Origin of the sequence: Pseudomonas svalbardensis, assembly GCF_030053115.1 — a bacterium.
Lineage (GTDB): Bacteria > Pseudomonadota > Gammaproteobacteria > Pseudomonadales > Pseudomonadaceae > Aquipseudomonas > Aquipseudomonas svalbardensis.
In genome coordinates this window covers 1956184-2013854 of record NZ_CP125619.1, presented here as the reverse complement: position 1 = coordinate 2013854, position 57671 = coordinate 1956184, and the positions used below count along the sequence as shown (strand labels likewise).

Here is a 57671-nt window from a genome sequence, read left to right as displayed (position 1 = left end):
AGGATTCCGGATTTTTTATGTCTGTTGCTCAGGATTTAAGCGCGGTTTTGGATTTTGCTAAGCAACCGCTCTCTCGCCTTGAGGTGTTCACCGATCATATTCCTCATGATTGGATCACCGCAGCGGCCGCTCTGGCGGATAAAGCCACGATCCGACGTCGGCGCTTGCCTTCGGACATAGTCCTTTGGCTGGTAGTCGGGATGGCACTTTTCAGAGGTGAGCCAATAGTCGAGGTCGCTCGCCGACTGAATATTTGTGCCGACGGTCTTGCTAATGAGGTGCTGTTAGCCAAAAGCGGGTTGTCGCAGGCGCGCCAGCGTCTGGGGAATCAGCCTGTCGCTTGGTTATTTCAACAGTGCGCCAATGTCTGGGGATACGAGCGCTACCCGCAAGATGACTGGCACGGTCTTCAAGTCTTTGCCGTCGACGGTGCCTTGTTTCGAACCCCGGAAACGTCGTCATTGCGGGACCATTTTGGCTCCGGCAATACCTCCTCCGATCGTCAAACCCCTTATCCGGTGCTGCGCCTTGTTGCGTTGATGAACGCCCGTTCTCATATCATCGCCAACGCGGCCATCAGCCCTTACCGCAAAGGGGAGATCCCGCTGGCCAAGGACTTCATCGAGAGCATACCCAACCACTCAGTGACCCTGCTGGACAAAGGGTTTTTCAGTGCGGACCTATTGTTGAGTATCCAAAGTACTGAAAAAAACCGGCATTGGATGATCCCGGAGCGTAAGGGTACTGTTCGCACGGAAATTGAACACTACGGCGATGGTGATTACCTAGTCCAGATGAAGGTCTCGCAGCAAGCGCGTAAAAAGAACCCACTGTTGCCTGAGTACTGGCAAGTACGGGCGGTCACCTACGAGGTCGCCGGGAAAGAAAAAACCGTCTTCACCTCCCTGCCAGCCTCGCACTTTAGCGCTGAGCAGGTCGCCACCCTTTATCACGAGCGATGGGAAATCGAACTGGGTTTCAGGGATATCAAAAGCTCAATGCAAGACAATGCCTTGACCCTTCGCAGCAAGACTGTAGACCTGGTGTATCAAGAATTATGGGGGCTGTTACTGGCTTATAACGTAGTGCGTCGAGAAGCCAGTCAGGCGGCTGTAGCTCATAAGCGGGCTCCCAGCGAGGTGAGTTTCAAGTTTGCCTGTCAGCACATCGCCAGCCATCTGGTGGTCATGGCCGGAGCGGTCTCGCCCTCACACACGCCAAGACGCCTGGACGAGCTTCGCGGCAGCATTGGTGTGCTCTTCATAGCAAAACGCCCCAGGCCTGCGAGGCCTAGGGCGGTGAAGATGTCAAAAACCCGGTATCCGGTTAACCGCAAGGCTGCTCCGCTTAAGTGAACAGCATTGCGATCAATGACCGGCCCCTGGCGCTGACGTATAAGCTTAGTTCACCTCAAGCTTCTCGCGATTCTTATCCAGAATCGCTTTACCGATTCCCTTCACTTCGAGCAATTCGTCCACGGACGCAAACGGCCCATTACTCTCACGATAGGTAACAATCGCCTTGGCCTTGGCCTCGCCCACACCGGCCAACTCGCGCTGAAGGGTTGGCGCATCGGCCTGATTCAGATCGACCTTGCCGGACTGCTCCTTGGGAGAAACTTCCAGCACCAAGGGTGCATTGCCAGCCTCGGGCTTGGCCGTCGGCGAAGCAATGGCAGCAATAGAGGCGCTGGTGAGCAGGGCGAAAACCAGAGAGTAGAAATAGCCAGTACGCATAAATGAAGCTCCATGACATCAATTGAGAAAGCAGCTTTTCCGAAGCTGCCTTCCAAACTTAGACGATGTCTGGAGTCTGTCAAAAATGTGTCCGTTACAGGATGTGAAACAATCAGGGTTCGAGGCGACGTTGCTGGTAGATCCAGTCAACGATTTCCCCGTCCGGGCTGTAACCGCTGACGGTATCGCGCAGCAGTTGGCGAACACGCGCGTAGTCGTCCTGTTCAACCGCTTTGAGCAACTCTGTCAGCTTTGACTTAAGCACATCCCAAGGCAGGTGATCCTCGTTGGCGCTCATGATCATCGGGTGCCGAGTAGCGGCCACATTGTCGCCGATCAACAACTCTTCGTAGAGTTTTTCGCCCGGACGCAGCCCCGTGAACTCAATTGAGATATCACCATGCAGATTTTTTTCCGAACGGACACTCAACCCGGATAAATGAATCATCTTCTCGGCAAGTTCGACGATCCGCACTGGCTCGCCCATGTCCAGGACGAAAACATCTCCCCCCTGCCCCATTGAGCCTGCCTGAATCACCAGTTGCGCGGCTTCGGGAATGGTCATGAAATAACGAGTGATCTTCGGATGGGTGACCGTCAGCGGCCCACCCGACTTGATCTGCTTGTGAAACAGCGGAATCACCGAGCCGGAAGACCCCAGGACATTACCGAAACGCACCATAGTGAAGCGCGTCTTGTTAACGCGGGAAACGTTGGTCGTGTCGCCAAACAGCACCGGAGCCAGTTCCTGGCTGAGTGCCTGCAGCGTCAACTCGGCAAGGCGTTTGGTACTGCCCATTACATTTGTAGGACGTACCGCCTTATCGGTCGAGATCAGCACAAAGTTGGCGACGCCAGCCTGAAGTGCTGCCTGGGCGGTATTTAGCGTACCGATTACGTTATTGAGCACGCCTTCGGCAATGTTATGTTCAACCATGGGTACATGTTTGTAAGCCGCAGCGTGATAAACCGTACCCACATGCCAGGTTTTCATCACATCCAGCAACTTGTCCTGATTACGCACCGAGCCCAAAATCGGCAACAGACGAATCGATAAGGACTCGTGCGCGATGCGCTGTTCAAGCTCGGACAAGATGCTGTAAAGGTTGAACTCACTGTGTTCAAAAAGTAAAAGCGTGGTTGGACGCAATGCCAGAATCTGACGGCACAGTTCAGAACCGATGGACCCTCCGGCCCCGGTGACCAGAACGGACTGCCCCTTGATACAATGCTCAAGCAAGTCAGCCTGGGCCGGAACGGCATCACGACCCAAGAGGTCAGCAATGTCTACCTCCTGAATATCATCGACCTTCACTCGACCGCTGGCCAAATCCATAAATCCCGGGACACTTCGCACATGGAGAGGGAACCCCTCGAGGAAACTAAGAATTTCGCGACGGCGCCCACGGTTGGAAGAAGGGATAGCAAGGAGAATTTCCTGGGCCCCGGTGTTATCGATCATCTGCTGGATATGTTTGGGCTTGTAGACCTGCAAACCGGAAATGACCCTGTCGGCGATCCCGCTATCATCATCGATAAACGCAACAGGGCGCATGACCCGGCCCATTCGCAATGCGGCAACGAGTTGGTTACCTGCCGCCCCTGCACCATAAATGGCGACTCTCGGCAAACCGTCATCCCGGTTGGTAAACGGTACGTGCTGAGCAGCGCTGAACCAGTCCCCCAAAAAATACTGACGCATCGCCAGGCGCAGGCCGCCGATCATGATCAGACTCAACCACCAGTAGTTGAAAATGATCGAGCGTGGGACGACATTTTGATGATTGCTGTACCAATAAACCACAATGCCGAGTATCAAGGACGACAAGGTGACGGCCTTGATAATGGCGATCAGCGCGTCATTTCCAAAATAGCGCATGACGGCTCGGTACATGCCAAAGCGAATGAAAAGAGGAATGGCCACGACAGGAGCACTGACAAAAAGCCAGAGGTGCTGAGTGAGTGGGTTGACCATCTCGTCCAGCCCAAGGCGTACAATGAAAGCCATCCACAATGCCAGCCAGACCAACAGGATATCAGTCATCACTTGCACAATACGCTTGTGTCGTCTTGGCAGACTTAGCAACTTTGCCCGAATCTTATCCATAACCCCTCTAACCACCTCTCGAGCTCCTAGCGTTGATACAGCAACCGCTGATTTCGGTATGCCACATCCACACTGCGCATTACTAAACAATCAAAACAACGCTTAAGATTTCTTTGCAACTTCCAATTCGCCCGCGTGAAACTTGAAAGCCAGCAACACCAATGGTGCGTACGCCAAAATTAGACCTACTGCGCCGTCGAGGTATCGCATCACTACCAATATAGCGACCGGTACTAACCACAACAAATTTATGGCAGATATCGCCACAGTCACTGGTCGATGGCTTCCCACCTTGCGTGACGCATACTGGTATCCATGGCTGCGATGAGCTTCATAAATTTTATCCCCGCGCAACAGACGTCGGATCAGGGTAAAGGTGGCGTCAACGATAAACACGCCCAGCAAAATGAGCCACGCCCACAGAAAAACGGGGTCGCTCCAGGCGGCATGCAGCGACAACACTCCAAGCACCAAGCCTAAAAAACCGCTTCCGGCATCGCCCATGAAAATTCGTGCGGGGGGGAAATTCCAGATCAGGAAACCGAGCACTGCCATTGCCAACATCGCCGGCGCAATACCCAGACTCGCATAGCCTCCAATCCAATAAACAAGGCATGCACCCACACAGGCACAAATCGCTTCGACGCTCGCCAAGCCATCAATGCCATCCATGAAATTATAGAGGTTCAGCATCCAGACCAGATAAAACGCACCGATCACATAACCAAACCATCCAAGATGGACGTCTTGACCAAAGACAGTGAACGCGGCCATACCGCCAATCCAGCACAACGCCCACGCAGCGCCACCGAAGTGCGCCAACAAGCGCCAGCGCGCAGCGATATGCCCATGATCATCCAGAAAACCGATGACAGCAATCCAGCCCCCGGCGCCGAGCAGTGCCAACGCAAGAAGCCAGGTGATTGCTCCTGTCCATGCCAGGATCGGCAGAGCAACCAGAAAACTGAGGACGATGGCCACACCACCGCCCCGCGGCGTCGGTACCGAATGCGAACTACGTGCGTTTGGAACATCTATCAGGCTGCGTGCTAATGCATACTTGCGCAACGCACCAGTGGCCAGAAAAGAAACGCCTACTACTATCGCCAACAACCATATTGTGTTCAAAGGTCAACTTCCTGAAACAGCCAAAACCAATTCTGCAATCGAACCCGTGCTGTCATATGTAATGTGTCAGCTTACCGCTGCCTTTCCTTGTTCAAAAAATAGGTCGCAGTCGATCGAAGCGCGTTGTCGACGCTGACTGGAGGAGTCCAGTCCAGCAACTCGCGAGTCTTGGTTATATCGACTTGGAGCGAACCGCACAGCCGCTGCGAGAGTGCCCGTTTGCCGAGAAGTTGTGCACTTCGCTCAAGCAGCACGCTCGGCACCGGTAGCAACCGCGCCGGCTTGCCCAGTGCTTGCCCCATTCGCCTCAACAACTGCGTTGTGGACAGATCCTCCCCGTCACTGACGAGGAAAGTCTGATTCGCTGCAGCGGGATGGCGAATACAAGTTACGATCAAATCAACAAGATTATCCAGTGCCACCAGGCTGCGTCGATTATGGATAGCCCCAAATGGCAAGGGAATGCCTTTGTCTAGCCAACGCATCATATTCAGGAAGTTGGCTTTCACCCCCGGGCCATAAACCAGCGTCGGCCGGATGATGACGACTTCCATCCCGGTCTGAACGGCAATGTCTCGTAACCCTTGCTCGGCCTCCATCTTCGAAACGCCATACGGATCTGCTGGCGCTGGAGGTGCGTCAGCAACGTAAGGTTCGTTGACCGGCGTCCCTTCACCATTCACCTTGATCGAACTGATGAATATAAAGCGACGCACTCCCAAGCTTGCTGCCTGTCGTGCGAGTTTCAGCGTGCCTTCGACATTTACCTTACGGAAAGCCTCAAGCGGATCGGATTCGGTGTCGTTCATGACATGAACGCGAGCGGCGCCGTGAATGACAACCGCCACTTGATCCAATGCTTCTGACCAATCGGTGTCAGCATGAAGCCCGGCGGTCCGAACGGTTGTAACGTTCTGCGGACAGTCGGGCAATGCGTGCCCACGAATGGCTGCCACCGGTTCCAAGTCATTAGAGGCCGCTAACCGACCCAGTACTGCACGACCGACAAAACCAGTAGCACCTGTCAATAAAACACGCATTTTCAAACCTCGGAGCCCTTAGGATTTCGACCAGACAGTACGATTGATGTAGTCGGTATAACTCAATACGACCCGAACTACCTGCTTCGAAACCGGACCTGCCTGATAATCCCTGACGACAGGGATGACGCGCTGAGTACGATCATGTTGACTGGTGACCACACGTACGGCATCCAGAACACCATCTACTTTCAGGCCACTCATAATGAGTGTTCCCTCGTCCATCCCTTCCGGACGCTCATGCGCATTACGGATAGTAATGGCAGGCAAGTTCAGAAGAGAGGCTTCCTCGGTGATGGTGCCGCTATCGGACAGAACGCAGAACGCCGACATCTGCAACTTGATGTAATCAAGCAAACCGAAGGGTTTCGAGAAGTGAATCAGTGGATGATCCAGGGATTCACCAATTGCTTCCAGACGCTTGCGAGTACGAGGATGTGTGGAAACGATAATCGGAAATTGATACTTGTCGGCCAGTGCTCGCAGCGTTTTGAGCAAATCGCGCAGGTTTTCCGGCGTGTCGACGTTTTCCTCACGATGAGCGCTGACAATAAAGAATTTATCCTGCTCCAGCCCTTCTCGAACCAAGACGTCGGACGCGAGGATTTTCGGCATGTAATAATCGAGCACTTCCTCCATATGCGAACCGGTTTTGATAATGGTTTCGGGACGGATTCCTTCAGCAATGAGGTAGCGTCGAGCGTGCTCGGTCAACACCATGTTGATATCGCTCAGGTGATCGAGCACCTTGCGATTTAGTTCCTCAGGAACACGCTGATCAAAGCAGCGATTACCGGCTTCCATATGGAACACCGGAATCTTGCGGCGCTTGGCAGCAATCACCGCAAGACAGGTGTTTGTATCACCGTAGAGCAACAGTGCATCAGGCTTTTCGCATTCAAAAACCTCATCAGCCTTGGAAATCACCTCCGCGATGGTCTTTGCTGCGGTGTCGCCAGCAGCGCCCAGGAAATAATCGGGCTTTCGAATTCCAAGTTCGTCGAAAAATACCTGATTCAACTCGAAGTCATAGTTTTGACCCGAGTGAACCAGCACATGCTCAACCTGCTTATCGAGCTCTGCAATGACGCGGCTCATCTTGATAAGTTCTGGCCGCGTACCGACCAGTGTCATGACCTTAAGCATCGAGTTTCTCCTGAATGTAATCCAGGTTCAAAAGCACTTTTTTCACGCCCTCAACATCCAGACGTTCAGTATTGTGCGAGGTGTAATCATCCAGATCGGAAATTTCCTGCTCACCCTCAACAAAAAACTTCTTGTAGTTCAGGTCGCGGTTGTCCGAAGGGATTCGGTAGTAACGCCCCATGTCCTCGGCTTTGGCCATTTCTTCGCGGGAAATCAGCGACTCGTAAAGCTTCTCTCCGTGACGGGTGCCAATGACTTTGACAGCGTTGTCACAAGAGAACAGTTCTTTAAGTGCCTGTGCCAGATCCGCCACTGTCGAAGCCGGTGCTTTTTGCACGAAGATATCGCCTTGTTCGGCGTGCTCGAACGCATGCAGTACAAGGTCAACAGAGTCCTCGAGCGACATCAGGAAGCGGGTCATGTTCGGGTCAGTGACGGTCAGCGGTTCGCCATTCTGCAGTTGATTGATAAACAGCGGGATCACTGAACCGCGCGAGGCCATGACGTTACCGTAGCGGGTCGCGCAGATTACAGGGCCCGACTCGGGAATCATCCGGGACTTGGCAACCATCAGCTTTTCCGCCATGGCCTTGGAAATACCCATGGCATTGATCGGATAAACAGCCTTGTCCGTACTGAGCACGACAACGCGTTTTACACCCGAAGCAATGGCAGCGTTCAGCACGTTTTCGGTGCCCATAACGTTCGTACGCACGGCTTCCATAGGGTAAAACTCGCAGGAAGGAACCTGCTTCAACGCAGCCGCGTGGAAAATGTAATCCACACCCACCATTGCCTGAGTAAGGCTGTCGCGGTCGCGCACATCACCAATGTAGAACTTCACCTTGTCGTTGGACAAGGCAATACGCATATCTTCCTGTTTTTTCTCATCACGGCTGAATACGCGAATTTCTTTCACATCCGTATCGAGAAAGCGTTTCAACACCGTATGGCCAAACGAACCGGTTCCGCCGGTAATCATCAAAACTTTGTTATCAAACATAACTACCTTCCCAAACTTGATTGAATTTAATGATCAACGCAGCGCGCGCATCGACTTGACCAATTCCAACCACGAAGGTGGAACGTAGCCGGTCGCAGATTGAAATTTTGATGAATTCAGCGATCGATCTATAGAAACTTGATTATCTCGAATGATGTCGATTTTCTTTTCGTAAACTTCCGCTACCAACTTCAGCAACGACAACTTGTCAATTGGCTGAACGGAGACATGATAAAGCCCTTTAAGCTCCGGGTTTGGTATCACGTAGTCGCGAATGACACGCGCAAGTTCTACGGTAGGCAGCCCTGAAAAAATCGCCTTTTCGTAACCTTTAACTGGCCCGTTCTGGGAAAGAAACCAGTCAACAAGCGAATACTGACTTCCCAACTCGTGACCAATAATGGACGTCCGAAGGGTGACGGCATTCGGCGAAGTGTGAAGCTCGCCAATATACTTGGACTTCCCATAGAGATCCTCCGCATCGGAGATATCCTCTTCGGTGTACAAGCCTTTGCGACCGGAAAATACGCAATCCGTGCTGATGTGAATCAAACGTGCGCCGGACAGCTCGCAAAGTTTTGCAATGCGATGCGGCAACATGGCATTGATAGGGAGCGCAGAAAGGGGATCCTTGGCATCCGACAGCTGCTTGATTAACCCGACGCAATTGATGACGACATCGGGCTGTACACGCGCCAACACCGAAACAAGCGAATCCTGGTCAAGCACGTCGACGTTACTGATCAACGAACCGTGGGTGTCTTCAGAAAAGTGTCTTGCGCCTCCCGGATGACGCAAAGTACCCCACACCTCGTAATGCGGGTTTCCATGGAATTGCCTGAACACCGCGCTACCCAGCATTCCAGTGACCCCTAACACGAGAACTTTCATTTTGACTTACCTTTCAATTCATTGATCCTGGAACCGAGAATTTCTACCAGACGCTGGCTTTGCCGCTCCATTTCGAAATGCTCAAGGTAATACTCCCGCCCTGATATTCCCAATGATTCGCGCTCATCCGAGCTCATGTGGAAGAGTTGCTCGATGCAAGTCGCCATACCTTCCGCATCTTCCGCTGGAGTCGTCAGGCCGGCCCTCGCCTCTTGAATGACACTTGCTCCTTCGCCATCCAGCGCAGCAATGATCGGCCTACCTGCTGCGAGGTAAGCCTGGACCTTACTGGGGATGGTATAGGAGAACGCCTCATCCTGCTTCAACGTCACCAACAAACCTGCGGCACGACTAAAAAAATGTGGCATTTCGGTTACAGGGAAACGACCGGCAAGGACAAGATTGTCCAAGCCTCTCGATTGTTTCTGAGTCTCGAGCCAACTCAACATACTGCCGCTACCAACCAGCACAATTCTCAGCGCGGGCAAATGCCGCAGTTTGTCTGCGACCTCCACGAGGGTTTCGACTGACTGTGCTGTTCCCAAATTCCCGGCAAAGACCAGACAAAAATGGTTATCGAGTTCGGCCAGCAATGGCGCAGGGATCTGAGGCTCCTGGAGACTGCCAAGCACGTCCTGATAGGAATTGGGGTAATAGACAATCTTGTCAGAATTAGCATAACGGGCCACGGGTTGACGGAACGCCCGCGACTGTACAAGCAGCGTATCAACAAAGGCATAAATGCCTTTTACCATCCAGCCCACTACTCGTAGCGCCAACTTGTTTTTGATAAACCCTGTCGCGCTTAAACTTTCAGGCCAGAGGTCTTGAACCCATACGGCCAAATGACTGTTGAGCTTCCACTTTAAATATATGGCAGGAATGACCGACGTAATGGGGGATGGCGCAAACATAAAGATCGCGTCGTACGCTTCGCCTTTCACCGCAGCAGGATAGAACTTCAATCCGTTAACAATGAAAGATAAATAGTTAAGCAGTAAATTTTTTGCTCCCGACGCCCCACGAGGACGAAGCGGCGCACGACAAACGCGAGCCTTGGACTCGTAGTCTTCCTCAACGTAACCTGAAGCTCTATAACCGGCAAAAACTACGCCATCCGGATAGTTTGGCTTGCCGGTTAAAACTTTTACAACATGACCTTGAGCAGATAGATTCCTAACCAAATCATTAATGATAAAAGATTCCGGCCAAAAATATTGTGAAACCACCAGAATTCTCATGCATTAAACTCCTTCTTTGGCGCACTTAGCCAAAGACAGCAACTCGCTCCAAGTCCTTTTAGAAGTGTTCGCCCAGTCAAACTTATCACTCTGCCGAACTGCCTCAGCCGACAACCGACTTAAAAGTTCCGGATTTGATAACACCTCAGACAACAATTTGTATATATCAACCGGATCAAACGGAGAAAAATACAGGGCCGCTTCCGCACCGAATTCCGGCATAGGCATAACATTGGAGCAAACCATCGGCCTACCCGAAGCAAGCGCCTCAAGAAGGATATTTGGGCAATTCTCACAAGACGACGCGAAAAGATTGAGATAAGCATGGTGGTACAGCGGTGGGAGACTCTGGTAGGGAATGGCACCCATCAGCAATACCTGTTGCTCAAGACCCAGGCTCGTCACCAGAGCCTTGACTCGCTCTGCCTCAGGCAGATTTTTCTCCCCCACAAGAATCAGCGAAAAACGCTCACGGAGTTCTGGGGAGAGTTTTGCGTAGGCATTCACCACTTCGTAGTGGTGTTTATAAACATCAAACCTCGACACATATAAAATATATTCATTGACCGGAAGAAAATCAGGACGAGCAACAGTGCTTCTGTGAGTTCTAAACACCGAACCGATCCCGTGAGGAATCGTAATCGCGTTTTTAACTTTAGTGAGCGATTCAATAACACTTCGCGCGTAATTAGATATGAAAATCGTCAAGTCGGCCTCGGACATGCTCTTCAACATAATACGATTCAACAGCCAATTTCTTAACCGCTGCAGACCTAACGGAATACTTCTACGCACTCGCAAATCGAATGGAATCATATTACGAAACATTGTTACTACTTTGCAGCCTTCTGGCGGACGGGTGCCCACGACCCCGCCAGGACAAAATAGAACGTCGGCCTTTTCAGCCTTCAAGATACCGGGGAGCATCCACTTCTCCCACAGCGCCCTTACAATCGGATTTTCGGTAGGCCAAGCCGGCTCTACTCGTCGAATCTTTGGATGATTCGGTAACTTTAGTGACGCAGGAGCGAACACGACGATTTCAAGATCGTCGTCCTCGGGCACAAACTGAAAAAGATTGATCAGATAAGTCTGACCACCACCAAGCCGGGCAGAAAGAGCGTTGAAAACTATCTTCATAGGGCACCTTATGCTCAATATAAATTAACGACTATTTCTATCAAGCCAGGACTGGAACATTAAAATATTCCACAAATGAAGACTTCGATCGTAAGTTCCATTCTGATGTTGAAGCCACGCCGATCTAATTTTCTGACAATCGAAATACCCCTCTCTCTTGATCCGCTCTTCAGCCAACAGGTCTTCCGCCCACCCCTTCAACGGTCCACGCAGCCATTCTGCAAGCGGAATAGAGAAACCCGCCTTTGGTCTGTCAAAGAACGAGGTAGGCACATACTGCTTGAGCAACTCCCGCAGTGGCCACTTACCCACGCCGCTCTTTATCAATTGGCTTGAAGACAAGGAAAACGCCAGTTCCGCTACGCGGTGGTCGAGCAGTGGAGCCCGGGTTTCCAGGCTTGCACTCATCGCACCGCGGTCTACTTTGACCAGCAAATCATCAGGCAAATACTGAGAGACATCCCACCGACGCATTTCCTCAATGTAATCGACCGCCGACTCCCAAGAGACAACCCCACGATCATGATCGTCAATGCCCAGCACCACGTCGTCAGTAGGCTGCCATTGGGACATCAGACCTGTGTACATCTGCGCCAGATTCTCAGACGCCAGCAACTCAGACATTCTGTAGATTCGCCGACCATTTACTTTAGCTCGTACGGTACCCGGCAAAATGGAACAGACGTTGTCCCACCCTTTAGACGAAAGAGACCGAAGGGAATACGCCATGATATGGCGCGCAGGCAATGGAAGCTTTTTTATACGCTCCCACAAACCGGCAGTAATTTGATAGCGGGGATATCCTGCAAAAAGCTCGTCGCCACCGTCTCCGGACAGCGCTACCGTTACATATTGCTTCGTCATCCTGGACACCAGGATTGTCGGGATCTGCGATGAGTCGGCAAAAGGCTCATCGTAGACATCTGGCAAACTTGGAATAATCGAAACTGCGTCATCAGCACTTAAGTAAAACTCAGTGTGAGTCGTTCCCAAGTGCTTGGCGATGGCCTTCGCGTAAGGTGCTTCATCAAATTCAGGCTCATTGAAGCCGATTGTGTACGTATTGATACTTGTAGGACTCTGCGCCTGCATCAACGAAACGATCAGGCTTGAGTCGACGCCGCCCGACAGAAATGCCCCCAGCGGAACATCGGCGATCATCTGCGATTTGACAGCGGTAGACAGTCTTTCGCCGACTACACCTACAACCTCTTTGTCGGTCGCCTGCGACAACTCGTCCTTCAACGCACTACTGGATTTTAGCGACCAGTAAGAAACTGGCGCTTGCGCGCAATTAAGCGAGTCGACGGTCAAATAGTGAGCCGGCTTTAGCTTCTTGATACCTTCGTAGATAGAGTCCGGAGCCGGAACATACCCATACTGCACAAACTTCGCCAATGCACGACGATCGATTCGCAGCTCGCCACTAAAAGCAGCCTTGATAGCCTTCAACTCGGAAGAAAAAACAAAGCGATTGCCGAGAATGCCGTAATAGAGAGGTTTTTCCCCCATCCGGTCTCGGGCCAACGTAATTGTTTTCGTCACTTTGTCCCAGACAGCGAACGCAAACATGCCTACCAAGTTTTCTAGGGTAGTTTGTACGCCCCATGCTTCGATTGCGGTCAAAAGCACTTCAGTGTCGGAGTGTCCACGCCAAACGCGGGAGCAACCTGCATCAATCAGTTTTTGACGAAGCTCGTTGAAGTTATAAATTTCGCCGTTAAAAACGATAACGAACCGCTCGTTATCGGACACCATTGGCTGACTGCCGTGCACCGAAAGCTCTAAAATAGAAAGCCGCCGGTGACCTAGCGAAACTCCGCTATCGGAATCTGACCAAACTGCTCCGTCATCGGGCCCGCGGTGTATCAACGCATCTGCCATCTTGCCCACGGCAACGGCGCTGTGCTGATCCAGCTTCCACCCGACAACTCCCGCAATTCCGCACATACCTACTCTCTCAATCCAGTGAAAATATTTAACTTCACTTCAAAACCCTGACGAGCTTCATTGCGAAGAATAATCCTAATGACATCACATAAAAAACCAGTGAATTCAGCAGGTATATTTCACCGTACCAAATCCAATGCATAACCGAAGCGGCACAAAGCATATAGAGAAAAAGCCGCAAAAAGTCGTCATCGCGACAACGCGAGTCGATCAAACGCAAGAAGCAAACGCTGATGAAGCCATTGAGAAAAACGCCAAACAAACCGAAATTCTCAAAAGCAACCCCCGCCACATGAATACCGCCAAGTCCGGTAATGTAGTACCAGAGCGCTGGGTTATCTACCATGATGGGTTTTTCTATACCGAAAGCCGAATAGATAGGCGATGGTGCGAGCGAAAAAAACATGTCGAGATAGGTCTGACCATATCTCAGGTGCTCTCCATCCCAAAAACTCGTCAACTGCTGAACCAGCGGCAAAATGATCGCATTCCAGGAGTTGAACAAAAAATACTGGGTGATGTTATCCGATGTCAGGTCCACGTCCATGCGGCTCATTGAAACCACTACACCGCTTACCAGCAGAAGCACCATGAATGCAGCAACAAGCAGCAGTATTTTCAGCTTGATCAACGCGTTATAACGGAATAGCAAACCCAGTATGTAAGCAACAACGAGCACGACAAAATCACGGTCACCTGTCATTGCATTGGCAACGCAGTAAGACAGCACCAACATCGCAGACGCCGTCAGCATTAACCTGGACGGGTAGGCGAACGCCAAAGCGGTGATCGCAATAATGGAGAAAACAACTACCGACTCGATACCCGCAAACATCTCAAGCATCGCATTCGCGTTAATGAGTCTAAAGGCGATAAAAAAGAGTGAAAGCGCAAAAAAAATCACGCCTGCCAGTTTAAAATCCATCGCAGAAAAAAAAGTGGGCCCGCCCAAATCAAGCTTTCTGGCAGGTATCAACAGCGAGAGTAGATAGGCAAACAGCCCACCCACAACACCCAAAAGCCAGACGAGAGAAAGCCTGAACACCAGCAGGTCATCCAGGTAATACTCATACCCCCCGATCGGCCAAAGCGTAACGGTGTCTCCCCACAGACAGCTTACGAGCCCGAGAAAGGGTACCGAGTAACAGACGGCATACAGCGCGACCAGATATTTTTTGAATATCAGGCATAAGACGCACTGCGTGATCAAAATCAGTAAGCACGTCGAAACCAGTACTATCGCCATCAGCTTAAACCAACAAAATCAAAACAACTAAACTGCAAACCAGAATTAACTCTGGCCCCCGTATCGATTTCTGCCACGCACATTACATGACCATGGCTCACAACAAAAACACTATTCATGACACCCATTTACGCTTGCCGAAAGCTGCAAGAACAACAATTTGAGCAATCAGAGCCAACACAAAAGACCTAAAAAGATCAAGCGCCAACATATCACCTTTCAGACTCACGTAAATTGTCGCCGACAAATACGCTATTGCGTATACACAACTACCCAGAAACACTACTCTCGTCTTGTTCTTGCTGTGCAGTATTTGCGTCACAATAGTCGTCGTAAGGCCAATACCTCCTGCCAGTACCGCATAGGTCAACAGATCACTCTTACTGCAAAAACTTGTCCCCAGGAAGCACAACCAATAGTTCTGCGACAAAATCATGAGTAAGGGTAGACAGATAGATATTAATATCCCGAGCATCAAGTACAACCTGCTGGCGCTGTTCCCGTGCCCCGCCAGCCGGACAATGGCATAGGAAGTCAACGAGCTTGGAAGCACGGTCACCAAAATATAGAACAGGAAAAAAAGATTGAAATAACCGACTTCCGAGACATTCAAGCTTGAGTTAGCAAATACCATCAGACAAACAATATGAACAGGCGCCCCTAAAATCATACTGCCGGCAATGGCAGGAGCCCCCGACTCCGAAAGCAGCCCGATCATTTTGCGAAAGGAAAAAAGCGCGCGGCCTTCCTCATTGCTGAATTTGCTTGCCTTTATCATCCAAAAGCCAAAAGCGGGTGCGATCATCGTACATATGGCCAGTGTGAACACTACCCCTTCTATACGCCCTTCTAGCTTGGCAATAGCAACAACCAACAGTAATCCTATAAGCCCATGAGCGGCTAATGCTGCCGCCCATCTTCCGGAGGTATTAAGGGAGAACATCATTCCGGTAACGGTTAAATTGCAAACACATGCAAAACCCAGAAAAAAAGCTCCAACCATCAAGTAACCTGTGCTTACGTCATAAGCAGAATCTGGCACCGGAAAAGCTGAAAAGACAATGATACAGAGAGCACCAACGACGATACCGCCCCATGCCATGAGGCTCAGGGACGTCTTGTAGTTTACTCGCCCGGCATTCATGACGGCGTAACGACTCAGGGCCACGCTCAAGCATTCCCCGACCACTGTAGCGACCCCTGTTACGATCGCATAATGGTAAGAAAAAACGCCATATAGCTCGACCCCTAGTATTCGAGCCAAACTGAATAGCAAAACAAACATACACAGTTTGTTCGCCAAGACAGTGATTGCGCAAATCTCCTTAATCACAAAAATTAACTTCTTGCAAAGAAGGATACATACCACCCCGCCGCTTTCAACATTCCCTCACCAACATTGAAAAGTGGTTCATAACCCAGCAAGTTTTTTGCCTTGTCTATATTCGCTTGCGAATGCCTTACGTCACCCGCCCGAAACTCGCGATAGATCATTTCCGAGCCAGAGTTCACAGAAACACGAGCCAGAGCATCCTTGATACAGGCAAAGACCTGATTCAATGTTGTTCTATCACCCACCGCGACATTATAAACGTTATTTTTTGCTTCATCGCTGGCACAGGCTGCGAGGATGTTGGCCTGAACGGCATTTTCTACAAAACAGAAGTCTCGACTCGTTTCGCCATCACCGTTAACGAAAACTTCTTCGTTATTGATCATGGCCGCGGTCCACTTCGGAATTACGGCTGCATAGGCGCCGTTAGGATCCTGACGCTTACCGAAGACGTTAAAGTAGCGAAGCCCGATAGTTTTGAAGCCGTAAGTGCTGGAAAAAACCTCAGCATACAATTCGTTGACATATTTCGTGACCGCATACGGCGAAAGAGGCTTTCCGATGACGCCCTCCACTTTCGGGAGCGCTGGATGATCACCATAGGTAGAACTAGAAGCTGCGTAGGTAAAGCTTTTTACCTCCGCATCTTTCGCAGCAACCAACATATTCAGAAAACCATCAATATTCGTGCTGTTTGTTGTAATAGGATCGTTGATAGAGCGAGGGACAGAGCCCAGTGCCGCCTGGTGCAATACGTAGTCTACCGGAGTGCCTGCCGTAGCAATGTCAGCCTGGAAAGTCATCGCTTTTTTGCAATCTTCTACATTTCTGATATCGCCGCTGACCAATACGAACCGCGCCCATTGCTCAGGGCTCACCACTGATCGAACTTCATCGAGATTACGCTGATGCCCCGTAGCGAAATTATCCAGCCCCACAACCCGTTGATCCAGTTGCAGCAGGGTTTCCAATAGATTGGAACCAATAAATCCGGCCACTCCCGTGATCAACCAGACTTTGGGGGATTGTTGAATTTCTGCTTTGATTTCTTCGAAACGAATCATGTAATTCTCGACTTGGATTGTAGTATCAGCGAAAACGAATCGGGGTCTTTACAGCCCCCCGGGGTTCAAAGACGCAGATCCGACTGAGAGGCATCCAGCAGATACTTAAGGTCATAGAGAACGTGTTCAGCTTTACCCAAGCTCCGAATTTTTTCGGCACCCATTGCGGCGAACTCATTGTGGGCGACGGCCAGAATAATGCCATCGTAGGCATTATTCTGCGGCTCGCTGACGGGCGTGATCGAGTACTCATGCATCGCCTCGGCTGCGTCCACCCATGGATCATACACATCAACCTTAATATTGAACTCAGCGAGCTCATTCACAATGTCGATGATTTTGGTGTTGCGCAGATCCGGGCAGTTTTCTTTAAATGTAAGCCCCATTATCAAGACGCGAGCCCCATCAACATGAATTTTGCGCTTGAGCATTGCTTTGACTAGTTGAGATACGACATAAGCGCCCATGCTGTCATTCAAACGGCGCCCGGCCAGGATGATTTCAGGATGGTAACCTATTGACTGCGCTTTATGAGTAAGGTAGTAAGGATCTACCCCAATGCAATGCCCACCTACCAAGCCCGGACGAAACGGCAAGAAGTTCCACTTTGTCCCCGCGGCTTCTAGCACCGCCTCGGTATCAATACCCATCTTGTTGAAAATCAATGCCAGCTCATTGATCAGCGCAATGTTCAAGTCACGCTGAGTATTTTCAATAACTTTTGCTGCCTCGGCGACTTTGATGCTTTTCGCCTTATGAGTTCCGGCGACAATAATGGTGTTATATAGGTCATCTACCAGATCAGCCACTTCAGAAGTGGACCCTGCCGTGACTTTTTTAATGGTAGTTACACGATGTTCTTTATCGCCCGGGTTTATCCGCTCCGGGCTATAGCCAGCAAAAAAATCAACATTAAACTTAAGGCCGGATACCTTTTCCAATACCGGGACACAGTCCTCCTCGGTTGCACCAGGATAGACCGTTGACTCATATATAACGATATCGCCTTTTTTCAGAACACGACCAATGGACTCGCTGGCCTTAACCAAAGGCGTCAGATCGGGCCTTTTGTGCTCATCAATTGGGGTAGGTACGGTAACAATAAATATATTGCACTCCGACAACTCGTCCAGCGCAGAGCTATAACTTAGTCCTGAGGCCGACTGCAATTCATCGTCAGATACTTCAAGAGTAGCATCATGACCTGACTTCAGCGCTTCAATTCGTCGCTGGCTGATATCAAATCCAACCACTTGCATTTTTTTGCCAAACTCAACCGCCAGCGGCAAGCCCACATAACCGAGACCTACTATGGCCAACTTTACATCTTCGAGTTTAAGCATTGTTTTCCCTTGCCATTCATCAATATTAAGTTGATCGTAAAAACTACTTCACATCTCGCGCTTTCAGAAACGAGCATCACAGCTGCATAAATTGGAAATTATACCCAAAGCTCCGCAGGGAACCATAACCATTTTAAGCCGCTAGAAGAGGAAACGCGAGTTGACACCCCCACCCTTTGCGAAATCACCCACATCCACACCTACCACTCGTAGGAAAATAGCCATGGGAGGAACCGAAGGAGCGTCCTCACGGCAATTTTCGATCTGGCGCCTGACAGCCAGACCTCTGAGCACAAAGCCCTCTCTCGTTGCTGAACACTAAAGTCAGTTCAAAAAAAACCGCGTGACATTCTTGTCACGCGGCCTAAATGAAGAACAAGCGTAGCTGGGCTTTCAACTATTCCGGTTTCGCCACAAAGAAACTACGAAACAATACAAATACTACCCCCAGGATCAGACCAGTTATCACCCCAAAAACGAGGATCAGCGCCTTATTAGGCTTGATAGGGTTGTCTGGCAACTCTACGACCCCGTCCTGCCGATAAACAGCCACCAGCGACGGATCAGTTTTCAGACCCTTGAAATAGCTGTACTTATCTTGAAGATCACGCAAACGATCCGAAAATGGATCATCCGACTGACGAGCCTGCAGATTTTCGATTTCAGCTTTCAGCGCTTTCGAACCACGCATGTAAGTAAGCTGACCAGACTCCCCACCCGCAATGACAGATTGGTTGACCGTAATCGCTGGCGGCTTCTCCAGATTGATCGACTCAGCGATATGCAACGCCTCATTTAACTTGACAATCGAGTCCTCTCTCGCCCTACGGCTATTCTCTCTGGCCGAACGTATTTGCTGATCCAGATTACGAGCACGGACTTCAGATTCGATTGAAATATTCTTGAGCATCTCGTCTTTAGCTAAATCCCCGGCTTGAGCAACGTATGCACTAACCCACCCTTTGGCCTGTTCAGGATTACCGGTTTGCACGACGACCGAGTACTTGTCAGAAGTTTCTTTGAGCGGCGGAACTACGCGAAGCACCTGAGAAAACTTTGAGTACAGTACGTCCTGGGGTATTTTACGCTCGTCTGGAGACAAACTCGGCACATAGACTTTGCTAAAAAAATCTCTTCGCAGCGACTCTGCCTGTAAGCGACGCGTAAAAATGTCGTAGACATCTTTAACACGGTAGGGCACTAACTCCGACTCTTTCATCCGCCCATAATTGAAGTTTGCAATATCGTTCTGAGTCGGTGGCGCTACAAATGCTTTTGCTTCATAGACTGGCTTCGCAAGAAACGCATAACTGGCCGCAAGAACAGCGCCCAAAATGGTGAAACCAATAACGATCAACTTTTGCTGCCAAAGGCCGTGGATGAATCTCTGCAACTCAAAATCGTCTAAACCTTTTTTATCTTTAGACTCAACGTACATATATTGCTAGCCTTTTACCTTAGGAATACATTACTTCAGTAAATGTAGACGATTTTTAGAGCCTTCACTGCAGATCTCAGCAATTCAAGCTGAAACCACACCGATCCATTCTCATAATAAACGCGCGCAGGATACCGCATCACTGTCGCCTTTTGAATGTCCGAAGCCAAAAATCAGCAAGTCACCTGTCGCCCGCGGCCCTACGCCTTAAGGCGCTAGCAGACATCAACAGCCCGCCCACAACTGTCCCAACGAGGAACGAACCGAGTACAAAAATCGACACCTGCAACTGAGGAGAAGAAAAACCGAAAAATGAAACCACGATAAGCTTTTGGTTTTCCAACACAAAAAGCAGGCATGCAATCGAAATTAACAGTAAAAGACCGGTGATGACGAGCCGCTTGAAGCGACTCCTATCTCGCCACCTACTCGTCACAGAAGCCCTCCTCTTCTTCGTTGACCCGGTCGCGCAACTCTTTACCCGGCTTGAAATGCGGCACGAACTTGCCGTCGAGGCTGACCGACTGACCGGTCTTCGGATTACGCCCCACCCGCGGCGCGCGGTAGTGCAAGGAGAAGCTGCCAAACCCACGAATCTCAATGCGATCCCCGGTGGCCAAGCATTGAGACATTTGCTCGAGCATAGTCTTGATGGCCAGCTCCACATCCTTGGATGAGAGCAGCCCTTGATGGGTGACAATTCGTTCGATCAACTCCGACTTCGTCATATTTTTCCCTTCTTTTTCAAGCAGCTAGGAAAATCGCTATCAAGGTTTTAGCATGACCGGAGGAATTTGAACAGCCCATGTTTTGACGTATATCTGCCAGCATCGGGATGCTGGACACGAAGGGCTCTGAAACACCGTCGCGCCATTACTCACTCATCTGCAGATAACCAGCATGGTGCGCGTCAGATAGCCCGCGGGATTAAAGCCAAAGGGGTACTCATCCTCGTCCTTGGCATCATCGGACCTGGCTACAACTTTGTAGCCCGCCGCCTTGCACTCCTTGTTCGCTCGCTTGCGACACTTCTCCCAGCCCGACCCCAACCCCGAACAATCGATCTCGATGCCACTGACCCCACGCACCGCGTGAGTCTTGGCGCTAGTGGTACAACCCGCCAATGTCAGCACTGCTATGACGACAATGAGCTTGTTCATTCGCTTCCTTAGGCTGGACACGCCGCCCGACGGTCGTTCGCTTCAAGCTAAAGACTAGCTGCAAATAAACGATTGATCCGATTAAAGAAAGAGACAACTTGCCGGGTCGATTGGTTTCACGGCAAACAATCGCAGCGCCGCGAAACCATTAGGATCACCAAATCCCAGACACAAAAAAGGGCGACCGAAGTCGCCCTTTTTTATGGCCTGACAGAACTTAGTTCTGTTTTTCCATTTGTGCACGCAACAGGTCGCCCAGAGTGGTAGGACCAGCAGCGATGCTATCCGTAGGCTTGTCTTTCAAGCTCTGGATTGCTTCTTTCTCTTCAGCATCGTCTTTCGACTTGATGGAGAGCTGGATTACGCGGCTCTTGCGGTCAACGCTGATGATCTTGGCTTCTACTTCCTGGCCTTCTTTCAGAACGTTGCGCGCGTCTTCAACACGGTCACGGCTGATTTCGGAGGCTTTCAGAGTCGCTTCGATATCGTCGGCCAGAGTGATGATGGCGCCTTTAGCGTCAACTTCTTTCACGATGCCTTTAACGATGGCGCCTTTATCGTTCTCTTGAACGTACTCGGAGAACGGATCGCTTTCCAGTTGCTTGATACCCAGGGAGATACGCTCGCGCTCTGGGTCAACCGACAGGATAACGGTGTCCAGCTCGTCGCCCTTCTTGAAGCGGCGAACGGCTTCTTCGCCCACTTCGTTCCAGGAGATGTCGGACAGGTGAACCAGGCCGTCGATGCCGCCGTCCAGACCAATGAAGATACCGAAATCGGTGATCGACTTGATGGTGCCGGAGATTTTATCGCCCTTGTTGAACTGGCCAGAGAAATCTTCCCATGGGTTAGATTTGCACTGCTTGATGCCGAGGGAGATACGACGACGCTCTTCGTCGATGTCCAGAACCATAACTTCCACTTCGTCGCCGACTTGTACGACTTTCGAAGGGTGGATGTTCTTGTTGGTCCAGTCCATTTCGGAAACGTGTACCAGGCCTTCAACGCCTTCTTCCAGCTCAGCGAAGCAGCCGTAGTCGGTCAGGTTGGTTACACGAGCGGTAACGCGAGTGCTTTCTGGGTAACGGGCTTTGATAGCAACCCATGGATCTTCGCCCAGTTGCTTGAGGCCCAGGGAAACACGATTGCGTTCGCGATCGTACTTCAGAACCTTGACATCGATCTCGTCGCCAACGTTGACGATTTCGGAAGGATGCTTGATACGCTTCCAAGCCATGTCGGTAATGTGCAGCAGGCCATCGACGCCACCCAGATCGACGAATGCGCCGTAATCGGTGAGGTTTTTGACGATACCTTTGACTTGTTGACCTTCCTGCAGGGATTCCAGCAGAGCTTCACGCTCAGCGGAGTTCTCGGCTTCGAGGACGCTACGACGGGAAACGACAACGTTGTTGCGTTTCTGGTCAAGCTTGATGACCTTGAATTCCAGCTCTTTGCCTTCCAGGTGCGTGGTGTCGCGCACAGGACGGACGTCAACCAGAGAACCTGGCAGGAACGCACGGATGCCGTTAACGTCGACAGTGAAGCCGCCTTTAACCTTACCGTTGATAACGCCCTTGACCACTTCTTCGGCTGCGAAGGCTGCTTCCAGAACAATCCAGCATTCAGCGCGCTTGGCTTTTTCACGGGACAGCTTGGTTTCACCAAAGCCGTCTTCAACCGAGTCCAGAGCAACGTGAACTTCGTCACCGACGTTGATAGTCAGTTCGCCAGCATCGTTGTAGAACTGCTCAAGCGGGATGAGTGCTTCAGACTTCAGGCCAGCGTGAACGGTTACCCAGCGAGCTTGGTAATCGATATCAACGATAACACCGGTGATGATGGAGCCTGCCTGAAGGTTCAGGGTTTTTAGGCTTTCTTCAAAGAGTTCCGCAAAGCTTTCGCTCATTTTAATTCCTGTTGAATAAGGGCGAAGGATACGCCCATCTCCACGTCCCAGACGACGTGGGTTATGTTCATTAGAAGAAACACCGCAAGACTATGACTGGTCCCCTACGGAGTTTCTTGGTCACCCGGCGATATCGCGAATGGCGATCTCGCTCATGATGCGTTCCAGCACCTGATCGATGGATAATTCCGTGGAATCCAGCTGTATGGCGTCAGCCGCCGGCTTGAGCGGGGCTACCGCTCGCTGGGTGTCACGCTCATCGCGGACACGTATCTCATCTAGCAGACTCGACAGACTAACACCATCGACTTTGCCCTTCAACTGCAAGTATCGACGGCGCGCACGCTCCTCGGCACTGGCAGTGAGGAATATCTTCAGCGGTGCATCCGGGAAAACCACCGTGCCCATGTCGCGGCCATCGGCCACCAGACCCGGAGCCTCCTGAAACGCCCGCTGGCGCTGCAGCAGCGCGTCGCGCACCGCCGGCAGAGCAGCCACTTGCGATGCCCAGGCGCCAACTTGTTCGTTGCGCAGATCATCAGTGACATCGTCACCTTCGAGAATGATCCGCTGCGGATGACCTTCGGTCGCACCGACGAACTGCACGTCCAGATGAGCGGCCAACAGCTTCAGCGACTCTTCATTGGTCAGATCGACGCCATGATTGCGCGCGGCGAATGCCAGCAGACGGTACAGCGCACCGGAATCCAGCAGACACCAGCCCAGGCGCTTGGCCAGAATCCCGGCAATAGTGCCTTTGCCCGAACCGCTAGGCCCGTCGATGGTGATGACCGGTGGCTTGATAATCACGACTGAGCCTCTTGTGCAACACGGATACCGACCTGCGCGCACAGCGCGAGGAAGTTCGGGAACGACGTCGCGACGTTGGCGCAATCATGGATGCGGATCGGCGCAGTGGCGCGCAGCGAAGCCACGCTGAAGGCCATGGCAATCCGGTGATCGCCGTGACCGTGCACTTCGCCGCCGCCGATCTGTCCGCCGTCGATGATGATGCCGTCCGGGGTCGGCTCGCACTTGACGCCCAGCGCCAGCAAGCCATCCGCCATGACCTGAATCCGGTCCGACTCCTTGACCCGCAGCTCTTCAGCGCCACGCAGGATGGTGCGCCCTTCGGCACAGGCCGCGGCCACGAACAGCACCGGGAATTCGTCGATGGCCAGCGGAACCAGCGCTTCGGGAATCTCGATACCCTTGAGTTTAGCTGCACGCACGCGCAGGTCCGCAACCGGCTCGCCGCCGACTTCACGCTGGTTTTCCAGGGTGATATCGGCGCCCATCAGACGCAGAATATCGATCACGCCGGTACGGGTCGGGTTGATGCCGACGTGCTCAAGCACCAGCTCCGAACCTTCGGCAATCGATGCCGCCACCAGGAAGAACGCGGAAGACGAGATGTCGCCCGGCACTTCAATGTGGGTCGCGGTCAGCTTGTGGCCGGACTCGACCGAAGCGGTCGCACCGTTGACGGAAACCGGGTAGCCGAAGCCACGCAGCATGCGCTCGGTGTGGTCGCGGGTTGGAGCAGGCTCGGTGACGGTGGTTTTGCCTTCGGCGTACAAACCCGCCAGCAACAGGCAGGATTTAACCTGGGCACTGGCCATTGGCATGGTGTAGGTCAGGCCTTTGAGCTTGTTGCCGCCACGAATGATCATCGGTGGACGACCTTCAGCGGCAGTCTCGATCACGGCGCCCATTTCACGCAGCGGATTGGCCACGCGATTCATCGGACGCTTGGACAGCGAAGCATCGCCTGTCAGCGTGCTGTCGAAGTTCTGCGCAGCCAACAGGCCAGACAGCAGACGCATCGAAGTGCCGGAGTTGCCCAGATAGATCGGGCCCGGCGCAGGCTTCAAGCCATGCAGGCCGACGCCGTGAATGGTCACGCGACCGTGGTGCGGACCTTCGATCACGACGCCCATGTCGCGGAAGGCTTGCAAGGTTGCCAGGGCGTCTTCGCCCTCGAGGAAACCTTCCACTTCAGTGACGCCTTCAGCCAGGGAGCCGAGCATGATCGAACGGTGGGAAATCGATTTGTCGCCCGGTACACGAATCCGCCCAGTCAGGCGGCCACCAGGTTGTGCCAGGAAAATCAGGTCGTTGGAATTCATAGCGTCCACATAAGCCCGGCGGGCCAGGATTTTACTGAAATGTTCGCGGGCAACCCGGGCGCGAGTGAACACGCCCAACAATTGGTGCCCATCCCCTGCATCGACCGCGTCGCGCAAGGCGTCGAGGTCGCTGCGAAATGTATCGAGTGTGCGCAGGACAGCTTCGCGGTTGGCGAGGAAGATGTCGTGCCACATGACCGGGTCGCTACCCGCGATTCTTGTGAAATCACGGAAACCGCCCGCAGCGTAACGGAAGATCTCAAGGTTTTCATTGCGCTTGGCCAACGAATCGACCAAACCGAACGCCAACAAGTGCGGCAAATGGCTGGTCGCCGCCAACACTTCGTCATGACGCTCGACCTGCATGTGCTCGACATCGGCGCCCAATTCGCGCCACAAACGGTCGACCACTGCCAGGGCTGCCGGATCCGTCTGATCCAGCGGTGTCAGAATCACTTTATGGCGACGGAACAGCTCTGAGTTAGAGGCTTCCACCCCGCTCTGCTCGGAACCGGCAATCGGATGCCCCGGCACGAATCGCGACGGCATGCCGCCAAACGCCCCGGTTGCCGCACGCACCACATTGCCTTTGGCGCTGCCGACGTCAGTCAGAATCGCTTGCCCCAGGTCCATACTGGCCAATTGGCCGAGCATTTTTTCCATGGCGAGGATCGGTACGGCCAGTTGAATCACGTCGGCGCCCTGGCAAGCAACGGCCAGGTCTTCTTCGCAGCGATCCACCACACCCAATTCAACCGCCAGTTTGCGCGACTGCGGGTCGAGGTCGACCCCGACCACTTCCCGGCACAGGCCGCCTTCACGCAAACCCTTGGCAAACGAACCGCCGATCAGCCCCAGACCGACCACCACCAGGCGACCGATCATAGGTTCAGCAGATTGCAGTGCAGTGACATCAACCACGAGCCAGAACCTTGGTCAGCGCCTCAAGGAAGCGGCTGTTTTCAGCCGGCAAACCGATGGTGATGCGCAAGTGGTTCGGCATGCCGTAATTGGCCACCGGACGCACGATCACGCCTTCGCGCAACAAGCCCTGGAAGACCGTTGCAGCAACACGACCCAGATCGACGCAGATGAAGTTGCCCTTGGACGGAATCCAGCTCAACCCCAGCTCGCGGAAGCCCGCTTCCAGTTGCTGCATGCCGGATTCGTTCAGGCGACGGCTTTCAGCCAGGTACTCGGTGTCTTGCAGCGCAGCGCATGCAGCGGCCAGAGCCAGGCTGTTAACGTTGAACGGTTGACGCACACGGTTCAGCACATCCGCAACCACCGCAGTGGACAAGCCATAGCCGACCCGCAATGCCGCCAAGCCGTAAGCCTTGGAGAATGTGCGCGAAACCAACAGGTTCGGGTAGGCCGCCAGATAATCCAGGCCATCCGGCAAGTCGCTGCCTTCGGCGTATTCTATGTAGGCCTCGTCCAGCACCACCAGCACGTGTTCCGGTACGTCCTGCAGGAATTCGTCCAGCGCCTCGGCGCCAAACCAGGTCCCGGTCGGGTTGTTCGGATTGGCGATAAAGACCACGCGGGTATCGGCATCGATCGCGGCCAGCATGGCCGACAGATCATGGCCCCAGTCTTTGGCCGGAATCACTTTGGCCGTAGCGCCAACGGCTTGCGTGACGATCGGATAGACCGCAAACGCATGCTCGCTGAACACAGCGTTCAGCCCCGGCGCCAGATAAGCACGGGCGACCAGTTCCAGAATGTCGTTGGAGCCGTTGCCCAGCGTCACCTGATTCAGCTCGACACGGCACTGATCAGCCAGCAGGGTCTTGAGCGCAAAACCGTTGCCGTCTGGATAACGGGTCAGCTCGGCCAATTCTTCGCGAATCGCCGCCAGAGCCTTGGGGCTGGCGCCCAACGGGTTTTCGTTGCTCGCCAGTTTGACGATGCTGGCCGGATCGATGTCCAGCTCGCGCGCCAGTTCGTCCACAGGCTTGCCCGGAACGTAAGGCGAAAGTTGTTGCACGCCCGGCTGTGCCAGAGCGAGGAAGTCACCACTCATTTGCTACCGCCCTTAGAGAACTGCTTTCGGGTAGGAACCCAGCACTTTGAGTGCTACTGCTTCCTGACTGATCTTTTCCAGCACACCCTTGATCAACGGATCACGGTGGTGGCCGACGAAGTCGATGAAGAACACGTAGGTCCATTTACCGCTGCGCGACGGACGCGTCTCGATTCGCGTCAGGTCGATGCCGTTGTCGTGGAACGGCACCAGCAACTCGTGAAGTGCGCCGGGCTTGTTGCTCATGGAGACGATGATCGACGTCTTGTCGTCGCCGGTCGGCGGCACTTCCTGGCTGCCAATCATCAGGAATCGCGTGGAGTTGTCCGGGCGATCCTCGATTTTCTCGGCCAGGTGGGTCAGCCCGTACAAGCCTGCGGCCATGTCGCCGGCAATCGCCGCCGAGTTCCACTCACCCTTGACCCGCTTGGCCGCTTCGGCGTTGCTGGACACCGCCACGCGCTCGACATTCGGGTAATGCGCGTCCAGCCACTTGCGGCACTGGGCCAGGGACTGGGCGTGAGAATAGATGCGGCTGATGCTGTCGGTCTTGGTGTTTTCACCGACCAACAGGTGGTGGTGAATCCGCAGCTCGACTTCGCCACAGATCACCATGTCGTGTTCGAGGAAGCTGTCGAGGGTGTGGTTGACCGCGCCCTCGGTGGAGTTTTCCACCGGAACCACGCCAAAGTTCACCGCACCGGCTGCCACTTCGCGGAACACTTCGTCGATTGCCGCCATCGGCTTGCTGATCACCGCGTGACCGAAGTGCTTCATGGCCGCCGCTTGGGTGAAGGTACCTTCAGGGCCGAGGTAAGCCACTTTCAATGGCTGCTCGAGGGCCAGGCACGAGGACATAATTTCGCGGAACAACCGCGCCATCTCTTCGTTGCCCAGCGGCCCCTGGTTACGCTCCATGACGCGTTTGAGCACCTGAGCTTCACGCTCAGGACGATAGAACACCGGCACTTCGCCTTCGGCCAGCGAGGCCATCTTTACTCGCGCAACTTCCTGGGCGCAGCGTGCGCGCTCACTGATCAGCTCCAGGACTTTCTCGTCCAGGGCATCAATGCGCAGGCGCAGTGCCTTGAGTTCTTGCTCAGACATTAGCCGTGTTCCTTCTCGAACTCTGCCATGTACGAAATCAGTGCGCTGACCGCAACGATGTCGACGGCGTTATAGATGGAGGCTCGCATGCCACCCACGGAACGGTGACCCTTGAGATTCAACAGGCCACGCTCTTCGGCACCGGCCAGGAATGGCTTGTCGAGACGGTCGTCAGCCAAGCGGAACGGCACGTTCATCCACGAGCGATCCGACTTGTTGATCGGGTTGCTGTACAAGCCGCTGGCGTCGATGAAGTCGTACAGCGTGCGCTGTTTCACTTCATTGAGCTTGCCAATGGCTTCAACACCACCCTGCTCTTTCAGCCACTCGAATACCAGACCCGAGAGGTACCAGGCCAGGGTTGGCGGGGTGTTGTACATCGAGCCGTTGTCGGCCGCGACCTTGTAGTTGAGCATGGTCGGGCACAGGGAACGGGCGTGACCCAGCAGGTCTTCGCGAACGATGTTGACGACGATGCCGCTCGGACCGATGTTCTTCTGGGCGCCGGCGTAGATCATGCCGAAGCGCGATACATCGATCGGACGCGAGAGAATGTCGGAAGACATGTCGGCGACCAGCGGGACATCACCGGTTTCCGGGACCCAGTTGAATTCCAGGCCACCGATGGTTTCGTTCGGCGCGTAGTGAACGTAGGCCGCGTCTTTCGACAGGTTCCATTCGTTCTGACCGGGAATAGCGAAATAGTCGTAAGGCTTGGCGGTAGCGGCAACGTTGACGTTTCCGTAGCGCGAAGCTTCTTCGATGGCTTTCTGCGACCAGATACCGGTGTCGATATAGTCGGCGGTGCCGCTTTCCGGCAACAGGTTCAGAGGAATCTGAGCAAATTGCTGGCTGGCGCCACCTTGCAGAAACAGCACTTTATAGTTCGAGGGGATATTCAGCAGATCACGCAGATCCTGCTCGGCCTTGGTGGCGATGGACACGAACTCATCGCTGCGATGGCTCATTTCCATGACCGACAGGCCCTTGCCGTGCCAATCAAGGAGTTCACCCTGGGCGCGCTGCAGGACAGCTTCGGGAAGTGCCGCAGGACCGGCACAGAAGTTATAGGCTCTCTTGCTCACATCCAATCTCGCTCTGATTTGGTGGTATCACGCAATAAATCGCATTATCAGCCGACACCGAATTCCTGTTGAAACAGGGATCTGTGGGAGCGAGCCTGCTCGCGATTGCATCACCGCGATACATCAGACGCAACGCGGCGCCTGCATCGCGAGCAGGCTCGCTCCCACAAGGGATCTCCAGTGGTGTCGATATTTCATTACGAACAAACAACAAGGGGGCGAATTCTCATCCGCCCCCTGTCTGTCCGCTTATTCCTGCGGTTCTTCGTCAGCGGCGGCGTCCAGCTGCTGATCTTCAACAACGTCGTCGATTACGACTTCGCCGTCGAACACTGCACCCTCTTCACCTTCTTCCAGCTCTTCACCTTCGACTTCCGACGGCTCCTGAACCCGCTCCAGGCCTACCAGCGTTTCATCGCTGGCCAGTTTGATGAGGGTCACGCCCTGGGTGTTACGACCCAGACTGGAGACTTCGTCGACACGGGTACGAACCAGGGTGCCCTGGTCGGAAATCAGCATGATTTCCTCACCGTCGAGCACCTGGACTGCACCGACCAGACGGCCGTTACGGTCGTTGCTGACCATGGCGATGACGCCCTGACCGCCACGCTTGTACTCAGGGAATTCGGTGATCGCCGTGCGCTTGCCATAACCACGCGCCGAAGCGGTCAGGATCTGGCTGCCTTCTTCCGGGATCAACATCGAAATCAGCTTCTGACCTTCCGGCAGACGCATGCCGCGGACACCGCGAGCGGTACGACCCATGGCGCGAACGTCGGTTTCTTTGAAGCGAGTGACCTTGCCGCCGTCGGAGAACAGCATGACTTCGCGCTCGCCATCGGTAATGGCGGCAGAAATCAGTACGTCACCTTCATCCAGCTCCAGCGCGATCAGACCGACGCTGCGTTGACGGCTGAAGGATTCCAGCGGGGTCTTCTTCACGGTGCCTTTGGCAGTGGCCATGAAGATGAAGTGACCTTCGGTGTACTCGTCGACCGGCAGCATGGTGGTGATGTATTCATCACTGTCCAGCGGCAGCAGGTTGACCAGCGGACGACCACGGGCAGCGCGGGACGCTTCCGGGATTTCGTAGGTTTTCAGCCAGTACACTTTGCCTTTGCTGGAGAACAGCAGCAGCGTGGTGTGGCTGTTGGCGACCAGCAGGTGAGCGATGTAATCCTCATCCTTCACGCCAGTAGCCGATTTGCCTTTACCGCCACGACGCTGAGCCTGGTACGCAGCCAATGGCTGGGTCTTGGCGTAGCCACCGTGGGAAATGGTCACGACGCGCTCTTCTTCCGGGATCATGTCACCCAGGGTCAGGTCGAGACGGGCATCGAGAATCTCGGTGCGACGCACGTCGCCGTATTCGGCGCGGATCACTTCCAGCTCTTCGCGGATGACTTCCATCAGGCGCGTGGCGCTGCTGAGGATGCGGATCAGTTCGCCGATCTGGTTGAGGATCTCTTGATACTCGGCCAGCAGCTTTTCGTGTTCCAGACCGGTCAGACGGTGCAGACGCAGTTCCAGAATGGCTTGCGCCTGTTCTGGCGACAGGAAGTACTTGCCTTCGCGCAGACCGTATTGCGGGTCCAGGGTCTCTGGACGGCAAGAATCGGCGCCGGCACGTTCAACCATCGCGACCACGGCGGAAGATTCCCACGCAGTCTTGATCAGCGCTTCCTTGGCTTCCGACGGCGTCGGCGAAGCCTTGATCAGAGCGATGACCGGGTCGATGTTCGACAGGGCAACCGCTTGACCTTCCAGGATGTGGCCACGTTCGCGGGCTTTACGCAGCTCGAACACGGTACGGCGGGTAACCACTTCGCGACGGTGACGAACGAAGGCTTCCAGCAGGTCTTTGAGGTTCAGGATCCGCGGACGGCCGTCGATCAGCGCGACGATGTTGATACCGAACACCGCTTGCAGCTGGGTCTGGGCGTAGAGGTTGTTGAGGATCACCTCTGGCACTTCGCCGCGACGCAGCTCGATCACGACGCGCATACCGTCCTTGTCGGACTCGTCACGCAGTTCGGTGATGCCTTCGAGTTTCTTCTCTTTTACCAGCTCGGCGATCTTTTCGATCAGACGGGCCTTGTTCAACTGGTAAGGGAGTTCGGTGATGACGATCTGCTGACGGCCACCGACCTTGTCGATGTCTTCGATCATCGAGCGGGCGCGCATGTAAATGCGGCCACGACCGGTGCGGTAGGCTTCGATGATACCGGCGCGACCGTTGATGATCGCGGCGGTCGGGAAGTCCGGACCGGGGATGTATTGCATCAGCTCATCGATGGTCAACTCGGGGTTGTCGATGAGTGCCAGGCAACCGTCGATGACTTCACCGAGGTTGTGCGGCGGGATGTTGGTCGCCATGCCCACGGCGATACCGCTGGAGCCGTTGACCAACAGGTTGGGAATACGGGTCGGCATGACCGCAGGGATCATTTCGGTGCCGTCGTAGTTCGGCACCCAGTCCACGGTTTCTTTGTGCAGGTCAGCCAGCAGCTCGTGCGCCAGCTTGGTCATGCGCACTTCGGTGTATCGCATGGCGGCGGCGTTGTCGCCGTCCACGGAACCGAAGTTGCCCTGACCGTCTACCAGCAGGTAACGCAGCGAGAATGGCTGCGCCATCCGAACGATGGTGTCGTACACCGCGGTATCACCGTGAGGGTGATACTTACCGATCACGTCACCGACAACACGGGCAGATTTCTTGTACGGCTTGTTGAAGTCGTTGCCCAGCTCGCTCATCGCGAACAGCACACGCCGGTGCACGGGCTTCAAGCCATCGCGCGCATCCGGCAGTGCCCGCCCGACAATTACGCTCATCGCGTAGTCGAGGTAGGACTGCTTCAGCTCGTCTTCGATATTGACCGGTAGGATTTCTTTGGCCAGTTCGCCCATGAGAAGCCTGATTCCTTTTTCTGGTGAAACTTCGTCACATCCATATGGGACGAACGAAGCTCGCCGCTGCAGGCTGAGTGCCATGCACCGACTTACGACAAATCAACGAGTTATGCCATGGATCTGCGCAGTAAAGGCAGCCACATCGGGCTACCTTGGAAACCGCCGGATGTTATCACAAGAGCCGCCACGCACCTATCCCCCTGATGCGCATGGAGCATAGTTAGTTGACCGGTGACAGGCTTGAAGGGGACGAGAGAGGCTTAGAGCCCTTTTGAATGAAGAATTACGGGGTGAATGGGGGGAGTTCGGTGACTGTTATGACCCCTTCGCGAGCAGGCTCGCTCCCACATTGGATGTGCGTCATCCACAAATCCCCTGTGGGAGCGAGCCTGCTCGCGAAGGCTTTCTAACTGGCGACAGAGATCATCAATGCAGACGCTTACGACACATCAACTGCGCCATTTTCGCGGTGTCCGGGCGCTCGACGATGCCTTTTTCGGTAACGATCGCGTCGATCAAGTCCGCCGGGGTCACGTCGAACACCGGGTTAAACGCATCGACATCCGCCCCGACCCGCTTGCCGCCGACTTCCAGCAACTCGCGACCATCGCGCTCTTCAATCGGGATGTCATCACCGCTGGCCAGGTTCATGTCGATGGTCGAACTCGGCGCCACCACCATGAAGCGCACGCCATGGTGCATGGCGTTCACCGCCAGCTGATAGGTGCCGATCTTGTTGGCCACGTCGCCATTGGCGGTGATCCGGTCAGCGCCGACGATCACCCAGGTAATGCCTTTGGTCTTCATGATGTGGGCAGCGGCGGAATCCGCGTTGAGCGTGACGGGAATGCCTTCGTTGGCCAATTCCCATGCGGTCAACCGCGAACCTTGCAGCCATGGACGGGTTTCGTCGACATAGACGCGCTCGACCATGCCTTCAATGAAAGCGCCACGAATGACGCCAAGCGCCGTGCCAAAGCCGCCGGTGGCCAGCGCGCCGGTGTTGCAGTGGGTCAGAATCGCCTGGGCGTTGCCCTGGTGCTTGCGGATCAGGTCCACACCCAGTTGCGCCATGGTCAGGTTGGCTTCGCGATCGCTTTCATGAATGGCGATGGCCTCGGCTTCCAGCGCCGCCAGAGGGTCTGCATCACCCTTGAGACGATCCAGGCGGTCACGCATGCGACTCAAGGCCCAGAACAGATTCACCGCCGTTGGACGAGAATCGGCCAACAATGCGTAATCCTCCTCCCATGCGGCCTGCCAGTCACCGCCCTCGGCAATTCGCGCCCGGGCTGACAGGACCATGGCATACGCGGCAGTGATGCCAATCGCCGGCGCACCGCGCACCACCATCGAACGAATGGCCTCGGCCACGCCAGCGGCGCTTGTGTAGGCGATCCAGGTTTCCTCGAACGGCAAAATACGCTGATCCAGCAGGCAAAGGGCGCCATCACGCCAATCGATGGCCTTCACCTTCTCCGCAGCCAACAGTCGATCGCGCATCCGTCACCCCGTACTCATGAACAAAAGCCGTCGATTATAGCGATCCCCCTGCGAAGACGCTCGGGTATACTTCGCCATCCTTTACAAAAGCTCTGGAACCGACTCTCGATGCCGAACACTGCCGCTGCGCTCGACTTGCTATTGCTGCCGACCTGGCTGGTACCCGTCGAACCCGCTGGCGTTGTCCTCAAAGAGCACGCCCTGGGTATCCGCGACGGACGCATCGTATTCATCGGCCCACGTTTGGCTGCGCTCAAGCTTAATGCAACCGAGGTCCGCGAACTGCCGGACATGTTGCTCTGCCCTGGCTTGATCAATGCCCACGGTCATGCGGCGATGACGCTGTTCCGTGGCCTGGCCGATGATCTGCCCCTGATGACCTGGCTGGAAGACCACATTTGGCCGGCCGAAGCCAAGTGGGTCGATGAAGCTTTCGTACGTGACGGCACCGACCTTGCAATCGCCGAACAGATCAAAGGTGGCATCACCTGCTTCTCTGACATGTATTTCTTCCCGAAGGTTGCCAGCGAGCGCGTCCATAACAGCGGCATTCGCGCGCAAATCGTGATTCCGATCCTCGATTTCCCGATCCCGGGAGCCAGCACGGCGGACGACGCCATTCGTCAGGGCGTCGAATTGTTTGGCGATCTCAAGCACCACGAGCGCATCAAAGTCACCTTCGGTCCCCACGCACCCTACACCGTGGGCGACGAGAACCTGGAGAAAATCCGGGTGATCGCCGAAGAACTGGACGCCTCGATCCATATGCACGTGCATGAAACGGCTTATGAAGTGCAGCAGTCCGTCGAGCAGCGCGGTGAACGCCCGCTGGCCCGACTCGGGCGCCTGGGTTTGTTGGGGCCGCGCTTCCAGGCGGTGCACATGACTCAGATCAGCGATGAAGACCTGGTGTTGCTGGTAGAAAGTAACACCAACGTGATTCATTGCCCGGAGTCGAACCTGAAGCTGGCCAGCGGGTTCTGCCCGGTGGAGCGCTTGTGGCAGGCTGGCGTCAATGTGGCGATCGGCACCGATGGTGCGGCCAGCAACAACGACCTGGACCTGCTCGGCGAAACCCGCACCGCCGCTTTACTGGCCAAAGCCGTCGCCGGCTCGGCCACCGCGCTGGACGCCCATCGCGCCCTGCGCATGGCCACGCTCAACGGCGCCCGCGCGCTGGGCATTGAATCCGAAGTGGGATCGCTGGAAGTCGGCAAAGCGGCAGACATCGTCGCATTCGACCTCTCCGGCCTGGCGCAGCAACCGGTCTACGACCCGGTTTCGCAGCTTATATATGCCACCGGCCGTGACTGCGTGAAACACCTTTGGGTCGCCGGCAAGCAACTGCTCGACGACCGTCGCCTGACTCGCCTGGATGAAGAACAGCTCTGCACCACCGCCAAGGCCTGGGGCCAGCGCATCAGCGGCCATACCGAATCGTAAGCACCCCGGACTTACCACCGGGGCAACAGGATTTTTCAAGTTTTAGAGGACTTAACATGAGCAACGTCGACTACGCCGAAATCGCCAAATTCGAAGCCCTGGCCCATCGCTGGTGGGACCGCGAAAGCGAGTTCAAACCGCTGCACGACATCAACCCGCTGCGGGTCAACTGGATTGACGAACGGGTCAACCTGGCCGGCAAGAAAGTCCTCGACGTCGGTTGCGGCGGCGGCATTCTCAGCGAAGCCATGGCCCAGCGCGGCGCTACCGTCATGGGCATCGACATGGGCGAAGCGCCGCTGGCGGTCGCGCAACTGCATCAGCTGGAATCCGGCGTGAGTGTCGAATACCGGCAGATCACCGCCGAAGGGCTGGCCGAAGAAATGCCTGAGCAGTTCGACGTGGTCACCTGCCTGGAAATGCTTGAACACGTGCCGGACCCGTCCTCGGTGATCCGCGCCTGTTTCCGCATGGTCAAACCCGGCGGCCAGGTGTTCTTCTCCACCATCAACCGCAACCCGAAGGCGTACCTGTTCGCCATCGTCGGCGCGGAATACATCATGAAGCTGCTGCCGCGCGGCACTCACGACTTCAAGAAATTCATCCGCCCGTCCGAGCTGGGTGCCTGGAGCCGCATGGCCGGCCTGACCGTCAAGGACATCATCGGCCTGACCTACAACCCGCTGACCAAGCACTACAAGCTGGCCTCCGACGTGGACGTCAACTACATGATCCAGACCCTGCGCGAGGAGTAAGCCGATGCGTATCAGAGCTGTTCTTTTCGACATGGACGGCACTCTGCTCGACACCGCGCCGGACTTCATTGCGATTTGTCAGGCGATGCGCGCCGATCGCGGCTTGCCGCCGATGAACGACAAACACATTCGCGACGAGATCTCCGGCGGCGCCAAGGCAATGGTCGCCGTGACCTTCTCCATGGACCCGGAATCACCGGGTTTCGAGGCGTTGCGCCTGGAGTTCCTGGAGCGTTACCTCGCCGGTTGCGCGGTTCACAGCAAACTCTTCGACGGCATGGGCGAACTGTTGGCCGACATCGAGAAGGCCAACCTGATCTGGGGCGTGGTCACCAACAAGCCGCTGCGGTTCGCCGAGCCGATCATGCAGCAGCTTGGCCTGGCCGAGCGCTCGGCGTTGTTGATCTGCCCGGACCATGTGAAGAACAGCAAACCGGACCCCGAGCCGTTGATCCTGGCGTGCAAGATGCTCGACCTGGACCCGGCCAGCGTGCTGTTTGTGGGTGATGACCTGCGCGATATCGAATCCGGTCGCGATGCCGGCACCAAGACGGCCGCCGTGACCTATGGCTACATTCATCCGGACGATAACCCGCGGCATTGGGGCGCGGATGTGGTGGTCGACCATCCGCTGGAGTTGCGCAAAGTGCTCGATAGCGCGCTGTGTAGTTGCTGAGCCGCTTTTCGTAGGAGCACGGCTTGCCGGCGATAGCGATTCTGAAAACGCCATCGCAGGCAAGCCGTGCTCCTACAGGGTCCGCTTTCTGATTTGTTGAGGTTTCTTATGTTTGATTATTCCGCCCGCCCAGAATTGCTCAAGGACCGGGTCATCCTGGTCACCGGCGCTGGCCGTGGCATCGGCGCTGCCGCCGCAAAAACCTTCGCTGCACACGGCGCCACCGTGCTGTTGCTGGGCAAGACCGAAGCCAACCTGACTCAGATCTACGACGAAATCGAAGCCGCCGGCCATCCACAACCGGCCGTGATCCCGTTCAACCTGGAAACCGCCCTGCCCCATCAATACGATGAGCTGGCAGCGATGATCGAAACCGAATTCGGCCACCTCGACGGTTTGCTGCACAACGCGTCGATCATTGGCCCGCGTACGCCAATCGAGCAGCTGTCCGGCGAAAACTTCATGCGGGTCATGCACGTCAACGTCAACGCCATGTTCATGCTCACCAGCACCCTGTTGCCGCTGCTCAAGCTGTCGCAGGATGCTTCGGTGGTGTTCACCTCCAGCAGCGTCGGCCGCAAGGGGCGTGCGTATTGGGGCGCTTATGGCGTGTCCAAATTCGCCACCGAAGGCTTGATGCAAACCCTCGCTGACGAAGTCGACACCGTGGCACCGGTGCGCTCCAACAGCATCAACCCGGGCGCCACCCGCACCAGCATGCGCGCCCAGGCTTACCCGGGTGAAAACCCGCTGAACAACCCGACGCCCGAGGAGATCATGCCGGTCTACCTCTACCTGATGGGTCCAGACAGTACCGGCATCAACGGCCAGGCGTTCAACGCTCAGTAACGTCCGCACGTCGCTTTTGTGCCGCGACGGCTTCCCGTCGCGGCACCCAAAGTGCGTCGTAACCATCCCCGCTACAAGTCAAACAACTGTCACCGAACGCAACAGCGCTCTTCAACGACGCTTCAATACCTTGATTTAGAACGCTTTTTATCCGACTGAACTGAATGGCACGACTTTCGCTCTAAATTTGCTCAGACACGCAGTGTGAAAGCAGACAGGGCGGACGCCTGAGCCGACAGGTTACTTATCGTCGGCAAAGCGGACTAAACTTGCGCCAAATGTCCTACGGGACTGATGGACCAGTATGACGCGCAGCCCAAAGCCGCTCTCACCCAGCCTGTAAGACAGCCTTACTGCTTAGGGGCGCACGCCATATGAAATCACCTTCCCAGACCAACGCAATTGACTTCGATAGCGCCAAATTGCAACGCCTGGGCTTTGGTCAGCAGCCTACCCTCATCGAGAGGTCCGTCAGCCTTGCGCAAATGCGCCAGCAACTGAGCCTGCAGCTGCAAACCAGTCTTGAGCCGCAACGCATTCTCGGGCTCTTCTTCCGCGAGATTCAGCGACTTGTACCGCTTGACGCCTTGACGTACGAGCACACGTCCAGCGACTTGCGCCTGGTGTTCGGCCTGCGCGGCCATCATTCGATCAGCTACAGCCTCAGCCATGAAGGCGAGCACCTGGGCGACCTGGTATTCCGCCGCAATCAGCGCTTCAGTGAGCAGGAACAAGGCAACCTCGAGTCACTGCTGTCCGCATTGCTGTATCCAATGCGCAATGCCCTGCTCTACCGTGCCGCGACCCAAAGTGCCTTGCGCGATCCGCTCACGGATACCGGCAACCGCATTGCCATGGATCAGACCCTGCAACGGGAAATCGAGATGTCGCGTCGACATCCGCAACCCTTGTCGCTGCTGATGCTGGACATCGATCACTTCAAACGCATCAACGACAACCACGGACACAGCGCCGGCGATGACGTGCTCAAGGCCGTTGCAGCCTCGATCAAAAACCAGTTGCGCAACGTGGACATGGTTTTCCGCTTTGGTGGCGAAGAGTTCCTGATCCTGCTTTCCAACACGAATCGTGAGGCGGCAGCCATGGTTGGCGAACGGCTGCGATTTGCAGTGCAGGCAGAGGAATATTCGGCCGACGGCCATGCGATCGAGCTGACGGTCAGCCTTGGCTGCTCGACGCTATTGCCCGGCGAGTCTGCCGACAGCCTGTTGCGACGGGCCGACAGTGCGTTGTATGTGGCCAAGCGCGAGGGGCGTAACCGGTTGGCGATGGCGGGTTGAATGCCCAGAGCGGGCACGCTTGGTTAGCGGCCCGCCACGAAAGGAGTTAACGCACAGCGCCGCGCAATTCCCCCACCATCCCTTGCAACCTGACTGGCTCTGCCACCTCAACCGACACCGCAGGCCCTGCCACCAGCGTCACCCGTGACCACAACCGGCGAAACACGCCCTTTTGCGGATCGCGGCTGAAGAAACTCCCCCACAAACCCTGCAATGCCAACGGAATCACTGGCACCGGCGTCTCTTCGAGAATCCGCGTCAGCCCGCCCTTGAACTCGTTGATCTCGCCATCGGCAGTCAATTTGCCCTCAGGGAAGATGCACACCAATTCACCGTCCTTCAGATACTGAGCAATGTGCGTGAAGGCTTTTTCGTAGATCTGAATGTCTTCCTGACGCCCCGCGATCGGAATGGTCCCGGCCGTGCGAAAGATAAAGTTCAGCACCGGCAAGTTGTAGATCTTGTAGTACATCACAAAGCGAATCGGCCGACGCACCGCGCCGCCAATCAGCAAGGCGTCGACGAAGGACACGTGATTGCACACCAGCAACGCCGCGCCTTCATCGGGAATCAACTGCAGATTGCGATGCTCCACGCGGTACATGGAATGGCTGAGCAGCCAGATCATGAAGCGCATGCTGAACTCGGGGACGATGCTGAAGATGTAGGCGTTGACGCCGATGTTCAGCAGCGACACCACCAGGAACAACTGAGGGATCGATAGCTTGACCATGCTCAGCAAGACGATCGAGACAATCGCCGAGACCACCATGAACAGCGCGTTGAGAATATTGTTGGCGGCAATCACCCGCGCCCGCTCATTCTCGGGGGTACGAGACTGAATCAGCGCGTACAGCGGCACGATATAGAAACCGCCGAAAACCCCAAGCCCCAGAATGTCGATCAACACCAGCCAGGCGTGGCCGAAACTCAGGACTTCGATCCAGCCATGACCTGTGACGCTGTCCGGAATTCCACCGGAATGCCACCACAGCAGTAAACCAAACACGGTCAGACCAAACGAGCCGAACGGCACCAGCCCGATCTCGACTTTACGTCCGGACAGTTTCTCGCAAAGCATCGAACCGAGCGCGATGCCGACCGAGAACACCGTAAGAATCAGCGTCACCACGGTTTCGTCGCCGTGCATCCACTCCTTGGCATAGGCCGGGATCTGCGTCAGATAAATCGCCCCGACAAACCAGAACCACGAGTTGCCGACAATCGAGCGTGACACCGCTGGCGTCTGCCCCAAGCCCAGTTTCAATGTGGCCCAGGACTGGCTGAAAATGTTCCAGTTCAGGCGCATTTCCGGGGAGGCGGCCGCAGCTCGTGGAATGCTGCGACTGGCCAGATAGCCGAGCACCGCAACACCGATGATCGCCGTGGAGACGATCGGCGCGTAATGACTGGAGGACATCATGATCCCGGCACCGATGGTCCCGGCGAGGATCGCCAGGAAGGTGCCCATTTCCACCAGGCCGTTGCCACCCACCAGCTCTTCATCACGCAAGGCCTGGGGCAGGATCGAGTATTTCACCGGCCCGAACAGCGCCGAGTGAGTGCCCATGGCAAACAGCGCCATTAGCATCAGCGACAGGTGATCGAACATGAAACCGACCGCGCCGACCGCCATGATGGCGATTTCCCCGAGCTTGATCAGACGAATCAACGCGTCCTTGGCGAACTTTTCACCGAACTGCCCGGCCAGCGCCGAGAACAGAAAGAACGGCAGGATGAACAGCAGCGCACACAGGTTGACCCAGATCGAGCGATCACCGTCGATGGTCAACTTGTAGAGAATGGCGAGTATCAGCGACTGTTTGAAGATGTTGTCGTTGAACGCCCCGAGCGACTGCGTGACGAAGAACGGCAAGAAGCGCCGGGTGCGAAGCAAGGTGAACTGTGAGGGGTGACTCATCTTCCATGTGTCCCTGATTTGCATAAAAGAGTGGGTAGAGAGTGGCGTGGATGCAGTTATTGGAGTATCCAACGGCGATCCAGGCCACACATTACCTAAAACTTGCAGGTTATTTGTTTAATCCTGCAATGCACGGCGAGACAAACAACTCGCCCCGCCAGGCGCCCTGCACTGTCCGTTTGGCGACGATCAGCCACATCAACGCCAGCAACACCACCAGCACGCAGCCGAAGGCACTGAAAAACGTCAGGTTCAAGGTGCTGGCCAGTTTCAACGTTGCCAGAGAATAGACGCCCAACGGGAAGGTGAAACCCCACCAGCCGAGATTGAACGGAATACCGACGCGCAGGTAACGCAGGGTAATGAGCAGCGCGATCAGCATCCACCACAGACCAAAGCCCCACAGGGTGATCCCGACCACCAACCCCAGCCCTGCGGCGATTTCACCAATGCCCGGTAGACCGTTGGCAGTGAAGATCGCCGGCGCGTCGGCGCCCAGCAGCAACATTCCCAACGCCCCGGTGCCGATCGGGCCGAGCGCCAGCCAGCTGGAGGCGGCCATGTTTTCGTGAGGCAGTTTATGCAGCGCCATGCGCAGCAACAGAATGGTCAGAATGCTGAACGCAACCGGTAGGGAAAAGGCCCAGAGCACGTAACTGGTCACCAGTACCACCAGTTGCGAGTGGGCATCCGCCAGGTGCGGCGCCAGCAGACCACCGCTGGCGGCCGCCACTTCTGCCGCCACCACCGGCAACAGCCAGACGGCGGTCATTTGGTCGATGCTGTGTTCCTGACGGGTGAACATCAGGTAGGGAATCAGCACGCCGCACGCCACAGACATCGCCACGTCCAGCCACCACAGCACTTCGGCGACATCAATCACGCCCTCGCCCCAACGCGGCAGACCGAACACCAGGAAACCATTAATGATGGTCGCCAGGCCCATGGGGATGGTGCCAAAAAACATCGAGACCGTGGAGTGACCGAAAATCCGCCGCGCCTCATCGAAAAACAGCGCCCAACGCGCTGCATACATAACCGTGAATAAAACAAACAGCACGATATTGAACAGCCAAAGGGCTTCGGCAATCGCGTGTAAACCGGCATTTGCGCCAGGCAGCTGTGCCAGCGCCAACGCCAGCACACCGGTGCCCATGGTGGCGGCGAACCAGTTCGGTGTGAACTGGCGGATGACTTCACGCGGATGCTGCAAATGACTGAAAGGTTTGAAACCGGCTGGGGCAGTGTTGGGGCATGTCATGGTGAACTCCTGTCCTCTGTTGAGGTGGAGCTCATGGTAGATCCGAATCAAATATCGATATAACGGGTAATATCTCTAACTGTTATCTGTTTTGCAGATATAGCGTCAAACGCTGCCTTCAGTTTCGATCACCAGGATTCTCGCCGCACCCTGCGGATGGGCAACGTGTTCGGTACCGGCGTCGGCATAGAAGATATCGCCTACACCCAACATCACTTCTTTCTCCTGACCTGCTTCGCGATAACGCATCTGCACGACGCCATCCAGCACCACGAACACTTCTTGCCCATCATTGATGTGCCATTTATAGGGCTGATCGGTCCAGTGCAAACGCGTGGTGATGCCGTTCATGTTGGCGATATCCAACGCGCCCCAGGCACGGTCAGCGGTGAAGGATTTGCTGCGGATGATTTTCATGCGTCGGTCCGTCGAAATGAATGGCGGCGCCAAGGCTAGCGGTCATCGAACATTGACGCCACAGACTTTCATGGACTGCTGACGCATCAACGCGAACAAAGCGCCGACCGAGAGAATAATCAGCACCGCGCCGTAACCATCGGTGGTGGCCACCAGCCCGAAGGTTCGGGTCAAGTTCCCGGCCAGCAACGACGGCAGGCAGAAAGCCAGATAACTGAGCACGTAGTAAGCCGACATCAACCCTGCCCGCTCATGGGGTAAGGCCAGCGGCACGACGCTGCGCAATGCACCGAGGAAACCGGCGCCGAAACCGCAGCCGGCGACCAGCGTGCCAACAAAAAACAGCGGCAGGCTGGCGCTGTGCACCGCCATCAGAACCAGCGCGACGCCGACGGGCAGCAGACTGCCGCCCAATCGCAAAACCTTGTCGGCCGGCCGATTGCGCAAGGTGTAGATCATCAACGCGCCGGTCACCGTCAACACAGCCACCGTCGCACCGCCAATCAGATTTGAGGTCGATCCCGTGGCCGTGCGCACCAGAGACGGTGCCAACGAGGCGTAAAAACCACCGAGCGCCCACACCGCGATATTGATTGGCAGCACCAGCCACAACGCACGTCGCGCCTGGATCGGCACATGCAGTGTCGGGCGCAGCGAGGCCCAGGCTCCCGGTTGGGGACTGACGCTTTCCGGCAAACGCCAAACGTACAGCGCTTGCATCACAAACAGCGCGAACAGCACCCAATAGGTCAACTGCAACGGCAACGGTGCAAACTCGGCCAACAAGCCGCAGCCCATGGCGCCCGACGCCATGCCCAGCAACGGCGCGACACTGTTGACCAGCGGCCCTTGCTGGCGATCGGTGTCCAACAGCGCCGCGCTCAATACGGCAGTGGCCATTCCCGTAGCAAAACCCTGAAGCACCCGTGCACTGATCAACCAGGCGACACTGTCTGCATTGATAAACAGCAGCATCGCCAGCATGTTCAACATCACAGCGGTGAAGATCACCGGTTTGCGCCCCAGGTAATCCGAGAGCGAACCGACCGTGAGCAATGCCGCCAGCAAGCTGATGGCGTACACGCCGAAAATCAGGGTCAGGGTCGCTGCCGAGAATTGCAGGTGTTCCTGGTACAAGTGATACAACGGCGTCGGCGCGGTGGAAGCGGCAAGAAAACTGAGTAAGGTGATCGCCAGGAACCACAGGCTTGAACGATTAGACGTTGAACTGGACATGGACACACTCCGCAAAAGCTAACTTTTTGCTTTTGCGGAGTGTGCTACTGGCTAGGGCTTAAAGCAAATTCTTTGTGTTAAGGTCCGATGCATGGCTATTAAAGAAGGTTTACGCCCCGGCGGCCGCAGTGCCCGGGTGCAAGAGTCGGTTCACTCGGCAGTCCGCGATCTTCTCGAAGAGCAGGACCGCACCACCGTGACCGTCCCGCAAATCGCCGCGCGCGCCGGCGTCACGCCGTCGACCATCTACCGGCGCTGGGGCGATTTGTCGGTGCTGTTGGCGGACGTCGCCCTCGCCCGCATGCGCCCCGAGAGCGAGCCGGCCAATACCGGCAGCCTGCGCGGTGACGTGCGCGCCTGGGCCGAGCAGTATCTGGACGAGATGAGTTCCGAGCCCGGCCGCAACATGTTGCGCGACGTGCAATGCAGCACCACGCCAGCCCTTTGCGCGACGATCATTGGTGGGCAGCTGCAGACGATTCTGGATCGTTTCCCCGATCAGCCGAAGCCGAACGTTGATCAGCTGATCAACATGGTGGCGGCGCCGACGGTGTTTCGCATCCTGTTTTCAGCGGTGCCGCTGGAGGTTGAGGAATTGCATCGGTTGATCGAGATTGCGTTGAATCAGTGATACCGCCATCGCGAGCAAGCTCGCTCCCACACTGGATGTATGTTGCTCACAATAATGTGTTCACAGTAGATCCCCTGTGGGAGCGAGCCTGCTCGCGATGAGGCCTGCACAAACACCAAAGATCCAACTGGCACACACCCTGCGACACCCCGCCGCGCCGCGACCTTGGTCGACACTGACTAACCCCTGCCATCGTGCGAGACTGTCTGTCCGGGCGGGAGTCCCGGGTGTCTTTGTCTGGAGTTCCCATGTCGCTGTCCAGCGGGCTGATCGCCGCCGTCGCCCTGGCCTATATGGCCATCCTGTTCGCCATCGCCTTCTACGGCGACCGTCGCAGCACACCGTTGCCGCCGCGAGTGCGTGCCTGGGTGTACAGCCTGTCGCTGGCCGTCTACTGCACCAGCTGGACCTTCTTTGGCGCCGTGGGCCAGGCCGCCGAACAACTCTGGTCTTTCCTGCCGATCTACCTCGGACCGATCCTGCTGCTGGTGTGCGCGCCGTGGGTCCTGCAAAAAATGGTGATGATCAGCAAGCAGGAGAACATCACCTCGATTGCCGACTTCATCGCCGCGCGTTATGGCAAATCCCAGTCGCTGGCGGTGGTGGTGGCGCTGATCTGCCTGGTCGGCGTGTTGCCCTACATCGCGTTGCAACTGAAGGGCATCGTGCTCGGGGTGAACTTGCTGATCGGCGCCGGTGCCGACGCCATGGGCACGCGCGCCCAGGACACGGCGCTGATCGTGTCGCTGGTGCTGGCGCTGTTCACCATCGTCTTCGGTACCCGCAACCTCGACGCCACGGAACACCACCGCGGTATGGTGCTGGCGATTGCGTTCGAATCGCTGGTCAAGTTGTTCGCGTTTCTCGCGGTAGGCGCGTTCGTGACCTACGGCCTGTACGACGGTTTCGAAGACCTGTTCGACCAGGCCATGCTCGCCCCGCGTCTGGAAGAATACTGGAAGGAAACCATCAACTGGCCGTCGATGGTGGTGCAGACCGGCGTGGCAATGATGGCAATCATCTGCCTGCCCCGGCAGTTCCACGTGACCGTGGTGGAGAACATCGATCCTCAGGATCTGCGCCTGGCCAAATGGGTGTTTCCAGCCTATCTGGCGCTGGCGGCGCTGTTCGTCGTTCCCATCGCCCTCGCCGGCCAGATGCTGCTGCCGAGCTCGGTGCTGCCGGACTCGTTTGTCATCAGCCTGCCGCTGGCCCAATCCCATCCTGCGTTGGCGATGCTGGCGTTTATCGGGGGCGCCTCGGCGGCGACCGGCATGGTGATTGTCGCCAGCGTGGCGTTGTCGACCATGGTCTCCAACGACATGCTGTTGCCATGGCTGCTGCGGCGCAACAACGCCGAGCGGCCGTTCGAAGTGTTCCGCCAATGGATGCTCTCGGTGCGCCGAGTGAGCATTGTGGTAATTCTGCTGTTGGCCTACGTCAGTTATCGCCTGCTCGGCTCGACGGCGAGTCTTGCGACCATCGGCCAGATCGCCTTCGCCGCCGTGACCCAGCTGGCCCCGGCCATGCTCGGCGCGCTGTACTGGAAACAAGCCAATCGCCGGGGAGTATTCGCCGGCCTCGCCGCCGGGACGTTCCTGTGGTTCTACACCTTGATCCTGCCGATTGCCGCCCACAGCCTCGGTTTGTCCTTGAGCAGTTTCCCGGGGCTGGCCTGGTTGCACAGCAACCCGCTGAAACTGCCGCTCACCCCGTTGACACAAGGAGTGGTGTTGTCGCTTGCAGCCAACTTCACGCTGTTCGCCTGGGTGTCGGTGCTGTCGCGTACAAGGGTTTCGGAACATTGGCAGGCGGGTCGCTTCATCGGTCAGGAAATCAGCGCCCGCCCCAGCGCCCGTTCGATGCTGTCGGTGCAGATCGACGATTTGTTGCAGCTGGCCGCACGCTTCGTCGGCGAAGAACGCGCCCGTCAAAGCTTTATCCGCTTCGCCTACCGTCAGGGCAAAGGCTTCAACCCGAACCAGAACGCCGACGGTGAATGGATCGCCCACACTGAACGCTTGCTGGCCGGTGTGCTCGGTGCTTCTTCGACGCGGGCGGTGGTAAAAGCCGCCATCGAAGGTCGGGAAATGCAACTCGAAGACGTCGTCCGAATCGCCGACGAAGCCTCGGAAGTGCTGCAATTCAACCGCGCACTGCTGCAAGGTGCGATCGAGAACATCACCCAAGGCATCAGTGTGGTCGACCAGTCGCTGAAACTGGTGGCCTGGAACCGGCGCTATCTGGAGCTGTTCAACTACCCGGATGGGCTGATCAGGCTTGGCCGCCCGATTGCCGACATCATTCGCTACAACGCCGAGCGCGGCCTGTGTGGTCCCGGCGAAGCTGAAGTGCACGTCGCACGGCGCTTGCACTGGATGCGTCAGGGCCGCGCCCATACTTCTGAAAGACTTTTCCCCAATGGCCGTGTGATCGAGCTGATCGGCAACCCGATGCCGGGCGGCGGTTTTGTCATGAGTTTCACCGACATCAGCGCCTTCCGCGAGGCTGAGCAAGCGCTGACCGAAGCCAACGAGGGCCTGGAGCGACGGGTCACCGAGCGGACCCACGAACTGTCGCAACTCAACGTCGCCCTGACCGAAGCCAAGGGCACCGCAGAGTCGGCCAACCAGTCTAAAACCCGTTTCCTGGCGGCGGTCAGTCACGACTTGATGCAACCGTTGAACGCTGCGCGACTGTTCTCGGCCGCCCTTTCCCACCAAGACGACGGCCTCTCCGGTGAGGCGCAGAAACTGGTCCATCATCTGGACACGTCACTGCGCTCGGCCGAGGACTTGATCAGCGACCTGCTGGACATTTCCCGTTTGGAGAACGGCAAGATCAACCCTGATCCCAAACCGTTCGTGCTCAATGAGATGTTCGATGTCCTCGGTGCCGAGTTCAAGGCGCTGGCCTGCGACCAAGGGCTGAAATTCCGTGTCAGGGGCAGTACGTTGCGCGTCGACAGCGACATCAAACTGCTGCGACGTATCCTGCAGAACTTCCTGACCAATGCCTTCCGCTACGCCAAAGGGCCGGTGCTGCTGGGGGTTCGCCGACGCAAGGGCGAGCTGTGTCTGGAAGTCTGGGACCGAGGTCCAGGCATTCCTGTGGATAAACAGCAGGTCATTTTCGAAGAATTCAAACGCCTCGATAGCCACCAGACGCGCGCAGAGAAAGGCCTGGGGCTGGGCCTGGCAATCGCCGACGGGCTGTGTCGCGTGCTGGGTCATACCTTGCGCGTACGCTCCTGGCCGGGGCGCGGCAGCGTGTTCAGCGTCAGTGTGCCGTTGGCTCAGGCGCAGTCCGCGACCCCGACCAAGGTCGTCGAACTCAATGGCAAATTGCTGAGCGGCGCGCAAGTACTGTGCATCGACAACGAAGACAGCATCCTGATCGGCATGAACAGCTTGCTCACGCGCTGGGGTTGTCAGGTCTGGACCGCGCGCAACCGCGATGAATGCGCGGCGCTGCTCAGCGATGGGATGCGACCGCAATTGGCGCTGGTGGATTACCACCTGGACGATGGCGAGACAGGGACCGAACTGATGGCATGGCTGCGCACCCGATTGGGTGAGCCAGTGCCAGGGGTAGTGATCAGCGCCGATGGGCGGCCGGAGACGGTGGCCCAAGTGCATGCGGCGGGGCTGGATTATCTGGCCAAACCGGTGAAACCGGCGGCGTTGCGGGCGTTGCTGAGTCGGCATTTGCCGTTGTAACCCGGCAGCGTTTGAGTCTTGTGGTGGAGCAACTGCCACCTTCGCGAGCAAGCCCACACATTGGACCGAGTTCATCCAGATGGAATGCGGTTCAATGTGTGAGCGGGCTTGCTCGCGAAGCTTTTCGGCTTACTCCGGCAATTCCGCCAACCCATCAACATCCGTCATCGCCCGCTCCAGCAAGTCTGCGGGCAGGCTCTTGCTCGCCCGCGCGCCAAGCAACTTGAGCTGCTCACTGCGGCTGACGAGGTTGCCACGGCCTTCCGTCAGCTTATTACGCGCCGAGCTGTAGGCTTTATCCAGTTGCTGTAATCGATTGCCGACTTCATCCAGATCCTGGATGAACAACACGAACTTGTCGTACAGCCACCCGGCCCGCTCGGCGATTTCTCGGGCATTCTGGCTTTGGCGCTCCTGCTTCCACAGGCTGTCGATGACGCGTAGGGTCGCCAGCAAAGTGGTCGGGCTGACGATCACGATGTTGCGGTCGAAGGCCTCTTGGAACAGCGTCGGCTCAGCCTGCAATGCGGCGGAAAACGCGGCTTCGATCGGTACGAAGAGCAGGACGAAATCCAGGCTGTGCAAACCGTCGAGACGCTTGTAATCCTTGCCGGCGAGCCCTTTGACGTGAGTGCGCAAGGACAGCACGTGCTGCTTGATGGCAATCTGGCCGATGGCATCGTCTTCGGCCGCGACGTATTGCTGATAGGCCGTGAGGCTGACCTTGGAGTCGACCACCACCTGTTTGTCGCCCGGCAGATAAATGATCACGTCCGGCTGGAAACGCTCACCGTCCGGCCCCTTGAGGTTGACCTGGGTCTGGTACTCGCGCCCCTTCTCCAGGCCCGCGTGTTCAAGCACTCGCTCAAGAATCAGCTCGCCCCAGTTACCTTGGGTTTTCTGCCCTTTCAAGGCGCGGGTCAGGTTGGTGGCTTCGTCGCTCAGGCGCAGGTTCAGCTGTTGCAGCCGCTCCAGTTCCTTGGCCAGGGAAAAACGTTCGCGGGCTTCAGCCTGATAGCTTTCCTCGACGCGTTTTTCGAAGGACTGGATGCGTTCTTTCAACGGATCGAGCAACTGACCGAGGCGTTGTTGACTGGTTTCGGCAAAGCGCTGCTCGCGCTCGTCGAAGATCTTGCCAGCCAGCTCCGCGAACTGCGCTCGCAACTCGTCTCGCGAGCCCTGCAGGTCGTTAAGGCGCTGCTGATGGCTTTCCTGCTGCTCACGCAGCTCGGCGTTGAGCGAAGCGGCCTGGGCGTCCAGACGACGCAACTCAGCCTCTTTGCCGGCGCGTTCCAGATTCCAGGCGTGGGCGGCGTCGCGTGCGTCGTCACGTTCGATCTGCAGCAGTTCGACTTCACGGCGTACGGCGGCCAGATCTGCTTGTTTGGCGGCGTTGGCCTGGCCCAGATCACCCATTTCATCGCGACAGGCTTCGAGTTGCGCGTTCAATCCATCCTGAGCCAGATGGGCCGTGGCCAGACGCTCTTCCAGCAGTGCAACCTCTGACTGCGTGGCGCTCGCTCGCCGCTGAAGTTGCCAGGCCAGTACCAGTAAAGGCAGCGCAGCGCCCGCCAGACCGAGCAATGCGCTGGTCAAGTCCATAGCCATAGCCACTCCTGCCAATGAAATAAAGCTTGAAGGTTAACCAAGGCGTCAGGTCTTGGACAGCTCAGTCTTCGATCAGACCCAGTTCCTGCTGAGCGCGCCGATCCCCTGCCCGCGCAGCCGAACGCAAAAGGTCCTGGCCGATACGGCGATCCCGGGCATTCCCGCATTCACGGCACATCAGCTGACCTAGACGGCTTTGCGCGGCCACGACCCCTTCACGGGCTGGCTGCTTGAGCAAACGTCCGGCGAAGTGTTTGACGTTGGGGTTTTCGCCCAGACGCGGGCTGTCGAGCAGCCACTCGGCCACACGCATCGAAAAGCGCTTGGGCGGGGTAACGCTGGGAGGTGTGGAGGTTGCAGAGACTGATACTGAGCGAAACTTCATAAAGCACTGTGGGGCAGATCGAAAGGCGCGCCACTCTACTCTTTTTTTCTTACAGGTAAAGCCTAAAAAAACCCGGCACGCCCGTACTAGAGCAAGCGCTCGGGACAATCCACAGAAGCTGTGGATAACTCAGTGGACAACCGCCCTTGAACTCTCGCAAAGCCGTATGGAATGGGGCTCGCAGTCAAACTGACGATTTTTTCACCAGTAAAAAAAAGCGATGTTTTTCATTGACTTAAATTTTGGTTACAGGCACCCACTGCGTTTGAAGGGAAGATGACAGCAGCGTGACACCCTCCGTGACTTATGTGCACAAGTACCTTCGAGGCAGTTATATCGATGCGCTTTTTCGGCGCATATTTCGCCTGCACCTGGGATAAACCTTGGTAAACCCATGATCCTGGCTGTTCCTGGCCCGATGAGCCGTGACTAGCAATGGTCGGAATTTGTGCTATTACAGGGCAAGTCTGCGGGTCATGGCTTTTTCCGAGCGCCAATCCGGACTTGAATGAGGGGCCTCCCAAGAACTTTTTTGTTAACACACTTCCCTTCAGCGATTCAATCCGTTAGTATCCGCGGCGTTAGTACCAAGCTGAAAGTCAATTCTGGTCGAACAAATCCCCACGGTCAGCCTTCCCAAAGGAAGCCTCCACCGACAAAGCGGGATCGACCACCTCGATGGTTTCCAGGTAAACCTTGCGTCAACACAGCCTTTGAATCGAAAGCAAAGGGTGTTGCGAAGCTCACTTACTCTGACCGAACCAACCTGCAAATTGATCAGGATCTTCACCCCGGGCCCAGAACCTTTGCCCTTGATGTGTTGCCTGCCCTCCTAAGTACCTACCTGCCAGCCCAAGCGCGCCAATTTATAAGCGCTTCAAACTGGCTGCTTTGTTCCAGTCGGGTTCTTCGTTCGACCAATGGTGGTCGTCGTCACTGGAACGTTTTAATTTTGCACGGTTCTTATCCGTGTCGCTTGTAGGAACACCCAATGACTATGTCTACTCAAATCCACACCCAGGATGCCATTCGCACCCTAACCAACGCTTTTGCACCAATGAACTGCCTGATCATGGCTGCTCGCAAAGGCTGCTTCAGCTTCACTCTGGTCAACGAACACGGCATCGCTCGTCACAGCGAACGCCTGTACCCCGATCAATACTCCAGCGCCGAGCCGCTGCAGGCCGTGATCGAGCGTACCCGTCAGGCACTGGTTGCCTGATACGCCAGAAAGACTGAAAACCTCAAAAGCCTCGCTCAAAAAGCGGGGCTTTTTATTGCCTGATATTTCTCTTTTCGCTGCCACCGCCTAAGCACTAAGCGATATAACGGTTATAACTCGCAGCCGGAAATATTTTAAAAACAGGCCTTTACGGAGCGAATATGACACTACACTTCAACTCAAGCGGCTTGAGCCGCTTCCGGCGAGCCTGAGTCGATTCACCCGCTGCCAAGGCCCCTTCAGGTATCGCCGACCATTTCACGTTTCGAGGGCTTTATGGGTATCGCTGCCAGCGAACTGTGCCGTTATGTGATCCGCCCGACATTGATTTACCTCGGGCGCCATAGCGCAACTGCCGAATCCCTTCTGCTGGGCGTCGCCGCCAGCCAGTCAGCCCTGGGTACTGCCCTGCATGACCGCCGTGGACACGGCCTGTACCGAATCGCCGAACCCCGCCACCAGGCACTTTGGGACCACTACCTGGCACTTGACCCGGAACGCGCAAGCCTGGTTCGCGGCCTGGCCAGCCAGCATGCTTTCCTGAGTGGTCCGCACCTCGAATTGACCGTCAACCTGCGTTACGCCACAGCCATCGCCTGGCTGCTGGTAGAAGAACAGAACACCCCCCTCCCCGAAGCAGACGACCTACTGGGAATGGCCCGCATCTGGCGCCAGACCTTCCAGCCTCAAGGACGCCTGAGAGACTTCACCTGCGCCTGGCAAACCTGTGTTTCACCGCTGAATCAGGTCGCCTGCTGATCTGCTGTTTCCACAAGATCGCGCAACTGCCGCGATTTTGGTCGGATTGTCCTACAAAACCGCTCTAAATCAAGCATTACAGCCTATGGCGCTGGAACGAAAATGTTGGTAATTTTCGCCCCGGTGATCACCAGGAGTTCTAATAATGAAAAAAGTAATGCTCAAAACCACCCTTAGCCTCGCCGTTGCCTTGGCATCCACCCAGATCTTCGCAAGTGGCTTCGCCCTCAACGAACAAAGCATCAGCGGGATGGGGACAGGTTTTGCCGGGCGATCTTCAGCTGCCGACGACGCATCCACTGTTTTTGGTAACCCTGCCGGCATGTCTCGCCTCAAGCGCGAACAAGTGACGGGTGGTGTTGCATTTATCGACGCGCACACTGATATCAGTGATGCGAGCTCCAGTCCGAATGGTGGTACCAACAAAGGTGACATGGTCCCTTTCATGGGCGTCCCCATGGGCTACTACGTAAAGCCAATCGATGACCAGTGGGCAGTCGGTTTCGGCGTCTACGCTCCATTCGGCCTGGTGACCGACTACGAGAACGGCTTCGCCGGCAAATACTTCGGCAGCAAGAGCGAAGTCAAAATCGTGACTCTCCAGCCAACCGTCAGCTACGCCTTCAACGACAAGGTGTCGATCGGTTTCGGTCCGACCATCAACCGCATCGACGGTACACTGGAATCGAACCTGTCGCTGAACCCTCGCGCAGCAGACGGTGCCGTCAAGATCAAGGGTGACGACACCGCGCTGGGCTACAACATCGGCATCATGGTTCAAGCCCTCGAAAGCACTCGCCTCGGCCTGACCTATCACTCGAAAGTGAAGTACAAGCTCGAAGGTGACACCAAGGTCAACTACGGCGTGCTCGCGGCGCTGGGCCAGAACCCGAACCAGAAGTTCGACGCTTCGCTGGACATCACCACGCCTGAGTCGGTGGACTTCTCGGTCACTCACCAGTTGAACGACCAGTGGACCCTCTACGCAGGCAGCACCTGGACTCGCTGGAGCCGACTGAAAGAGATCTCCGTCGAGAACGAAGGCGTTCCTGCCGCCCTGGCCGCACGCGGCTTTGGCACCATCACCGAAGAGCAGAACTGGCACGACACCTGGGCTCACGCCATCGGTGCGTCCTATCAGCTGAACAAGCAGTGGGTGCTGCGTACCGGCCTGTCGGTTGACCAGTCGCCGACCAACAACGAAAACCGCTCTCCACGCATCCCGACGGGCGATCGCAAGATTTTCAGCCTGGGCGCTGGCTGGAGCCCGACCGACGACCTGACCATCGACGTAGCGTATTCGTACCTGCGCGAAGAGTCGGTCAAGGTCAACAACAGCAACGGCCGCCAGAACTACAGCGCCGAGTATGAAAACTATGCAAACGGTTTCGGTGTTGGCGCGACCTACCGCTTCTGATGATTCTCGGCGAACCTGAACCGCTCGCCGCCTGAATTGAAAAAGCCCCGCTCTCTTGTACAGAGGCGGGGCTTTTTAACGGGTGTGGATCAGGGTTGCGAGGCCAGGGCTTTCTCCACCGCAGCGATGAACTCAGGATCGTCAGGCGTGGTCAGGCTGGAGAAATTGGCGATCACCTTGCCTTTGCGATCGACCACATATTTGTAAAAGTTCCACTTCGGCGCGGTGCTCTGCTTGGCGATGATCTTGAACAAGTGAGTCGCGTCATTACCGCGGACTTTTTGCGGTTCAGTCATGGTGAACGTCACGCCGTAGTTCACGTAGCAGACCTTGGCAGTCTCTTCGCCATCCTTGGACTCTTGCTTGAAGTCGTTGGACGGAACGCCGATCACCTCCAGCCCCTGTTCCTTGTAACGCTGATTCAGCGCCTCAAGGCTTTTGAACTGCGGGGCGAAACCACAGAAGCTCGCGGTATTGACCACCACCAGCGGTTTGCCAGCGAAGCGTTGGCACAGGTCGATGGATTCCTTGGCGCGCAGCTTGGGCAACGAGCCTTGCAAAAGGTCCGGGCACTCTGCCGCTTGAACCCATCCACTAAACGCTACCAGTAATGCGGGAACTGCGAGCCAGCGCATCAGCATGTCGGTGCATCCTTGAGAAGTCGTTAAAAACGAAGTTACTCGCCCTCGCATCCTGCTAGCAAGCACCCATGCCCAGTTGCATCAACGCCAGCCCGCCCTGATGCCAGCCCCACCACGACAAGGCGAGCAGCAAGGCGCAGACAGCGACGACAGCGATACGCGGCCAGAGGCTGTTCATAGCGCACTCATCTGTGTTTGCAGGCGCGCCACCGGCTGCTCACGCACCGGCCAGTTCAGGGCGGCGGCCAACAGGCTCAAGAGTATCGCTACCTGCCAGATCAAGTCATAGCTCCCGGTTCGGTCGTACACCACCCCGCCCAACCAGCCGCCGAGGAACGATCCGAGCTGGTGAAACAGGAAAACAATCCCACCGAGCATGGACAGATTTCGCACGCCGAACAAGGTCGCGACGGTACCGTTGGTCAAGGGCACGGTCGACAGCCAAAGAAAGCCCATCGCCATACCAAACAGGTAAGCGGTGGTCGTCGTGATCGGCGCCAACAGGAACAACCCGATCACCACTGCCCGCAGCAGATACAGGCCGGTGAGCAAACGCGGCTTGGACATCCGCCCGCCGAGCCAGCCCGCCGTGTAAGTACCGAAAATATTGAACAGCCCGATCAACGCCAGCACTGTCGTACCGACGCTCGCCGGGAGGTGCTGATCCACCAGATAAGCCGGCAAGTGCACGCCGATGAATACCACCTGAAAGCCGCAGACAAAAAAGCCGAACGCCAGCAGCCAGAATCCCGAATGGGAACAGGCTTCGTGCAGGGCTTCGGACAGTGTTTGTTCATGACCGAACACCGGTAGCGGCTTGTCCTTGAGCATGCTCACCAGCGGCACGATCAGCGCCACCAACAGGCCCAACACCAGCAATGCCGCTGACCAGCCGAGCCAGCCGATCAACCCCAGCGTACCGGGCAACATGGCGAATTGACCGAAAGAGCCGGCAGCGCTGGCGATGCCCATGCCCATGCTGCGTTTCTCTGGCGGCACTGCGCGGCCGACCACGCCGAGGATCACCGAGAACGAAGTGCCCGACAGACCGATGCCGATCAACAGACCGGCACTCAGGGACAAGGTCACGGCCGAATCCGACAGGCCCATGAACACCAGGCCCAACGCATACAGGACACCGCCGACCAGCACCACTTTCGCGGCGCCAAAGCGGTCGGCCAGCGCGCCGGTGAATGGCTGCGCCAGGCCCCAGATCAGGTTCTGCAAGGCGATAGCGAAGGCAAACGTCTCACGCCCCCAGCCGAACTCGGCACTCATCGGCGCCAGAAACAGCCCGAAGCCGTGTCTGACGCCCAAGGACAACGCGAGAATCAGCGCACTCCCCAACAAAACCCAACCGCACGTACGCCACATCGAGGTCATTCTTATTCTCCGGTAGCGGGTATATACCCGCTTAAGATCGGAAAAACCGGCATCACGCCAGTTCGTCCAGCAGTCGCAGCAAGGTTTCGCGTTTCTCGGCACCCAGACGGTCAATCAACCGCTGTTGCGCCGCTTCCCAGGCGGGCAAGGCCGCTTTTAGGCGTTCAATACCCGCCTCGGTGAGCATGACGATGCGATTGCGCATGTCTTCGCCCTCGACCAGCATCAGCAGGCCTTCGCCTTCCAGCACCCGCAGATTGCGCCCCAAGGTGCTGCGATCCAATCCCATGGCCTCGGCCAACGTGGAAATACTCGGCTTATCCAGACGCTGCAGATTACACAGCAGAGAATACTGGGCAACGTTGATCCCGAAGCCATCGAGCGCGCCGTCGTAGTGTCTGCTGACGCCACGGGCGGCGCGACGCAGGTTGATGCATAAACATTGGGAATCGAGCATGGTGCGTGTATATACCCGCGGTTGTGTTAAATCAAGTTACATGATGTGGGAAGTTCAGCAGATAGCCAATCCCACCAGCACCGCGACCTCAAGGATTTCCAGCAACGCCCCCGCCGTATCGCCCGTGGTGCCGCCCAATCGGCGCAGCATCACTTGCCGCAGCCAGACAAACACCAGCGCCGCCAGCACGACTGCCAACACGCCGCTGAGACCGGCAATCAAAACACACGCCAACGCACTCACCGCCAACACCTGCTTGCCCGCCAAACGCGGCAGATGATCGGCCAGCGCTTGCCCCAAGCCACCGGCGCGCACATAAGGCGTGGTCAGGAACAAGCCCAGCATCGCGCTGCGCCCGATCAACGGAACAATGATCAGGACAACGGCGTGTTGCTGCTCGATCAATGCCAGCAACGCGGCGAATTTGAGCAGCAACACCAGTACCAGCGTCACGACCGCAATCGGCCCGCTGCGCGGGTCCTTCATGATCGTCAACGTGCGCTCTCGATCGCCGAACCCACCGAGCCACGCATCGGCGCTGTCGGCCAGGCCGTCCAGGTGCAACGCGCCGCTGAGCAATACCCAAACCGTCAGCAACAGCGCTGCGTGAAGCAATAACGGCGTACCGAGCAGCAGCCAGTTGAACGCCCACAAAATCCCGCCGAACAGCAGGCCGACCAGCGGATAAAACAGCAACGACCGCCCCAACTCCTGTGGCGCCGGCATGCCCGGCAGACGAATCGGCAGACTGCTCAAAAATTGCAGGGCGATCCAGAACGGCAACATGGTCAGATCGCTTCCTTTAACAACACGCCGGATTCGACCGTCAGCGAAAACAACGCGCCATGCCCGACTTCGACGTTGAGCAACTGCTCACGAGGCAATCCCCGCGCCTGAGCCAGCAACAAGCGCATGACCCCGCCGTGACTGATCAGCAACACCCGCTCGCCTGCGTAGGTAGCCTGCAAGCGCCCAACAGCGGCCAACACCCGCGTCGAAAAATCCACCACCGCCTCACCCTGAGGCGGCGTAAACGAATAAGGGTCGGCCCAAAACAATCCCAACGCCTCGGCATCGGTGTCCATCAGAGCGGAGGCGCTCCGCCCTTCCCATGCGCCGAAGTGCAGCTCCTGGAGGTCTTTATCCAACTGCACCGGCAAACCAAGCTGTGCACCGAGTTCTTCGGCGAACCGCGCACACCGCTGCAGTGGCGAGCTGACCAAATGATCCCAAGGCCCCTGCTCGACCACCGCCGCGCGCATCTGCGCCCAGCCCTTTTCGGTCAGTGCATCGTCAAGGCTGCCGCGCAAGCCGCCGCCGAGTTCGGTTTCGCCGTGGCGCAACAGGTCCAGACGCAAAGTCATGCCGGACGGTCCGCCACGGCGGCCTCGGCGAAAGTCGCCATCTGCCCGTGAAGGTCGCACGCCAGACGCAGCAACGGCACGGCCAATGCGGCGCCACTGCCCTCACCCAGACGCAGGCCGAGGTCCAGCAGCGGTTCGGCGTTCAGGGTTTCCAGTACATGACGATGACCCGGCTCGGCGCCGCGATGACCGAACAACAGCCACTGACGGGATTCAGGGTTCAAGCGCACCGCCACCAACGCCGCGACACTGCAAATAAAACCGTCCACCAGCACCGCGACGCCTTCCTGAGCACACGCCAGATACGCGCCGACCAGCGCAGCGATTTCAAAACCGCCGAGGTTGTACAGGGTTTGTAGCGCATCGCCACGTTGAGCACTGTGCAACGCCAAAGCGCGCTCGATGACCTGAGCTTTATGGCTGACACCCGCCGCGTTCAAACCCGTGCCCGGCCCAGCCAAATGCACCACCGGGCAATCGAGCAAGGCACAGGCCAACGCGCTGGCCGCAGTGGTGTTACCGATGCCCATCTCGCCACCGATAAACAACTGCGCACCCGCCGCGATGGCGCGCTGCACGCTGTCGCGGCCG

The 57671-nt window shown here is 56.3% G+C and carries 49 protein-coding genes (1 of these 49 running past the window's edge); 11 read left to right on the top strand and 38 right to left on the bottom strand.

Annotation, left to right across the window (positions count from 1 at the left end; translation table 11 throughout):
- The first annotated feature begins 17 nt into the window (after positions 1-17).
- On the top strand, positions 18-1355 hold the full coding sequence (locus tag QFX16_RS09200) for an IS4 family transposase (RefSeq protein ID WP_283180397.1): 1338 nt from the start codon (positions 18-20) through the stop codon (positions 1353-1355).
- Positions 1356-1400: 45 nt separating this feature from the next.
- Here the strand turns inward: QFX16_RS09200 and QFX16_RS09195 are convergent, their stop codons facing one another.
- The 25 genes from QFX16_RS09195 to mtnA all read right to left on the bottom strand — a co-directional run bounded on the left by QFX16_RS09195 (position 1401) and on the right by mtnA (position 33635).
- A complete protein-coding gene (locus QFX16_RS09195) occupies positions 1401-1736 on the bottom strand; it encodes a ComEA family DNA-binding protein (RefSeq protein WP_283183676.1) in 336 nt (111 codons plus the stop codon).
- A 112-nt stretch (positions 1737-1848) separates the two neighbouring features.
- A complete protein-coding gene (locus tag QFX16_RS09190) occupies positions 1849-3843 on the bottom strand; it encodes a polysaccharide biosynthesis protein (RefSeq protein ID WP_283183675.1) in 1995 nt (664 codons plus the stop codon).
- A gap of 102 nt (positions 3844-3945) precedes the next feature.
- Entirely contained in the window at positions 3946-4971 is a 1026-nt protein-coding gene (locus QFX16_RS09185; RefSeq protein ID WP_283183674.1) for an MraY family glycosyltransferase, read from the bottom strand.
- A 71-nt stretch (positions 4972-5042) separates the two neighbouring features.
- Positions 5043-6011 (bottom strand): UDP-glucose 4-epimerase family protein, encoded by a 969-nt coding sequence (locus tag QFX16_RS09180; protein ID WP_439900110.1) that lies wholly within the window; start codon positions 6009-6011, stop codon positions 5043-5045.
- A gap of 18 nt (positions 6012-6029) precedes the next feature.
- A complete protein-coding gene (gene wecB / locus QFX16_RS09175) occupies positions 6030-7157 on the bottom strand; it encodes a non-hydrolyzing UDP-N-acetylglucosamine 2-epimerase (protein ID WP_283183672.1) in 1128 nt (375 codons plus the stop codon).
- Positions 7150-8160, bottom strand: a complete 1011-nt coding sequence (locus tag QFX16_RS09170) for a nucleoside-diphosphate sugar epimerase/dehydratase (RefSeq protein WP_283183671.1) — start codon at positions 8158-8160, stop codon at positions 7150-7152. The genes wecB and QFX16_RS09170 overlap by 8 nt, the downstream gene beginning before the upstream one ends.
- Positions 8161-8193: 33 nt before the next feature.
- Complete coding sequence (locus QFX16_RS09165; RefSeq protein ID WP_283183670.1) at positions 8194-9051, bottom strand: dTDP-4-dehydrorhamnose reductase family protein; 858 nt, start codon at positions 9049-9051, stop codon at positions 8194-8196.
- Positions 9048-10292: a glycosyltransferase family 4 protein gene (locus tag QFX16_RS09160; protein WP_283183669.1), complete on the bottom strand. Its 1245-nt coding sequence runs from the start codon at positions 10290-10292 to the stop codon at positions 9048-9050. The genes QFX16_RS09165 and QFX16_RS09160 overlap by 4 nt, the downstream gene beginning before the upstream one ends.
- A 3-nt stretch (positions 10293-10295) precedes the next feature.
- Positions 10296-11432 carry a glycosyltransferase family 4 protein gene (locus QFX16_RS09155; protein WP_283183668.1) on the bottom strand — a complete coding sequence of 379 codons (1137 nt, stop codon included), beginning with the start codon at positions 11430-11432 and terminating at the stop codon, positions 10296-10298.
- A 24-nt stretch (positions 11433-11456) separates the two neighbouring features.
- The gene (gene asnB, locus QFX16_RS09150) at positions 11457-13382 is read right to left on the bottom strand and encodes an asparagine synthase (glutamine-hydrolyzing) (protein WP_283183667.1); all 1926 of its coding nucleotides are present in this window, start codon (positions 13380-13382) and stop codon (positions 11457-11459) included.
- A gap of 34 nt (positions 13383-13416) precedes the next feature.
- Positions 13417-14628 carry a hypothetical protein gene (locus tag QFX16_RS09145; protein WP_283183666.1) on the bottom strand — a complete coding sequence of 404 codons (1212 nt, stop codon included), beginning with the start codon at positions 14626-14628 and terminating at the stop codon, positions 13417-13419.
- 115 nt (positions 14629-14743) lie between these two features.
- Positions 14744-15796, bottom strand: coding sequence for an MATE family efflux transporter (locus QFX16_RS09140; protein ID WP_283183665.1), 1053 nt, complete (start codon positions 15794-15796; stop codon positions 14744-14746).
- A gap of 170 nt (positions 15797-15966) precedes the next feature.
- Entirely contained in the window at positions 15967-17025 is a 1059-nt protein-coding gene (locus QFX16_RS09135) for an NAD-dependent epimerase/dehydratase family protein (RefSeq protein ID WP_283183664.1), read from the bottom strand.
- 65 nt (positions 17026-17090) lie between these two features.
- On the bottom strand, positions 17091-18368 hold the full coding sequence (tviB, locus tag QFX16_RS09130; protein ID WP_283183663.1) for a Vi polysaccharide biosynthesis UDP-N-acetylglucosamine C-6 dehydrogenase TviB: 1278 nt from the start codon (positions 18366-18368) through the stop codon (positions 17091-17093).
- A gap of 397 nt (positions 18369-18765) precedes the next feature.
- Positions 18766-19806 (bottom strand): LPS O-antigen chain length determinant protein WzzB, encoded by a 1041-nt coding sequence (locus tag QFX16_RS09125; RefSeq protein WP_283183662.1) that lies wholly within the window; start codon positions 19804-19806, stop codon positions 18766-18768.
- Positions 19807-20231: 425 nt separating this feature from the next.
- Positions 20232-20534, bottom strand: coding sequence for an integration host factor subunit beta (gene ihfB, locus QFX16_RS09115; RefSeq protein ID WP_283183661.1), 303 nt, complete (start codon positions 20532-20534; stop codon positions 20232-20234).
- 153 nt (positions 20535-20687) lie between these two features.
- The gene (locus QFX16_RS09110) at positions 20688-20966 is read right to left on the bottom strand and encodes a hypothetical protein (protein WP_283183660.1); all 279 of its coding nucleotides are present in this window, start codon (positions 20964-20966) and stop codon (positions 20688-20690) included.
- Positions 20967-21183: 217 nt separating this feature from the next.
- Positions 21184-22875 carry a 30S ribosomal protein S1 gene (gene rpsA, locus QFX16_RS09105; protein ID WP_283183659.1) on the bottom strand — a complete coding sequence of 564 codons (1692 nt, stop codon included), beginning with the start codon at positions 22873-22875 and terminating at the stop codon, positions 21184-21186.
- A gap of 120 nt (positions 22876-22995) precedes the next feature.
- Entirely contained in the window at positions 22996-23685 is a 690-nt protein-coding gene (gene cmk, locus QFX16_RS09100) for a (d)CMP kinase (protein WP_008148720.1), read from the bottom strand.
- Positions 23682-25889 (bottom strand): bifunctional prephenate dehydrogenase/3-phosphoshikimate 1-carboxyvinyltransferase, encoded by a 2208-nt coding sequence (locus QFX16_RS09095; RefSeq protein WP_283184537.1) that lies wholly within the window; start codon positions 25887-25889, stop codon positions 23682-23684. Before QFX16_RS09095 ends, cmk begins: the two co-directional genes overlap by 4 nt.
- A gap of 28 nt (positions 25890-25917) precedes the next feature.
- On the bottom strand, positions 25918-27030 hold the full coding sequence (gene hisC / locus QFX16_RS09090) for a histidinol-phosphate transaminase (RefSeq protein WP_283183658.1): 1113 nt from the start codon (positions 27028-27030) through the stop codon (positions 25918-25920).
- Positions 27031-27042: 12 nt separating this feature from the next.
- A complete protein-coding gene (gene pheA, locus QFX16_RS09085; protein WP_283183657.1) occupies positions 27043-28137 on the bottom strand; it encodes a prephenate dehydratase in 1095 nt (364 codons plus the stop codon).
- Positions 28137-29222 carry a 3-phosphoserine/phosphohydroxythreonine transaminase gene (serC, locus tag QFX16_RS09080; RefSeq protein WP_283183656.1) on the bottom strand — a complete coding sequence of 362 codons (1086 nt, stop codon included), beginning with the start codon at positions 29220-29222 and terminating at the stop codon, positions 28137-28139. Before serC ends, pheA begins: the two co-directional genes overlap by 1 nt.
- Before the next feature lie 249 nt (positions 29223-29471).
- Positions 29472-32129, bottom strand: a complete 2658-nt coding sequence (gene gyrA / locus QFX16_RS09075; RefSeq protein ID WP_283183655.1) for a DNA gyrase subunit A — start codon at positions 32127-32129, stop codon at positions 29472-29474.
- A 429-nt stretch (positions 32130-32558) separates the two neighbouring features.
- Complete coding sequence (mtnA, locus tag QFX16_RS09070; protein WP_283183654.1) at positions 32559-33635, bottom strand: S-methyl-5-thioribose-1-phosphate isomerase; 1077 nt, start codon at positions 33633-33635, stop codon at positions 32559-32561.
- A gap of 108 nt (positions 33636-33743) precedes the next feature.
- On the opposite strand from mtnA, the gene QFX16_RS09065 reads away from it, so the two are divergent.
- The 5 genes from QFX16_RS09065 (at position 33744) to QFX16_RS09045 (ending at position 38659) form a co-directional block, all read left to right on the top strand.
- Positions 33744-35078, top strand: coding sequence for a TRZ/ATZ family hydrolase (locus QFX16_RS09065; RefSeq protein ID WP_283183653.1), 1335 nt, complete (start codon positions 33744-33746; stop codon positions 35076-35078).
- A gap of 56 nt (positions 35079-35134) precedes the next feature.
- Positions 35135-35833, top strand: a complete 699-nt coding sequence (gene ubiG / locus QFX16_RS09060; RefSeq protein ID WP_123364644.1) for a bifunctional 2-polyprenyl-6-hydroxyphenol methylase/3-demethylubiquinol 3-O-methyltransferase UbiG — start codon at positions 35135-35137, stop codon at positions 35831-35833.
- Between the two features lie 4 nt (positions 35834-35837).
- Complete coding sequence (gene mupP, locus QFX16_RS09055) at positions 35838-36509, top strand: N-acetylmuramic acid 6-phosphate phosphatase MupP (protein WP_283183652.1); 672 nt, start codon at positions 35838-35840, stop codon at positions 36507-36509.
- A 108-nt stretch (positions 36510-36617) separates the two neighbouring features.
- Positions 36618-37358, top strand: a complete 741-nt coding sequence (locus QFX16_RS09050; RefSeq protein WP_046047994.1) for a YciK family oxidoreductase — start codon at positions 36618-36620, stop codon at positions 37356-37358.
- 374 nt (positions 37359-37732) lie between these two features.
- Entirely contained in the window at positions 37733-38659 is a 927-nt protein-coding gene (locus QFX16_RS09045) for a GGDEF domain-containing protein (protein WP_283183651.1), read from the top strand.
- 46 nt (positions 38660-38705) lie between these two features.
- Here the strand turns inward: QFX16_RS09045 and QFX16_RS09040 are convergent, their stop codons facing one another.
- From QFX16_RS09040 to QFX16_RS09025, 4 genes are all read right to left on the bottom strand, one after another.
- The gene (locus tag QFX16_RS09040) at positions 38706-40580 is read right to left on the bottom strand and encodes an MFS transporter (protein WP_283183650.1); all 1875 of its coding nucleotides are present in this window, start codon (positions 40578-40580) and stop codon (positions 38706-38708) included.
- A gap of 109 nt (positions 40581-40689) precedes the next feature.
- Positions 40690-41841 (bottom strand): TDT family transporter, encoded by a 1152-nt coding sequence (locus QFX16_RS09035; protein ID WP_283183649.1) that lies wholly within the window; start codon positions 41839-41841, stop codon positions 40690-40692.
- 105 nt (positions 41842-41946) lie between these two features.
- Positions 41947-42258: a cupin domain-containing protein gene (locus QFX16_RS09030; protein WP_283183648.1), complete on the bottom strand. Its 312-nt coding sequence runs from the start codon at positions 42256-42258 to the stop codon at positions 41947-41949.
- Between the two features lie 42 nt (positions 42259-42300).
- Complete coding sequence (locus QFX16_RS09025; protein ID WP_283183647.1) at positions 42301-43494, bottom strand: MFS transporter; 1194 nt, start codon at positions 43492-43494, stop codon at positions 42301-42303.
- Between the two features lie 91 nt (positions 43495-43585).
- Here QFX16_RS09025 and QFX16_RS09020 point away from each other — a divergent pair, with 91 nt between their 5' ends.
- Positions 43586-44125 carry a TetR/AcrR family transcriptional regulator gene (locus QFX16_RS09020; protein ID WP_283183646.1) on the top strand — a complete coding sequence of 180 codons (540 nt, stop codon included), beginning with the start codon at positions 43586-43588 and terminating at the stop codon, positions 44123-44125.
- Positions 44126-44373: 248 nt separating this feature from the next.
- Positions 44374-47844: a hybrid sensor histidine kinase/response regulator gene (locus tag QFX16_RS09015; RefSeq protein WP_283183645.1), complete on the top strand. Its 3471-nt coding sequence runs from the start codon at positions 44374-44376 to the stop codon at positions 47842-47844.
- A 129-nt stretch (positions 47845-47973) separates the two neighbouring features.
- Here the strand turns inward: QFX16_RS09015 and QFX16_RS09010 are convergent, their stop codons facing one another.
- Both QFX16_RS09010 and QFX16_RS09005 read right to left on the bottom strand, forming a co-directional pair.
- Complete coding sequence (locus QFX16_RS09010; protein WP_283184536.1) at positions 47974-49338, bottom strand: DNA recombination protein RmuC; 1365 nt, start codon at positions 49336-49338, stop codon at positions 47974-47976.
- A 175-nt stretch (positions 49339-49513) separates the two neighbouring features.
- Complete coding sequence (locus QFX16_RS09005) at positions 49514-49837, bottom strand: SEL1-like repeat protein (protein ID WP_080931979.1); 324 nt, start codon at positions 49835-49837, stop codon at positions 49514-49516.
- A 997-nt stretch (positions 49838-50834) separates the two neighbouring features.
- Here QFX16_RS09005 and QFX16_RS09000 point away from each other — a divergent pair.
- The 3 genes from QFX16_RS09000 to QFX16_RS08990 all read left to right on the top strand — a co-directional run bounded on the left by QFX16_RS09000 (position 50835) and on the right by QFX16_RS08990 (position 53235).
- Entirely contained in the window at positions 50835-51059 is a 225-nt protein-coding gene (locus QFX16_RS09000) for a hypothetical protein (protein ID WP_007898912.1), read from the top strand.
- A gap of 276 nt (positions 51060-51335) precedes the next feature.
- Positions 51336-51818, top strand: coding sequence for a hypothetical protein (locus QFX16_RS08995; protein WP_074874727.1), 483 nt, complete (start codon positions 51336-51338; stop codon positions 51816-51818).
- A gap of 145 nt (positions 51819-51963) precedes the next feature.
- A complete protein-coding gene (locus QFX16_RS08990; RefSeq protein ID WP_283183644.1) occupies positions 51964-53235 on the top strand; it encodes an OmpP1/FadL family transporter in 1272 nt (423 codons plus the stop codon).
- An 89-nt stretch (positions 53236-53324) separates the two neighbouring features.
- On the opposite strand, the gene QFX16_RS08985 is transcribed toward QFX16_RS08990, so the two are convergent.
- The 7 genes in view from QFX16_RS08985 to cobT are tightly spaced (at most 55 nt apart) and all read right to left on the bottom strand, a layout consistent with a single transcriptional unit that may run on beyond the window.
- Positions 53325-53876, bottom strand: coding sequence for a glutathione peroxidase (locus tag QFX16_RS08985; RefSeq protein WP_283183643.1), 552 nt, complete (start codon positions 53874-53876; stop codon positions 53325-53327).
- 55 nt (positions 53877-53931) lie between these two features.
- Positions 53932-54054, bottom strand: coding sequence for a hypothetical protein (locus QFX16_RS08980; RefSeq protein ID WP_008148682.1), 123 nt, complete (start codon positions 54052-54054; stop codon positions 53932-53934).
- Entirely contained in the window at positions 54051-55259 is a 1209-nt protein-coding gene (locus QFX16_RS08975) for an MFS transporter (RefSeq protein WP_283183642.1), read from the bottom strand. The genes QFX16_RS08980 and QFX16_RS08975 overlap by 4 nt, the downstream gene beginning before the upstream one ends.
- 52 nt (positions 55260-55311) lie before the next feature.
- Positions 55312-55716 carry a MarR family winged helix-turn-helix transcriptional regulator gene (locus tag QFX16_RS08970; protein WP_283183641.1) on the bottom strand — a complete coding sequence of 135 codons (405 nt, stop codon included), beginning with the start codon at positions 55714-55716 and terminating at the stop codon, positions 55312-55314.
- A gap of 54 nt (positions 55717-55770) precedes the next feature.
- Positions 55771-56502, bottom strand: a complete 732-nt coding sequence (locus tag QFX16_RS08965) for an adenosylcobinamide-GDP ribazoletransferase (protein WP_283183640.1) — start codon at positions 56500-56502, stop codon at positions 55771-55773.
- A 2-nt stretch (positions 56503-56504) separates the two neighbouring features.
- Positions 56505-57080 (bottom strand): alpha-ribazole phosphatase family protein, encoded by a 576-nt coding sequence (gene cobC / locus QFX16_RS08960; RefSeq protein WP_283183639.1) that lies wholly within the window; start codon positions 57078-57080, stop codon positions 56505-56507.
- On the bottom strand, positions 57077-57671 hold the 3' portion of the coding sequence (cobT, locus tag QFX16_RS08955; RefSeq protein ID WP_283183638.1) for a nicotinate-nucleotide--dimethylbenzimidazole phosphoribosyltransferase. Its footprint extends 461 nt past the window's final position; only the last 595 of its 1056 coding nucleotides appear in the window; its start codon lies off the right edge, out of view — the gene reads right to left on this strand; it ends in the stop codon at positions 57077-57079. Before cobT ends, cobC begins: the two co-directional genes overlap by 4 nt.

What these genes read in the sequence shown, in the direction of transcription:
- QFX16_RS09200 (WP_283180397.1), top strand. Translation starts at nt 18, where the DNA reads ATGTCTGTTGCTCAGGATTTAAGCGCGGTTTTGGATTTTGCTAAGCAA.
- QFX16_RS09195 (WP_283183676.1), bottom strand. Translation starts at nt 1,736, where the DNA reads ATGCGTACTGGCTATTTCTACTCTCTGGTTTTCGCCCTGCTCACCAGC.
- QFX16_RS09190 (WP_283183675.1), bottom strand. Translation starts at nt 3,843, where the DNA reads ATGGATAAGATTCGGGCAAAGTTGCTAAGTCTGCCAAGACGACACAAG.
- QFX16_RS09180 (WP_439900110.1), bottom strand. Translation starts at nt 6,011, where the DNA reads ATGCGTGTTTTATTGACAGGTGCTACTGGTTTTGTCGGTCGTGCAGTA.
- wecB (WP_283183672.1), bottom strand. Translation starts at nt 7,157, where the DNA reads ATGCTTAAGGTCATGACACTGGTCGGTACGCGGCCAGAACTTATCAAG.
- QFX16_RS09170 (WP_283183671.1), bottom strand. Translation starts at nt 8,160, where the DNA reads ATGTTTGATAACAAAGTTTTGATGATTACCGGCGGAACCGGTTCGTTT.
- QFX16_RS09165 (WP_283183670.1), bottom strand. Translation starts at nt 9,051, where the DNA reads ATGAAAGTTCTCGTGTTAGGGGTCACTGGAATGCTGGGTAGCGCGGTG.
- QFX16_RS09160 (WP_283183669.1), bottom strand. Translation starts at nt 10,292, where the DNA reads ATGAGAATTCTGGTGGTTTCACAATATTTTTGGCCGGAATCTTTTATC.
- QFX16_RS09155 (WP_283183668.1), bottom strand. Translation starts at nt 11,432, where the DNA reads ATGAAGATAGTTTTCAACGCTCTTTCTGCCCGGCTTGGTGGTGGTCAG.
- asnB (WP_283183667.1), bottom strand. Translation starts at nt 13,382, where the DNA reads ATGTGCGGAATTGCGGGAGTTGTCGGGTGGAAGCTGGATCAGCACAGC.
- QFX16_RS09145 (WP_283183666.1), bottom strand. Translation starts at nt 14,628, where the DNA reads ATGGCGATAGTACTGGTTTCGACGTGCTTACTGATTTTGATCACGCAG.
- QFX16_RS09135 (WP_283183664.1), bottom strand. Translation starts at nt 17,025, where the DNA reads ATGATTCGTTTCGAAGAAATCAAAGCAGAAATTCAACAATCCCCCAAA.
- tviB (WP_283183663.1), bottom strand. Translation starts at nt 18,368, where the DNA reads ATGCTTAAACTCGAAGATGTAAAGTTGGCCATAGTAGGTCTCGGTTAT.
- QFX16_RS09125 (WP_283183662.1), bottom strand. Translation starts at nt 19,806, where the DNA reads ATGTACGTTGAGTCTAAAGATAAAAAAGGTTTAGACGATTTTGAGTTG.
- ihfB (WP_283183661.1), bottom strand. Translation starts at nt 20,534, where the DNA reads ATGACGAAGTCGGAGTTGATCGAACGAATTGTCACCCATCAAGGGCTG.
- QFX16_RS09110 (WP_283183660.1), bottom strand. Translation starts at nt 20,966, where the DNA reads ATGAACAAGCTCATTGTCGTCATAGCAGTGCTGACATTGGCGGGTTGT.
- rpsA (WP_283183659.1), bottom strand. Translation starts at nt 22,875, where the DNA reads ATGAGCGAAAGCTTTGCGGAACTCTTTGAAGAAAGCCTAAAAACCCTG.
- QFX16_RS09095 (WP_283184537.1), bottom strand. Translation starts at nt 25,889, where the DNA reads ATGATCGGTCGCCTGGTGGTGGTCGGTCTGGGGCTGATCGGCGGTTCG.
- hisC (WP_283183658.1), bottom strand. Translation starts at nt 27,030, where the DNA reads ATGAGTGGTGACTTCCTCGCTCTGGCACAGCCGGGCGTGCAACAACTT.
- pheA (WP_283183657.1), bottom strand. Translation starts at nt 28,137, where the DNA reads ATGTCTGAGCAAGAACTCAAGGCACTGCGCCTGCGCATTGATGCCCTG.
- gyrA (WP_283183655.1), bottom strand. Translation starts at nt 32,129, where the DNA reads ATGGGCGAACTGGCCAAAGAAATCCTACCGGTCAATATCGAAGACGAG.
- mtnA (WP_283183654.1), bottom strand. Translation starts at nt 33,635, where the DNA reads ATGCGCGATCGACTGTTGGCTGCGGAGAAGGTGAAGGCCATCGATTGG.
- QFX16_RS09065 (WP_283183653.1), top strand. Translation starts at nt 33,744, where the DNA reads ATGCCGAACACTGCCGCTGCGCTCGACTTGCTATTGCTGCCGACCTGG.
- ubiG (WP_123364644.1), top strand. Translation starts at nt 35,135, where the DNA reads ATGAGCAACGTCGACTACGCCGAAATCGCCAAATTCGAAGCCCTGGCC.
- mupP (WP_283183652.1), top strand. Translation starts at nt 35,838, where the DNA reads ATGCGTATCAGAGCTGTTCTTTTCGACATGGACGGCACTCTGCTCGAC.
- QFX16_RS09050 (WP_046047994.1), top strand. Translation starts at nt 36,618, where the DNA reads ATGTTTGATTATTCCGCCCGCCCAGAATTGCTCAAGGACCGGGTCATC.
- QFX16_RS09045 (WP_283183651.1), top strand. Translation starts at nt 37,733, where the DNA reads ATGAAATCACCTTCCCAGACCAACGCAATTGACTTCGATAGCGCCAAA.
- QFX16_RS09040 (WP_283183650.1), bottom strand. Translation starts at nt 40,580, where the DNA reads ATGAGTCACCCCTCACAGTTCACCTTGCTTCGCACCCGGCGCTTCTTG.
- QFX16_RS09035 (WP_283183649.1), bottom strand. Translation starts at nt 41,841, where the DNA reads ATGACATGCCCCAACACTGCCCCAGCCGGTTTCAAACCTTTCAGTCAT.
- QFX16_RS09030 (WP_283183648.1), bottom strand. Translation starts at nt 42,258, where the DNA reads ATGAAAATCATCCGCAGCAAATCCTTCACCGCTGACCGTGCCTGGGGC.
- QFX16_RS09025 (WP_283183647.1), bottom strand. Translation starts at nt 43,494, where the DNA reads ATGTCCAGTTCAACGTCTAATCGTTCAAGCCTGTGGTTCCTGGCGATC.
- QFX16_RS09020 (WP_283183646.1), top strand. Translation starts at nt 43,586, where the DNA reads ATGGCTATTAAAGAAGGTTTACGCCCCGGCGGCCGCAGTGCCCGGGTG.
- QFX16_RS09015 (WP_283183645.1), top strand. Translation starts at nt 44,374, where the DNA reads ATGTCGCTGTCCAGCGGGCTGATCGCCGCCGTCGCCCTGGCCTATATG.
- QFX16_RS09005 (WP_080931979.1), bottom strand. Translation starts at nt 49,837, where the DNA reads ATGAAGTTTCGCTCAGTATCAGTCTCTGCAACCTCCACACCTCCCAGC.
- QFX16_RS09000 (WP_007898912.1), top strand. Translation starts at nt 50,835, where the DNA reads ATGTCTACTCAAATCCACACCCAGGATGCCATTCGCACCCTAACCAAC.
- QFX16_RS08995 (WP_074874727.1), top strand. Translation starts at nt 51,336, where the DNA reads ATGGGTATCGCTGCCAGCGAACTGTGCCGTTATGTGATCCGCCCGACA.
- QFX16_RS08990 (WP_283183644.1), top strand. Translation starts at nt 51,964, where the DNA reads ATGAAAAAAGTAATGCTCAAAACCACCCTTAGCCTCGCCGTTGCCTTG.
- QFX16_RS08985 (WP_283183643.1), bottom strand. Translation starts at nt 53,876, where the DNA reads ATGCTGATGCGCTGGCTCGCAGTTCCCGCATTACTGGTAGCGTTTAGT.
- QFX16_RS08980 (WP_008148682.1), bottom strand. Translation starts at nt 54,054, where the DNA reads ATGAACAGCCTCTGGCCGCGTATCGCTGTCGTCGCTGTCTGCGCCTTG.
- QFX16_RS08975 (WP_283183642.1), bottom strand. Translation starts at nt 55,259, where the DNA reads ATGACCTCGATGTGGCGTACGTGCGGTTGGGTTTTGTTGGGGAGTGCG.
- QFX16_RS08970 (WP_283183641.1), bottom strand. Translation starts at nt 55,716, where the DNA reads ATGCTCGATTCCCAATGTTTATGCATCAACCTGCGTCGCGCCGCCCGT.
- QFX16_RS08965 (WP_283183640.1), bottom strand. Translation starts at nt 56,502, where the DNA reads ATGTTGCCGTTCTGGATCGCCCTGCAATTTTTGAGCAGTCTGCCGATT.
- cobC (WP_283183639.1), bottom strand. Translation starts at nt 57,080, where the DNA reads ATGACTTTGCGTCTGGACCTGTTGCGCCACGGCGAAACCGAACTCGGC.